At 38.0% G+C, this 57,671-nt stretch carries 52 protein-coding genes and 1 riboswitch (2 of these 53 cut by a window edge); of the genes, 20 read left to right on the top strand and 32 right to left on the bottom strand.

The features are described 5' to 3' along the window. A protein-coding gene (locus tag CPS94_RS09880) for an MATE family efflux transporter (protein WP_112194129.1) crosses the window boundary here: on the top strand, nt 1-625 show its end. 698 nt of this gene lie to the left of the window's left edge; 625 of the gene's 1,323 nt are visible here — the last part of the coding sequence; the start codon falls outside the window, past its left edge; the stop codon is at nt 623-625. A gap of 5 nt (nt 626-630) precedes the next feature. Beyond that, on the top strand, nt 631-1,008 hold the full coding sequence (locus CPS94_RS09875) for a VOC family protein (protein ID WP_112194127.1): 378 nt from the start codon (nt 631-633) through the stop codon (nt 1,006-1,008). Between the two features lie 43 nt (nt 1,009-1,051). On the opposite strand, the gene CPS94_RS09870 is transcribed toward CPS94_RS09875, so the two are convergent. The 3 genes from CPS94_RS09870 to CPS94_RS09860 all read right to left on the bottom strand — a co-directional run bounded on the left by CPS94_RS09870 (nt 1,052) and on the right by CPS94_RS09860 (nt 3,858). Then, complete coding sequence (locus CPS94_RS09870) at nt 1,052-1,816, bottom strand: ABC transporter permease (protein WP_112194125.1); 765 nt, start codon at nt 1,814-1,816, stop codon at nt 1,052-1,054. A gap of 199 nt (nt 1,817-2,015) precedes the next feature. Beyond that, entirely contained in the window at nt 2,016-2,741 is a 726-nt protein-coding gene (locus CPS94_RS09865; protein ID WP_112194123.1) for an ABC transporter ATP-binding protein, read from the bottom strand. Beyond that, nucleotides 2,719-3,858, bottom strand: coding sequence for a HesA/MoeB/ThiF family protein (locus CPS94_RS09860; RefSeq protein ID WP_112194121.1), 1,140 nt, complete (start codon nt 3,856-3,858; stop codon nt 2,719-2,721). The genes CPS94_RS09865 and CPS94_RS09860 overlap by 23 nt, the downstream gene beginning before the upstream one ends. A 315-nt stretch (nt 3,859-4,173) precedes the next feature. On the opposite strand from CPS94_RS09860, the gene CPS94_RS09855 reads away from it, so the two are divergent. From CPS94_RS09855 to CPS94_RS09835, 5 genes are all read left to right on the top strand, one after another. Then, nucleotides 4,174-4,890, top strand: a complete 717-nt coding sequence (locus CPS94_RS09855; protein ID WP_112194119.1) for an ArsR/SmtB family transcription factor — start codon at nt 4,174-4,176, stop codon at nt 4,888-4,890. A 469-nt stretch (nt 4,891-5,359) separates the two neighbouring features. After that, a complete protein-coding gene (locus CPS94_RS09850; protein WP_162626443.1) occupies nt 5,360-6,805 on the top strand; it encodes a hypothetical protein in 1,446 nt (481 codons plus the stop codon). After that, nucleotides 6,775-7,200 carry a hypothetical protein gene (locus CPS94_RS09845; RefSeq protein WP_112194115.1) on the top strand — a complete coding sequence of 142 codons (426 nt, stop codon included), beginning with the start codon at nt 6,775-6,777 and terminating at the stop codon, nt 7,198-7,200. Before CPS94_RS09850 ends, CPS94_RS09845 begins: the two co-directional genes overlap by 31 nt. A gap of 271 nt (nt 7,201-7,471) precedes the next feature. Next, nucleotides 7,472-9,559: a hypothetical protein gene (locus CPS94_RS09840; RefSeq protein ID WP_112194113.1), complete on the top strand. Its 2,088-nt coding sequence runs from the start codon at nt 7,472-7,474 to the stop codon at nt 9,557-9,559. Beyond that, on the top strand, nt 9,549-10,190 hold the full coding sequence (locus tag CPS94_RS09835) for an ATP-binding cassette domain-containing protein (RefSeq protein WP_112194111.1): 642 nt from the start codon (nt 9,549-9,551) through the stop codon (nt 10,188-10,190). The genes CPS94_RS09840 and CPS94_RS09835 overlap by 11 nt, the downstream gene beginning before the upstream one ends. Nucleotides 10,191-10,273: 83 nt before the next feature. Here CPS94_RS09835 and CPS94_RS09830 read toward each other — a convergent pair whose 3' ends face one another. Next, a complete protein-coding gene (locus CPS94_RS09830) occupies nt 10,274-18,997 on the bottom strand; it encodes a mucin-binding protein (protein ID WP_162626442.1) in 8,724 nt (2,907 codons plus the stop codon). A 518-nt stretch (nt 18,998-19,515) separates the two neighbouring features. Then, on the bottom strand, nt 19,516-22,539 hold the full coding sequence (locus CPS94_RS09825; protein ID WP_112194107.1) for a GH25 family lysozyme: 3,024 nt from the start codon (nt 22,537-22,539) through the stop codon (nt 19,516-19,518). Between the two features lie 144 nt (nt 22,540-22,683). Continuing rightward, nucleotides 22,684-22,731, top strand: a riboswitch (PreQ1 riboswitch). A gap of 6 nt (nt 22,732-22,737) precedes the next feature. On the opposite strand from CPS94_RS09825, the gene CPS94_RS09820 reads away from it, so the two are divergent. The 3 genes from CPS94_RS09820 to CPS94_RS09810 are packed head-to-tail and all read left to right on the top strand — an operon-like array spanning nt 22,738 to nt 24,232. Next, nucleotides 22,738-23,226, top strand: a complete 489-nt coding sequence (locus CPS94_RS09820) for a QueT transporter family protein (RefSeq protein WP_056958535.1) — start codon at nt 22,738-22,740, stop codon at nt 23,224-23,226. 14 nt (nt 23,227-23,240) lie between these two features. Beyond that, nucleotides 23,241-23,468: a DUF2829 domain-containing protein gene (locus CPS94_RS09815; RefSeq protein ID WP_056958533.1), complete on the top strand. Its 228-nt coding sequence runs from the start codon at nt 23,241-23,243 to the stop codon at nt 23,466-23,468. Next, on the top strand, nt 23,468-24,232 hold the full coding sequence (locus CPS94_RS09810; protein WP_004050895.1) for a 3-oxoacyl-ACP reductase: 765 nt from the start codon (nt 23,468-23,470) through the stop codon (nt 24,230-24,232). The genes CPS94_RS09815 and CPS94_RS09810 overlap by 1 nt, the downstream gene beginning before the upstream one ends. A gap of 129 nt (nt 24,233-24,361) precedes the next feature. On the opposite strand, the gene CPS94_RS09805 is transcribed toward CPS94_RS09810, so the two are convergent. The 7 genes from CPS94_RS09805 to CPS94_RS09775 all read right to left on the bottom strand — a co-directional run bounded on the left by CPS94_RS09805 (nt 24,362) and on the right by CPS94_RS09775 (nt 29,984). After that, nucleotides 24,362-25,210 carry a DegV family protein gene (locus CPS94_RS09805; protein ID WP_112194105.1) on the bottom strand — a complete coding sequence of 283 codons (849 nt, stop codon included), beginning with the start codon at nt 25,208-25,210 and terminating at the stop codon, nt 24,362-24,364. Between the two features lie 81 nt (nt 25,211-25,291). Then, on the bottom strand, nt 25,292-25,603 hold the full coding sequence (trxA, locus tag CPS94_RS09800; RefSeq protein ID WP_112194103.1) for a thioredoxin: 312 nt from the start codon (nt 25,601-25,603) through the stop codon (nt 25,292-25,294). Between the two features lie 21 nt (nt 25,604-25,624). Next, nucleotides 25,625-26,149 (bottom strand): GNAT family N-acetyltransferase, encoded by a 525-nt coding sequence (locus tag CPS94_RS09795; protein WP_112194101.1) that lies wholly within the window; start codon nt 26,147-26,149, stop codon nt 25,625-25,627. An 11-nt stretch (nt 26,150-26,160) separates the two neighbouring features. Next, nucleotides 26,161-26,889 (bottom strand): TerC family protein, encoded by a 729-nt coding sequence (locus CPS94_RS09790; RefSeq protein WP_004050899.1) that lies wholly within the window; start codon nt 26,887-26,889, stop codon nt 26,161-26,163. 84 nt (nt 26,890-26,973) lie between these two features. Continuing rightward, nucleotides 26,974-28,347, bottom strand: coding sequence for a Na+/H+ antiporter NhaC (nhaC, locus tag CPS94_RS09785; RefSeq protein WP_112194099.1), 1,374 nt, complete (start codon nt 28,345-28,347; stop codon nt 26,974-26,976). A gap of 391 nt (nt 28,348-28,738) precedes the next feature. Beyond that, the gene (locus tag CPS94_RS09780; RefSeq protein WP_191981809.1) at nt 28,739-29,581 is read right to left on the bottom strand and encodes a YitT family protein; all 843 of its coding nucleotides are present in this window, start codon (nt 29,579-29,581) and stop codon (nt 28,739-28,741) included. Next, nucleotides 29,568-29,984 (bottom strand): helix-turn-helix domain-containing protein, encoded by a 417-nt coding sequence (locus tag CPS94_RS09775; RefSeq protein WP_004050903.1) that lies wholly within the window; start codon nt 29,982-29,984, stop codon nt 29,568-29,570. The genes CPS94_RS09780 and CPS94_RS09775 overlap by 14 nt, the downstream gene beginning before the upstream one ends. A gap of 207 nt (nt 29,985-30,191) precedes the next feature. Here CPS94_RS09775 and CPS94_RS09770 point away from each other — a divergent pair, with 207 nt between their 5' ends. Genes CPS94_RS09770 through CPS94_RS09760 form a run of 3 tightly spaced genes read left to right on the top strand, consistent with a single transcriptional unit; the run spans nt 30,192 to nt 32,478 of the window. Then, complete coding sequence (locus CPS94_RS09770; RefSeq protein ID WP_010690249.1) at nt 30,192-30,890, top strand: amino acid ABC transporter permease; 699 nt, start codon at nt 30,192-30,194, stop codon at nt 30,888-30,890. Between the two features lie 13 nt (nt 30,891-30,903). Next, nucleotides 30,904-31,650 (top strand): amino acid ABC transporter ATP-binding protein, encoded by a 747-nt coding sequence (locus CPS94_RS09765; protein WP_112194097.1) that lies wholly within the window; start codon nt 30,904-30,906, stop codon nt 31,648-31,650. A gap of 15 nt (nt 31,651-31,665) precedes the next feature. Next, the gene (locus tag CPS94_RS09760) at nt 31,666-32,478 is read left to right on the top strand and encodes a transporter substrate-binding domain-containing protein (RefSeq protein WP_112286483.1); all 813 of its coding nucleotides are present in this window, start codon (nt 31,666-31,668) and stop codon (nt 32,476-32,478) included. A gap of 5 nt (nt 32,479-32,483) precedes the next feature. Here the strand turns inward: CPS94_RS09760 and CPS94_RS09755 are convergent, their stop codons facing one another. Next, nucleotides 32,484-34,139 (bottom strand): IS1182 family transposase, encoded by a 1,656-nt coding sequence (locus CPS94_RS09755; RefSeq protein ID WP_112194092.1) that lies wholly within the window; start codon nt 34,137-34,139, stop codon nt 32,484-32,486. Nucleotides 34,140-34,321: 182 nt separating this feature from the next. Here CPS94_RS09755 and CPS94_RS09750 point away from each other — a divergent pair, with 182 nt between their 5' ends. Beyond that, on the top strand, nt 34,322-35,035 hold the full coding sequence (locus CPS94_RS09750) for a helix-turn-helix domain-containing protein (RefSeq protein WP_004048385.1): 714 nt from the start codon (nt 34,322-34,324) through the stop codon (nt 35,033-35,035). Continuing rightward, nucleotides 34,921-35,883: an IS3 family transposase gene (locus CPS94_RS09745; RefSeq protein ID WP_309299713.1), complete on the top strand. Its 963-nt coding sequence runs from the start codon at nt 34,921-34,923 to the stop codon at nt 35,881-35,883. The genes CPS94_RS09750 and CPS94_RS09745 overlap by 115 nt, the downstream gene beginning before the upstream one ends. 448 nt (nt 35,884-36,331) lie before the next feature. Here the strand turns inward: CPS94_RS09745 and CPS94_RS09740 are convergent, their stop codons facing one another. The 16 genes from CPS94_RS09740 to CPS94_RS09665 all read right to left on the bottom strand — a co-directional run bounded on the left by CPS94_RS09740 (nt 36,332) and on the right by CPS94_RS09665 (nt 50,788). Beyond that, nucleotides 36,332-37,375: an acyltransferase family protein gene (locus tag CPS94_RS09740; protein WP_112194090.1), complete on the bottom strand. Its 1,044-nt coding sequence runs from the start codon at nt 37,373-37,375 to the stop codon at nt 36,332-36,334. 32 nt (nt 37,376-37,407) lie between these two features. Next, nucleotides 37,408-38,835: a lipopolysaccharide biosynthesis protein gene (locus CPS94_RS09735; protein ID WP_112194088.1), complete on the bottom strand. Its 1,428-nt coding sequence runs from the start codon at nt 38,833-38,835 to the stop codon at nt 37,408-37,410. 78 nt (nt 38,836-38,913) lie between these two features. Further along, nucleotides 38,914-39,576 (bottom strand): sugar transferase, encoded by a 663-nt coding sequence (locus CPS94_RS09730; protein ID WP_112194086.1) that lies wholly within the window; start codon nt 39,574-39,576, stop codon nt 38,914-38,916. A 28-nt stretch (nt 39,577-39,604) separates the two neighbouring features. Then, nucleotides 39,605-40,381 carry a tyrosine-protein phosphatase gene (locus CPS94_RS09725; protein WP_112194084.1) on the bottom strand — a complete coding sequence of 259 codons (777 nt, stop codon included), beginning with the start codon at nt 40,379-40,381 and terminating at the stop codon, nt 39,605-39,607. Nucleotides 40,382-40,553: 172 nt separating this feature from the next. Further along, on the bottom strand, nt 40,554-41,264 hold the full coding sequence (locus CPS94_RS09720) for a CpsD/CapB family tyrosine-protein kinase (RefSeq protein ID WP_112286482.1): 711 nt from the start codon (nt 41,262-41,264) through the stop codon (nt 40,554-40,556). Between the two features lie 10 nt (nt 41,265-41,274). Then, nucleotides 41,275-42,051 (bottom strand): YveK family protein, encoded by a 777-nt coding sequence (locus CPS94_RS09715; RefSeq protein ID WP_112194080.1) that lies wholly within the window; start codon nt 42,049-42,051, stop codon nt 41,275-41,277. A 30-nt stretch (nt 42,052-42,081) separates the two neighbouring features. Beyond that, nucleotides 42,082-43,032, bottom strand: coding sequence for a glycosyltransferase family 2 protein (locus tag CPS94_RS09710; protein ID WP_112194078.1), 951 nt, complete (start codon nt 43,030-43,032; stop codon nt 42,082-42,084). Nucleotides 43,033-43,052: 20 nt separating this feature from the next. Beyond that, a complete protein-coding gene (locus CPS94_RS09705) occupies nt 43,053-44,117 on the bottom strand; it encodes an EpsG family protein (protein ID WP_112194075.1) in 1,065 nt (354 codons plus the stop codon). 10 nt (nt 44,118-44,127) lie between these two features. Continuing rightward, a complete protein-coding gene (locus tag CPS94_RS09700) occupies nt 44,128-45,030 on the bottom strand; it encodes a glycosyltransferase (RefSeq protein ID WP_162626441.1) in 903 nt (300 codons plus the stop codon). Continuing rightward, nucleotides 45,020-45,994, bottom strand: coding sequence for a glycosyltransferase family 2 protein (locus CPS94_RS09695; protein WP_112286481.1), 975 nt, complete (start codon nt 45,992-45,994; stop codon nt 45,020-45,022). Before CPS94_RS09695 ends, CPS94_RS09700 begins: the two co-directional genes overlap by 11 nt. Next, the gene (locus tag CPS94_RS09690) at nt 45,991-46,761 is read right to left on the bottom strand and encodes a DUF4422 domain-containing protein (protein WP_112194069.1); all 771 of its coding nucleotides are present in this window, start codon (nt 46,759-46,761) and stop codon (nt 45,991-45,993) included. The genes CPS94_RS09695 and CPS94_RS09690 overlap by 4 nt, the downstream gene beginning before the upstream one ends. Before the next feature lie 13 nt (nt 46,762-46,774). Next, the gene (gene rfbD, locus CPS94_RS09685; protein WP_112194067.1) at nt 46,775-47,614 is read right to left on the bottom strand and encodes a dTDP-4-dehydrorhamnose reductase; all 840 of its coding nucleotides are present in this window, start codon (nt 47,612-47,614) and stop codon (nt 46,775-46,777) included. Between the two features lie 90 nt (nt 47,615-47,704). Next, the gene (gene rfbB, locus CPS94_RS09680; protein ID WP_112194065.1) at nt 47,705-48,691 is read right to left on the bottom strand and encodes a dTDP-glucose 4,6-dehydratase; all 987 of its coding nucleotides are present in this window, start codon (nt 48,689-48,691) and stop codon (nt 47,705-47,707) included. A gap of 4 nt (nt 48,692-48,695) precedes the next feature. Next, nucleotides 48,696-49,265 (bottom strand): dTDP-4-dehydrorhamnose 3,5-epimerase, encoded by a 570-nt coding sequence (gene rfbC, locus CPS94_RS09675; RefSeq protein WP_112194063.1) that lies wholly within the window; start codon nt 49,263-49,265, stop codon nt 48,696-48,698. Between the two features lie 16 nt (nt 49,266-49,281). Beyond that, nucleotides 49,282-50,151 carry a glucose-1-phosphate thymidylyltransferase RfbA gene (rfbA, locus tag CPS94_RS09670; RefSeq protein WP_112194061.1) on the bottom strand — a complete coding sequence of 290 codons (870 nt, stop codon included), beginning with the start codon at nt 50,149-50,151 and terminating at the stop codon, nt 49,282-49,284. A gap of 124 nt (nt 50,152-50,275) precedes the next feature. Next, nucleotides 50,276-50,788 carry an RNA polymerase sigma factor gene (locus CPS94_RS09665; RefSeq protein ID WP_112194059.1) on the bottom strand — a complete coding sequence of 171 codons (513 nt, stop codon included), beginning with the start codon at nt 50,786-50,788 and terminating at the stop codon, nt 50,276-50,278. Between the two features lie 282 nt (nt 50,789-51,070). On the opposite strand from CPS94_RS09665, the gene CPS94_RS09660 reads away from it, so the two are divergent. The 4 genes from CPS94_RS09660 (at nt 51,071) to CPS94_RS09645 (ending at nt 55,132) form a co-directional block, all read left to right on the top strand. Continuing rightward, nucleotides 51,071-51,802 (top strand): hypothetical protein, encoded by a 732-nt coding sequence (locus tag CPS94_RS09660; RefSeq protein ID WP_056958486.1) that lies wholly within the window; start codon nt 51,071-51,073, stop codon nt 51,800-51,802. A 117-nt stretch (nt 51,803-51,919) separates the two neighbouring features. Then, on the top strand, nt 51,920-52,783 hold the full coding sequence (locus CPS94_RS09655; protein WP_089135744.1) for a DegV family protein: 864 nt from the start codon (nt 51,920-51,922) through the stop codon (nt 52,781-52,783). Nucleotides 52,784-53,060: 277 nt separating this feature from the next. Further along, complete coding sequence (locus CPS94_RS09650) at nt 53,061-54,863, top strand: heavy metal translocating P-type ATPase (RefSeq protein WP_112286480.1); 1,803 nt, start codon at nt 53,061-53,063, stop codon at nt 54,861-54,863. A 59-nt stretch (nt 54,864-54,922) separates the two neighbouring features. Then, nucleotides 54,923-55,132: a hypothetical protein gene (locus CPS94_RS09645; protein ID WP_112286479.1), complete on the top strand. Its 210-nt coding sequence runs from the start codon at nt 54,923-54,925 to the stop codon at nt 55,130-55,132. Between the two features lie 15 nt (nt 55,133-55,147). Here the strand turns inward: CPS94_RS09645 and CPS94_RS09640 are convergent, their stop codons facing one another. Both CPS94_RS09640 and CPS94_RS09635 read right to left on the bottom strand, forming a co-directional pair. Continuing rightward, on the bottom strand, nt 55,148-56,023 hold the full coding sequence (locus CPS94_RS09640; protein WP_331250498.1) for an IS3 family transposase: 876 nt from the start codon (nt 56,021-56,023) through the stop codon (nt 55,148-55,150). Then, nucleotides 56,008-56,535 (bottom strand): helix-turn-helix domain-containing protein, encoded by a 528-nt coding sequence (locus CPS94_RS09635; protein ID WP_004047940.1) that lies wholly within the window; start codon nt 56,533-56,535, stop codon nt 56,008-56,010. Before CPS94_RS09635 ends, CPS94_RS09640 begins: the two co-directional genes overlap by 16 nt. Before the next feature lie 26 nt (nt 56,536-56,561). Here CPS94_RS09635 and CPS94_RS09630 point away from each other — a divergent pair, with 26 nt between their 5' ends. Continuing rightward, a complete protein-coding gene (locus CPS94_RS09630) occupies nt 56,562-57,149 on the top strand; it encodes a glycosyltransferase (RefSeq protein WP_162626440.1) in 588 nt (195 codons plus the stop codon). A gap of 97 nt (nt 57,150-57,246) precedes the next feature. Here the strand turns inward: CPS94_RS09630 and CPS94_RS09625 are convergent, their stop codons facing one another. Beyond that, nucleotides 57,247-57,671, bottom strand: partial view of a glycosyltransferase family 2 protein gene (locus tag CPS94_RS09625; RefSeq protein ID WP_112194051.1) — the end only. 568 nt of this gene lie beyond the right edge of the window; 425 of the gene's 993 nt are visible here — the last part of the coding sequence; its start codon lies off the right edge, out of view; the stop codon is at nt 57,247-57,249.

Genomic DNA, 57,671 nt, shown 5'->3' with positions numbered 1-57,671 from the left:
TCTCGGTATACCTTCATTTTTAACGGAAATGAGTACTGGGGTCAGCATCTTTGCCTTTAACTGGGTCTTACTCAAATTAAGTGGCAATGCTGCTGTCGCCGCTTATGGCGTCATCGCTAACATTACGCTCGTCGTCTTAGCACTTTCAAATGGGATCGCACTTGGCGTCCAACCGATCGCTAGTCGTGAATATGGCAAACGTGATCTAAACAATGTTAAGACTGCGATCAGACTTGGCTTACAAGTAGCCTTAGGTCTTTCATGTGTACTGTATTTTAGCTTAGTTTTCTTCAAAACACCGATCGTCAGTGTCTTTAACCACGATCACTCCGCACAACTGGCTCAGATTGCAACTCATGCTTTGCCACTGTACTTTATCAGTGTTTTCTTTGCTAGCCAAAATCTCGTGATCATGTTATCGCTTGTGGCGATCGAAAAAGCTAAATCAGCCTTCACGCTTTCATTACTACGAGGCTATTTTATTTTGATCAGTGCGGTTTTTATTTTTGCCACACTCTTTGGTCTAAATGGCGTTTGGCTCAGCGTTCCATTTACTGAAGCTTGCGTCTGTGCTCTAGGCCTATACTTTTTAACTAATGCTTTAAAAAATATAAATCAGAGGTGATCACTTTGAAAATCAAACGTTTAGATCATATCGTTTTGACCGTGAGCGATCTTGCCAAAGCAACTCGCTTCTATCACGAAGTATTTGATATGCCGATCTTAGAAGAAAGTGAGACCGTGGTGACTTTACGCTGTGGCCATCAGCTTTTAAAATTACAAACGACTGACCGAAAAGATGCACTCGTTGCTAAAACTCCTACGAGTGGCAGTGCCGATCTTTGCTTAGTAACTGGGGATGCTCTAGCAGATGATATCAATCATCTAAAAAGCTATTTTGTTGAGATCATCGCTGGTCCAGTTACCAAGATCGGGGCTAATGGACAAATGACTTCGATCTATCTCAATGATCCCGACGGTAATCTGATCGAGATCGCTGAATACTAAAAAATACCACTACTTCCGGTCTGGGAATGGTGGTATTTTAATATCATTTATAATACATCTTATAAATGACTAAGATCGGAATAAAGTAAAATAGCGTTACACAACCGATCAACCACAGCAAATGTTGAAATACCATAGTGAAGTTTTCTATCCAAATAGCTCGAATAATATTTGTCGCATGATATAGTGGAGAGAACCATGTCAAACTTCGAAAAATCTCTGGGATAGAATCTATTGGGAAAAAAGTATCTGAAAACATATATAACGGTCGGACAACAAGAGTATTATAATAATTCAAAAATTCTCGTGATGGAGCTATGTAAGTAAATGTCAGCCCGATAAGTCCAAAAATCAGTCCGATCAAAAAAAGGAGTGGAATGATAAATAACATATAAAGATTATATGTCTGGCTTATAACAAGTGAAACAAGCCAAAATATCCCCCCAAAAATGATAGCTCTAACACCTGACCAAATAGCTTGGCCAATCACAATATCTTGTAAGTTGATCGGTGTCATTAACATAGCAGCATATGTTTTTTCAATTTTATATTGAATAAATGCATTGACTGTTGCTTCTGATGTAGCAGTAGTCATTGCCGTAGCACCGATAAGTCCTGTAATGACAAAAGTAGTATACGACATCCCATTGATATTGGTCAGATAAGCTCCAACGCCAAATCCCATCGCTATTAAATAAAATAGGGGATCGATCAAGTTAGGAACTATCGAGATCTTAAATAGAGATCTAAAACTCATATAGTTTCTGATGATAACATAGTAAACTGATCTAGGTGAAACTCTAAACATTTTACCCTCACTATACAATATGGAAAGTACACAGAATATATTTTGCATAATTTAGAAAGAAATATAGCTTTTCCTTTCCTAATTTTATTTGGTATTGATGGTACAAGATCACTAAATACCCACTCCATATTTTATCTTTCTTATGGGCACTAGTAGTGTTAACGACCATTCTAAATTTTTGATAACGATCAAATCTTTTTTATTTATTGTTGGTCAATCTAAGAAATAATTCTTCCATATCTTTTTCTTGATATTTATCTAGCAAGCCTGTAATAGTCCCTTCATCTTTTATTACTCCAGAATCGATAATGAGTAGTCTATCAGCTAAAAATTCGATCTCATTCATATAGTGTGATGTGATAACGATCGAAACACCTTGTTTTTTTAACATCTTCAATTTGTTCCAGATAATGTTACGTGATTGAATATCAAGACCGACCGTCGGCTCATCTAGTATGATCATCTCAGGCTCATTTAATAAAGCGCGTGCAAGAACAACACGTCTTTTCATCCCGCCTGATAGTTCACTGATCATTTTATTTGCATATTCAGCTAATTGGACGAATTTTAGTAGCTTTTGCGTTCGAGCTTTAAGTTCCCCTAATTTGATCCCATAACATATACCATGTGCGATCAAATTTTCAAAGACAGTCAAAGTCGTATCTAACATATCTTCTTGAGCTACGATCCCTAAGTTGGTCTTCCCCCTATCAGCTAACGTTGAAATATTTTTTCCTAAAATGTATACATCACCACTTGTTATCTTATTTGCTGAGTAGATCATCTTTAAGGTAGTTGTTTTACCAGCCCCATTAACACCCAAGATCCCCAAGCATTCACCCTCCGATACCGAAAAACTTATATCTTTGACGGCACTATAGTCTCCATATTTTTTAGATAGACTAGCTACTCTCAAGGTTTCCATTATTTCTAAATTCCTTTCCACAAACTGGGCAATTTTCATATTTGTGTAATTTCGTAAACTTTTGCTCAAATGTCAAGAAATCGATACTAAATGACTGATCATATGTCAGAAGTCTATCAGCTCCCCAAAATACATATCGCATGATCTCGGAAGCAATAAAATATCCGTGAAATAAACAAGCTGGTCCCAAAGCTCCATTAGGTGTCCTATACAGCGCTAATTCTTTATCAGTTTTTATCTCTCTAATTGCTCTTAACTCTGCCTCATATTCAGGAATATTCTCTAAATCATTCATATACTGACAATAAAAACACGCCGATTGATGGGGAACAATAGAGTAAACTCTGCCATTTTTTTTACCAACTAAAGCAGAGAAACATACTTTATCATATTTCACGCAAGCTTGATTTACCCAAAAATCAATATATCCGGTTGGGTAATCAGCTACATTAACAACGATATCACAATCAGTTTTCACAATTAATTTTTCTATATCTTCTGCAGAAGATATTTCTTGCGTTATTGCTGCAAATTCAATATTAGAATTGAATTTATTGATAAAGTCTCTTGCGGCCGTAGTTTTAAATTCACCAATATCGGTATCATTATATAGGATCTGACGGTTCAAATTACTTCTCTCAACTTTATCAAAATCAACGGCTGTTATTTTTCCAATACCAAGCTCTGCCAACGAAAGACAAACATTAGAGCCTATACCACCAAGTCCTAACAACAAAACATGCGTATCTTTTAAAAGAAGCTGATAATCATATTTATTTTTGGCATTATCTGCTAAAGTATTGAAGAAATTAAGATTTACAGAATAACGTTCAATTTCTTCGTTAGACAAGTCACTTGGTATCCGTATACTTGCATCCTCAATATATCCCATATCTGTCAACAGATCGATCGCCTCTACTATTTCTTTTTCACTTAAATTTTTACAATTTTTAATGATGCTTGAAATAGCATGCTCCCCATCTAAAGATCCTATCAACTCAGTATATTTCCCATCTGGATTATCAATTTGTATCCCGTAATCATTTCCTGTACCGATCCTGATAGTATCATTTAAAAATAATACGCTATGAATATCCTTTACTTTAGGTAATTTCATTATCCCAACTCCATTCATCTTTAAGAAAAAAGGATGAATCTAGGTTTTATCCCAAATCCTATCCTCTAAAGAAGTTCACTTTCTCCTTAATTCCTAAAGGAGCATAAACTATTATCGTGCTTCAACGATCGTCGCTGGAGCTGTGATTTTCTTGATCTTCATGTTTGCTACCTCCATAAAATATTCACAGCAATAAATATTCGACTATAATTATTGCTAATTTTTGAATAGTCGTTTTCTTTTACTGTGTGATCATATTGTATTATGATAATCGATAGAAAATCATCGATATATAAAATTTTAGGGAGGAATATTATGAATTCACCTGACGTTACAACTATCTTGCGCCTTTTATCTGATAGATCCAGAATTACGATCTTAGATATTTTAATGGATGGTCGTGCCTATACAGTAAATGAGATAACAGCTTTTACTAAGTTAAAACAACATACTGTCAGTTATCACTTAAAATTGTTGACCGAAGCAAAGCTGACCGCTGTCAAACAATATGGTAAGTTTAGATATTACTCTATCTCAAACACCATAACACCTGAGTTATTTGAGTTCTTAAGTAATTATTCCCCCGTTGAACCTACAAAAAGTTATAAGCAACATTTTGCCAAAAAAGAATTGAAGCAAGCTAGAACTTGTTACGATCATATAGCTGGGGAACTTGGTATTAAGATCAAAGACTTCCTTATTTCCGAGAATATCATCGTCGCAGCTAATGATAACAGTGGAAGTTATAGCGTGACTCCTTCAGGTGAAATATTTTTTGCAGAAGAACTGAAGATCAACATTGAAAATTTAAAAAAGAAAAAACGGAAATTTTGCATTGATTGTTTAGATTGGAGTGAACGGAAAAATCATCTTGCGGGTGCGCTAGCTAATGCGATCTTAGATTTTTTACTTAATAACGACTACATAACACAAGCTACTGGATCAAGGGCACTAAAAATTACCGATACAGGGGAAAAATTTTTTAAAGATAATTGGCATATCATCCTTACTCAAAATGATCTATCTCAATGATCCCGACGGTAATCTGATCGAGATCTCTGAATACTAAAAAATACCACCACTTCCGGTCTGGGAATGGTGGTATTTTTTAGCTATATAAATTATATTTTACAAAATAATAACTTTAATATTATATATCGGTTACGAGCAACTTTTTTTGATCTAGATTGCTATAATTACACCAGACCTTGATAGCAATGTTTTTAAGCGTGGCGTGGCGCGCCACTCTTTCTTATCGGAGGTAGCCATGAAAACTAAAAATTTATTTCTGAGCGTTATTTGTTTATTTAGTTTTATCCTAAGCAGCATCACAGCGTATTCGAGTAATTACCATTCCGAAGTAAAGCTAGCACTACATCAGCTCGATACTTCTGAACACTTCATCGCTTTTAAGCTTCCCTTAGTTGCTCACACTAAAAAACAATTTCGCCAACTCATAACTATCGTAGATGAAAGTGCTCAAAAATTTGGACTAAATTATATGGAAAAAAATGTTTATCTCGGTTATCCATTAGAAAATGGGAGACTAAACTATGCTAAAAGTATTTCTGAACAGAACTTTTACGTCAATAATTTACATAAAACTAGTTTTTTAGGTAATTTTGGCGCCTTAGGGTCTGATAACTCGGAATATACATATACCTATCCGTTACTAAAAGGTTATAAAGTTACTATTCGGCCACTTGGATCAGTTTTTAAAGATCGAAAGAATTTTGAAGGTGTCTTTTTTCTTGAAACGCTTGATCTAAACAAATATAACGCCTTCATTACTTTATTAAATCAGCACTTGAATCAAAGTTTTATGACACATTATAAGCCAAGAGATTATCAGATCACTCGTTCAACTGAATTATTATTACCGTTCTTAGATGATGAGCTTGATCTTTCACCACTTATCAACTCTTTAAGTGTCTTTATCTTGATCGCAGTTTTGATCTACTTACTACTAGAATGGCGATCACTTCGCCTTTACAAATTAAATGGCTGGTCCTTTTGGCGTAGTTTTTTGTCACTTACTTTAAAACCGTTATTTGCAATATTATTTGCTTTTATTTACGATTTTTGGGTGATCTCTAAGCACTTAGAACTAACCGAATTATTAAATAGACAAGGCTTTACCTTCTTTGCAGTTTTGGTAATAAGCTTTCTAATGGTCGGCTTGATGTATTTGGTAAGCTTAGTTCCCGCTAAGGAACGCTATTTTTCGCTTTCACTTTTTTGCTTACTTGGCGGGATAAAAATATTTTTCTTACTCACTTTGATCACCTTTTTTCCTCCACTAGGCTCTTTACTAACAGGTAACTATGGACATAAAGATCCTGAATTAAAGAAATATGCTGAATTTTTTCCGTATATGATCGGAGGAAATGTAGTCGATGACCGTAATAATGCTACTGAACTAGAAAAGATCTATCAAATAGCCGACAGCCAAGGCGCACTTTTGTTAAATGATAGTGGTTCTAGCTATAAGCAACCAAATACCGTTGCCCGTGAACTTACCAGCGTTACCATCAACACTAATTACTTGAAACGCTATCCTTTAAGAGATGTTCATAACAAAAAGATCATCCCTGATCTAGCATCCAAAAAATTAGTTTTGGTTTTCCCTGATACACCTAAAGATTTAGTCACTAAGCGACTCAAATATGAACAAAAAAATGATCCGATCGCACAAAAATATGGTATCAAAGTTTTTTACTCAAACCCTCGCTCCAACCAAAACTTTAAAAATATCGTAACTGGTAAAAATATGGCAAATGAGATCATTATGATCGTTACCCCAGGAAACATCAGGCACGCTCTTACGCAATACCACCTCAATATCTTATCTGGCTTTGCCAATGATAGCTTGCTTTTACCACTTAAAAAAACCTCTTTAAGCCAACTGTCTCAGCAATGGGAGCCGATCCTAAAAAATATAATTTAAGTGACAATGTTGCCCAGTTGATCCGTTATGATCATGGTGAGCTTGAAGAGCTACGTCAAGGATTTGGTGATCTGTTAGCGCATTTTTATGAGCAACTTTTGCTCTGGCTGATCGTACTTGCGCTTAGTTTCTATTCTTTGCTCAGCTTTTTTAAGAAAAACCTCACTCAAATCGAGCTTAAAAATATGTTTGGTTATTCACGCTTGCGAAATTACTATCCTTACTTAGTAATGCTTGGGTTCCAATACATCGTAATGCTAGCTTTTTATCCAGATCAAAATATTCCAAAAGAGGTATATCTTGTCGTTATTAGTTTGTTTTTTGTGCTTGAATTTTTCATCTTAAATCTCTTTATCAGTTACTTAGAAAGTGAGGCTAATAGATCATCTGTATAATACTTTTTTAGCTATATAAATTATATTTTACAAAACAATAACTTTAATGTTATATATTGGTTACGAGCAACTTTTTTTGATTTAGCTTGCTATAATTTGGATACACTGATAGATCACTATTAGCGCACAAACTTATAGGGGGGATCTATTATGAAAGGATCATTCAAATCATTACTCTTTGTTGCAACCGTCTTTTGTTTGTTGTTTTTAACCCCGTTCATGCTGCTAGCGTCGTAGATTTGTTAACACTTGTTTTGTAAGGAATTTTGAGATGAAGAATAAAAAATTATTTTTATTAATTATTTTTATTTTTTGCTTGATCCTCAGTTCTCTTGGAGCATATTTTACCAACTATCAAGCTCAAGCTACTCTAGCATTACAGCAGATCGATACATCGCATCGATTTATTCCGTTTAAGCTTCCATTCACGGCGCATGATAAAAAACAATTCCAACAGATCATTATTAGCCTAAACGAAAGTGCAAACGAGACCAACTTAAACTACATGGAAAAACATTATTATGAGGGCTACCCAATAAAAGACGGAAAGCCTGATTATAATAAATCACTGCAAAAACAAAATTTCTATGTCTACAAGTTAGATCAAACACAATTTTTAGGAAATTTTGGTGCCTTAGGATCTAATAAGCAAAAATATAGTTATACTTATCCTTTACTTAGTGGTTATCAAGTAACGATCCAACCGCTCGCACAAGCACTACACGCAAGAAAAAATTTTGAAGGTGTCTTTTTTCTTGAAACACTCGAGCAAGAAAAATACTCACACTTCATCAAACTACTTGATAAAAAACTAAGTCAGCGCTTCAAAACGCATTACGCATTAAGCGACTATCAAGTGACACAAACAACACAATTGCTTTTACCTTCATTTGAAGTTGATCCTAATTTAAAAACGATCATTAACTATCTGATCGTCTTCATCGTCGTTTCACTGTTAGTCTATTTACTGCTTGAATGGTCAAAACTTCGCTTATATAAGCTCAATGGCCATTCTTTTACCCGTAGTTTCTTAGCAATTGCAATAAAGCCCTTGGGCGTGATCTTACTTGCTTTTAGTTATGATCTTTGGCTGGTGTTTCAAGGGCTAGATTTATCAGAACTACTTTCACAACAACTTTTAGTTTTTGGTCTTGCTTTTAGTGGAGCCTATCTATTGATGCTAGGGATGTATTGCATAAGTTTAGACGAGCTCAAAGAACGCTATTTTTCCAGCATACTTTTTTTATTACTAGGTGGAGCAAAGTTACTTTTACTCGTAACACTGATAAATTCACTTGCTCCAGTTGGTAATATAGTCATTGATAGTTACGAGCTTTTAAAGCAAGATACAAACCCTAAACTAAAAGACTATGCAGAAATTTTTCCCAGTGTGATCGGTAGCGATGCTGTCAATAGTTTCGATAACTACGAAGATCTAAAAAATATTTACAAACTAGCGGATAAACAAGGTGCTTTATTATTTGATGACACAGGTTCAAGTTATATCCAACCACCTGATGTACCACGTGAACTCGCTGATATCAGCATAAACATCAATTACTTAAAAGCTTATCCGTTATATGATGTGAATAACAAAAAAATTAAGCTTGATCCTAGAAGTAAGCAAACGATCTTAGTTTTTCCGATCACCAAGAAAAATTTAGTTGCTAAACGCCTGCAACAAGAAAGAAATATCTCTAAAATTTCACGAAAGTACGGTGTTAAAGTCATGTATTCTGATCCTAGGTATAATAATAACTTTAAAAATATCGTAACTGGAAAAAATATTGCTAATGAGATAATCCACGTCATTCCCCCAGGAAATATCAGACCCAAGATCAACGATCCGATTCTCAACATTTTGTCTGGTTTTGAACATGATAGGCTCTTATTCGCACTCAAAGGCACTACTTTAGCTAAATTAAAACAACAATGGGATCCGATCTTGACCAAATATAATCTAAGTGATAATGCTCCCCAGTTTATTCGCTATGATCATGGTGCTAGTGAGCGGTTAAAAATAGAGCTGGGAGACATCTTTGCTTATTCATCTAGCCAAGGTCTCTTATTGTTGACGATCATTTCTCTTAGTTTTTATTGTTTGCTCAGTTTCTTTAACAAAAATGTCTATAACATCGGTCTGAAAAATACATTAGGTTACTCGCGTCTTAGAAATTACTGGCCTTACTGGTGTTTTTTACTCTTTCAATATAGTCTGACACCACTTTTTTATACTGATGTATATCTATCAAAGACGATCTATTTTACACTTGATGGCTTATTTTTTGTGCTTGAATTTTTCATCTTAAATCTCTTTATCAGTTACTTAGAAAGTGAGGCTAAAAAAAATGTCAAATGATCTCATCTGTGTAACGGATCTGACTAAAAAATTCAAAAAGAAGTACGTTTTTTCAGATCTTTGTGTAAATTTTCCGAAAAATCAGATCACTGTGATCTACGGTAAAAGTGGTTCTGGTAAATCAACGCTCTTAAAGATCTTAGGTGCGATCGAAAACTATCAAGGTGGTAATGTCTATTTTAATGGGCAAAAGCTTCCCAAAGTTGGGCGCCACAAAGCCACTTTATATCGGCGCAAAAATGTCAGTTTTATCTTTCAAGACTATGGTTTGATCAAAGAAGCTACGATCAAAGCTAATTTAGAACTTGGAGTTGCTTATAGTAAACTCAAACATCGTGAAAAACTCAATAAGATGCAAGCAGCTTTGGCAGAAGTCGGTTTAAATTATTCCTTAAAGACTAAGGTTGCCGTCTTATCTGGTGGTGAACAACAACGGGTCGCTATCGCTCGAGCATTGTTAAAACCTGGTGAACTCATCTTAGCCGATGAACCCACCGGCTCACTTGATCTTGAAAATCGTTCACTCGTCTTTTCCTTGCTCCAAAAGCTAAAGGAAAAGGGTAAAACGATCATTATGGTCAGTCATGATCCATATTTTGAGCAGGTCTGCGATCATATTGTCAGACTTTGATACCTAAATAAAAAGTCGTACAAACTGAACCATCACAGTTTGTACGACTTTTAACTATATTTAGTTGTTATCTAAATTTTTGATCACTCATCTTCTTTTTTACGTTTTTTAGTCGCAAAGCCTAATAAGCCAGCTAAGGTCGTTAACATCACACCAACAAAGGAAGCTTTTTGCGTATCGCTAGCATCACCTGTTTGTGGTAATTGAACCTTACTTTCCATCTTAGTTTGAGTTTCTGATACTTTTTCAGAAATTGGAGCTTGCGTTTCAACGCTCTTTTGGGCCTCAATGCTAGATCTAGTATCATTGTTTTCTTCCAAAGACTCAGTTTGTTTGGACTCAGCTTTAGTTGGGTCGTTTGAGATATCTGGTTTTGTCTCAGGTACTTCATCTAACATATATTGGACGGTTTGAGTCTGATCTGCCATCGTTGGTGTTAGAACACGTTCAGCGATCAATGTTTTATCTGGTGTATAACCTGGGATATCAGGGACTGCACTGGAGGCGATCTTACCATCACCACTCCAAGTCGTTTCTATAGTCTCACCAGTTACGGCATCGATCGTATAGGTCGGAACAAAGGTCTTTTCGATCACACTTGGGGGATAGATCGGCTGTCCTTGTTTTGGACCATTACCGTAAATGTAATTGATCGTGTCGGTTACGACCACTGGTGTACCAACTACTTGTTTTAGTGCATGGGTCAAGTAGACGTAATGCTCTTGTTCAGTGTCTGGGTCTTCATCAAAGTTACCTGATGTTGCCTCTGGTTGGGCACGGTCTAATTTATATCCTGCTTGCGCGTAATCCCACAGCGTATTGGTGTAAGCGGCGCCCGCTTTGCCTGTAAGTGTTTGGAGTTGGTCAGTCAATTCTTTGTTGGCCCCACCATAAACATCAATATAGTGCACTTTGACGGTTTGGTCACCCGCTGTATACGTCACCACTGTGCTAAGATCTTCTGAATCATGCGTGATCGTTTGTCCACTGATCTCGTTTCGATCTGGTGTGTAGCCCTTGACCGTTGGACTTTGGATCACTTCTGTCGTCTGCGCTGGACTCCATACGGTGTTCAAGGTCGCACCAGTTACTGTATCGATCGTGTCAGTCGAAGTAAAGACATATTCTTTAACTTGGTCTTCTGTCACCGGTTGACCTTTCTTTGGCCCGTTGCCGTAAACATAAGTCACCGTTTGCGTCACTGTCTTTGGTGTACCCGTGACTTCTTTTGTCCCGTGAGCTAAATGGAGCACCACATTTTGATCGACTGCGTCGTTATTATCAAAGTTTGCCGGTAAGGCATCTGCACTCACTAAGACGTAACCTTTATCCAAGTAGCTTTGGATGAGCGCTTGGTAGTCAGTTGAAACTTTGTCACCTACGACGCTTTCACTGTCTCCTGTCGCTAAGAGCTCATTATTGGCTAAAACTTTACCGTTGTCGCCATCGTCGATCACCGTATAGGTCAAACGTTGTTCGTTAGCGTCATAGTAAACAATTACAACATTATCCTTTGAACTTGGTGTGATCGTCATTTTTTCAACGACTGGCTGATCACTTGTATATCCGCTGACTGTTGGGCTCGTAACTGCACTAAATTCTGCCGTTTCAGGTGTCCAACTTGGTTCACCGACATTTTCTTTTGTCACTTGATCGACTGTATAGGTCGGTACGAATGTGTGACTATTCACACTATCAGCTGATACCATTTGGCCTGCTTTTGGACCTGTGCGATAGACGTAGTTGATCGTTTGACTGACTGTCACTGGTCTACCGACTACTTGTTTTAGCTCATGGGTCAAGTAGACATAGTACTCTTGTTCAGTGTCTGGGTCTTCATCAAAGTTACCTGATGTTGCCTCTGGTTGGGCACGGTCTAATTTATATCCTGCTTGCGCGTAATCCCACAGCGTATTGGTGTAAACGGCGCCCGCTTTGCCTGTAAGTGTTTGGAGTTGGTCAGTCAATTCTTTGTTGGTCCCACCATAAACATCGATATAGTGCACTTTGACGGTTTGGTCACCCGCTGTATACGTCACCACTGTGCTAAGATCTTCTGAATCATGCGTGATCGTTTGTCCACTGATCTCGTTTCGATCTGGTGTGTAGCCTGCGATCGTTGGACTTTGGATCATTTCTGTCGTCTGCGCTGGACTCCATGCTGTACTCAAGATCGCACCAGTTACTGTATCGATCGTGTCAGTCGAAGTGAATTGATAGTCTTTCGTGTAGGTATCTGCCGCACTTTGACCTTTCTTTGGCCCGTTGCCGTAAACATAAGTCACCGTTTGCGTCACTGTCTTTGGTGTACCCGTGACTTCTTTTGTCCCGTGGGCTAAATGGAGCACCACATTTTGATCGACTGCGTCGTTATTATCAAAGTTTGCCGGTAAGGCATCTGCACTCACTAAGACATAACCCTTATCCAAGTAGCTTTGGATGAGCGCTTGGTAGTCAGTTGAAACTTTGTCACCTACGACGCTTTCACTGTCTCCTGTCGCCAAGAGCTCATTATTGGCTAAAACTTTACCGTTGTCGCCATCGTCGATCACCGTATAGGTCAAACGTTGTTCGTTAGCGTCATAGTAAACAGTTACAACATTATCCTTTGAACTCGGTGTGACCGTCATTTTTTCAACCACTGAACGATCACTTGTATATCCGCTGATCGTTGGGCTCGTAACTGCACTAAATTCTGCCGTTTCGGGTGCCCAACTTGGTTCACCGACGTTTTCTTTTGTCACTTGATCGACTGTATAGGTCGGTACGAATGTGTGACTATTCACACTATCAGCTGATACCATTTGGCCTGCTTTTGGACCTGTGCGATAGACGTAGTTGATCGTTTGACTGACTGTCACTGGTCTACCGACTACTTGTTTTAGCTCATGGGTCAAGTAGACATAGTACTCTTGTTCAGTGTCTGGGTCTTCATCAAAGTTACCTGATGTTGCCTCTGGTTGGGCACGGTCTAATTTATATCCTGCTTGCGCGTAATCCCACAGCGTATTGGTGTAAGCGGCACCCGCTTTGCCTGTAAGTGTTTGGAGTTGGTCAGTCAATTCTTTGTTGGCCCCATCGTAGACATCGATATAGTGTACCTTGACGATTTGGTCACCCGCCGTATAGGTCACCACTGTGCTGAGATCTTCTGAATCATGCGTGATCGTTTGTCCACTGATCTCGTTTCGATCTGGTGTGTAGCCTGCGATCGTTGGACTTTGGATCATTTCTGTCGTCTGCGCTGGACTCCATGCTGTACTCAAGATCGCACCAGTTACTGTATCGATCGTGTCAGTCGAAGTGAATTGATAGTCTTTCGTGTAGGTATCTGCCGCACTTTGGCCTTTCTTTGGTCCGTTACCGTAAACATAAGTTACTGTTTGGGTCACTGTCTTTGGTGCACCTGTGACTTCTTTTGTCCCATGCTTAACATGTACGACTACCAACTGATCAGACGCATCATCCGTATCAAAAACCAACGGAAGCTCGTCTTGACTTACGATAACATAACCTTGTTTTTGTAAGTCTGCGATCTTAGTAGCATACTCTGTTTGGACACTTTCTGGAATATCAGTTTCTGATCCGCCTTGAACCAATAATGTCGTGACTACGATCTCTGTACCTGTTTGATCATCGATAACTTTATAGTTTAACTTTTGAATATTTGGTGTATAGTAAACGACCGTCTGTAATGCTGTTTCTTCTGTGTCATGAGAAACTTGCATTGCCGCAACTTCTGTTTTATCTGCCTTATAACCAGCGATCGTTGGACTCGTCACCACCTCTGTCATTTGTGGTTCGCTCCATTTAGTCTGAATAACTTTATTAGTTACTCGATCCACTGTCTCAGTTGCTGTAAAGCTATATTCTTTAGTATATGTCGGTGCTGCATTTTCTTCTGCATGGACGCCATCTTTATATTTATATGTGACCGTCTGGGTAAGGTCGACCGTCTTTTCTTGTGTCGTTGTTCCATGCTTTAAGTGAACTGTCACGACTTGATCAGTTGTCTCATCTTGATCATAGTTCGGAAGATCTTCTTTACTTACGAGCACATAACCTTGAGCAAGATAATTTTCGATCATGTCGGCATACTTTTGACTCGTTTCTTCACTTGGAGCAGAGCCTGCTAGACCTTGGCCTAATAACTCTTTGTTGACTAAAATCGTACTCGTATACGAACCATCATCATTTAACTGGCCTTGATCGTCAATGATCGTCACGAGTACTTTTTGAATATCTTCCGTATAGACCACACGATAAACTTGAACTTCACTGTCGCTATTTCCCGGGTTATCCGTATTATCGAATCTTAATTTAGCCGCCAAAGCTGCCGCAAAATTATTATAGGTTTTACCATCTGGAGCGATGACCGTATAACGGTAGCCAGCCCGAGCAAACATAGCATCTGATACCAAAGGAGCACCTGCTTGATCGTAAAACATCAAGCCATCTGTCTTACCATCGTGGAAATATGGTGCTGTCGTAGCTTCAGCTTCACTTGTCGGTATCTGCTTACTTGGATCATTACCACTTATGATCACTGCTTTTTGGAAATCAGCTGTATACGTAACGATAAAGTTTTGAGTCACGCTTTGACCATCGATCTTATCATCAAAGATACCTTGCTCTTCTAGTGCCTCCGTTAAGCTATCATACACTTTATTTGTCAAAGGTGTTCCATTTTGGTCGACCACCGTGATCTTATACGTATATCCTGGACGTTTTAGCTGTTCATCAGTCACCGTGAATTTGATCTCATTTGTTCCTGTTGGAGTTGCTTGGGTCATTCCTGCTTGCGGATCACCTGTCGCTTGATCCAATAGTTTACCTTGCAGTGAATTTTCAAAAAGACGCGCTTGATCGACTTGATAGACACGTGTTATGACTGTCGAACCATCAGCTTTGAAAACTGTACTTGAATACTGGTTTTCAACGAACTTATAGCCTGTGATCGTTGGTGGTGTAGGTAAACTTAATGCTTTACCTACATCACCCAACAGATAACTATTTTCTAATTCATATTCTCCAGTTGTTTCATTTAGCGTAGCTTTCCCAACTAGATCAGGATAGCCATTGATCGGAGCGCCTGCTTGATCGACAAATTTTACAGTCGCATAAGTACCATAACTATCTGTTATCGTACCTACGACTAGTGCCTTTTGACCAGCATACCCTCCAACTTGACGTAAAGTGACCTGTTTACCCATATTAGTCTCACTAGTTGGTGAGTAGGCAGCAAGATGATAAATGATCTTATTACCGATGCTCAAAGTTGGTACATCTAACACTAATGCCTTGATCATGCTCCAATCAGTAACTTGGTCGGCAGTCAGTAAAGTGCTTGGTATTGTCTGTCCACTCGTCCAAGTCGTCCCATCAGCAAAAGTCAACGTCCTACCATCATCGCTTAAAACAGCTGCTTGTGTTGCATAATAAAGCGTATGTGCATCATGGAGATGATTGTTCGTCGGATCCAAAGCAAGTTTGCCTGCATCACTGATATTTAGGGTAAAAGCTTGGGCAGCAGCACTAGGATTATTACCATCTACAACACCAGCTTGCGGAAGATTCATGACCGAGATCACGTTGTTCAAAGCTGTCGCTAAGTTATTCACCATCCCAAATTGTAACGTTTGCAATCCTTGTTTTTGCCCATCTTTTTCTAAATAGTCTTTAGCAGGATAATTTGAACCACTATCTGAAAGGCTGTAATTCTTCGTTCCTTGGATAAGCAGTGCTGGTTTGATTTCTTCTGGGGCAACGATCCTAAATTGGATCGTATTTGCACCAGCATCAGTCATCGTCGTCTTAGCGATCGTTCCGTCAGCAAACTGAATCTGGGTCTGTAAGCTAGCTGGTAATTCCGTCTTGCTCGTGTCCCCTCCCAGTTGGATCCAACTTGTATTATTCGTAGCATTCACATTTGCCTTATACACTTGAAGCCCATCAGTCGAAACACCCTTTTTCTTTAAGTCAGCTTCCGTGTAAAGTGCTGGTTCTTTACCAGGCTCGGTATAAGCATACAGATCGACGAGCGTTCGCCCAACATCAAAGCCACTGACTGCATCAGAAACAACTTTTAAATTGAACAAGACTTTCATCTGTGGTTTTAATTCAAAGCCTGTTCCTGTCCAATCTAGGATCACAACTGTCTGTCCATTGATATTTTGTTTTTGAATGATCTTTGGTTCTGGAGTAACAGGGTTTTGATATTTTTTATCATAAGTGACTCGATAGAATTTATCACTTTTTGCAAAATTCGTTAACACTGTCTGTTCAGGCACTGTAAGATATACGATCGGTTCTCTAACAGTCCCGTATTCAACTGTCAACGCATGCCCTGGCAAGTCGGTCGCTGTGCCATTACCTTTACCAACTAAGACCCCGCCAGCATCTAGGTTTGTTCCCTTGCTTGGCGTTGAAACTGAACCCATAGTTTGAAGTCCCATACTAAACTCGTCACCAGGTTTTTTCACATAAGTTTCGCTGCCTTTTGAAGGCCATTCATAGCCTTGAAGTGGTAACGCTTTAGGTTCTGAGACATTTACTTGAAATGCCGTCGTCAAACGTTTATTTTCCGATTCGACTTGGATCTTAGAGCTATACGTTTGCCCAACTTGAGCTTTAGAGTTCAAATACCCTAAAATGTTGATCATTCCAGAATTGATATCATTCAATGCACTAGAACCATTTGTCCCGTTGATCGAATTTTGAAGAGCATTAGCATAATATTTGACATCAGGTGTAACATCGTATGCCGTGATCTTGACACCGGAAGCCAGTTTTTTACCCATCCTAAATTCACCAAAATGATCGATCTGTCCTGTCAATGGATCATAATGTTCACCTGCTTGCAGACGTTGCGTGATCTGTGAACCATCAGATCCCGTAACGACTACTGTATATCCCGTTTGCGCTGGATTATATGACTTAAAGTCAGCGTGATCATTTGTCACATTGTTGATCGGTAAGGTGATCCCTGTTGTGGTGATCTCATCTGGAAACTCAAAATGATATGTTGGCGTAAATTCCGTCAGCCCATTAGCCGTTAAACCGACAGCATATAAAACCGGAGCTGATTTATCACCATTATCCAAGATCGGACGCTCAACTGGATCGATTTTTTGATCACTTACGCTTGTGCCACTATTTTTAACACTATTATAGTCAGAAACAAGCACCACATCGCGGTTACTATTTTGTTCACTGTTGGAATAGTGGATGATCAAACCAAAGTTTTCATGCACGCTTGGATCATCTTTTGCCAATACATTCTGGTCAAAACCTTTCGCTTCTGGGGATAAGCCACTTGGATCAAGGGCTTCATCGGTATCGATATTTACCGTCCCAAAATACTTTCTTTGGCCATCACCAAGATCGACCCAGCCAGATGGTGCTTCACTTTTGCCAGTCGTCTGTGTACTCGTGTAATGCCCGATAAAGGAAAGTTTAGCACTTGTCGTAGTAAAGACGATCGGTTTTGTTGCGGTCAAGATGATCGGTGTCCCTTCACCACCGGGCTGTGTTACTTGTAAATTTCCGTTTAGATACGGATCACTTGTATGCATCAAATACTTGTTAGTTTCAGCCACATCTAACACAAAATGCTCTGGGACTGGGACTTTTACTTGCGCAAGGCCCCTGACAGTCGTTGGAACATTGGCAACGACATTACCGTCCAAGATCTCCACTTGATAGAGATAGTTAGTATCAGTCGTCACATTAGTCGTCGTATTTTCTTTATAGGCATCGGCCTTAGTCTCAACTTTAGCTCCTGCTGGTAACAAACGCTTATCTAACGTTATCTTGACATTTGTGCTGGTAGGTGCTGGAACATCATTGATCAAAAAGCTGATCTGATAGTTATCACCACTGACGGTCATCCCATCGCCTGCAACACTCCCCAAATACGGTGGATAAGTTTCAGCACCGTTTTGGATCACTTCAGCAAAGAAATTGACTGGTTTTATCGTTTGTTTGACCGTCACATTTGTATTATCTGCCACATTTGTGATCGTCCAAGTATACTTATAACTTCCATCACCTAGCGCTGTCTTTTGGGGAGAACCAGTAGCATCTATATTGCTTGCAGCTTCTAAGATCCCACCTTTAGTCGCATTAGGTTTTACGATCATACTGAAGGTATCACCATTTTGCCCGGTATACTCGACTGTCATCGATAAACGCCCACGGTTAGGGCTTGTATTGTCTGTTGTAAACGTATATTCAGTCGAACCATCCGCAGCAGTCGTCTTATCTAAGATCCCACTATTTTCTTGTGAAACTGAAGTTAAATGGATAACTTTTTCCTCAGCTTGTGTATTTTCATCAGATACAGCTGCCACACTTCTAAAGCTACTTGTGGATGCCACAGCCTGTGTTTGTGTCGCCTCACTTGGCTGTTCTGTTTGTGTATTCGTTGTTTTGTCTTCTTTTGTTTGAACACTTTCGGGCTCTATTTTAGCTACAGAATCTCCAGTCACTTCATTTGTTTCATCTGTTGCTGTTGTTTCTTTTTCTACACTTGTTTGGTCTGTGTCCAGCGTCTCTTGTGCTGTTTGATCTGTTGTTGGCGAGCCTGGTAGCGTCTTGTCATCAGTTTGGATAGTTCCCTGCGCTGTAGTTGACTCTCCTAAAGTCAAAGTCGTTACTTCATCGGCTAAAACAGGTACCTGCAACAATACAGCTGAACTAAACATCGTTATTCCAGCTATGACCCAAGTTTTTTTGCGCTTATATAACTTATAGTGTCGTTTTTCTTCAGATATATATTTTGCCAAACGCATTTTGTTTTTTCGCACAATGATCACCCCCCTCATCTTTTCTATGTTAAACTGTCTTAAAAAGTTAAATTTTTTCAAAGTAAATAATCTAAGTTATTAAAAATATTAAATTTTTTTATTATCTGTATTCATACTATAAAGCCAATTTATCTTTTTTTCAACATTTATACCCTCTACTTTAATCTTTACTAACTGCACTAATAAATCGATTACATTGTGCGCAAGAAATACGACTATTTTTAACAACTTCCACCTTTAATATAATTAGAGTCTGACTAGAGAAACTGAGTTATAATATCTAAAAAAGGGTGTACACTTTCGGTTGAATGGAAATTCCATACCAGTTTTTTTGCACATAAAAAACACTCCCCACGATTTCTGTAGGAAGTGCTATACGAAGTTGTCGATATCAATTAACGGATACTCAGAAATTTTATTTGTTTCTGTGTCCACTCTAGAAGGAGCATATCAGTTTAGCCTGTTTTTTCTCCGCCATTATTTCTAGCTCTATGATCTACTAAAACTATATTACCTAATTAGACTCTCACAGCTGGAAACCAAATATCGGTGTAAGTGCCATCACCTTTTAGATCATCGGTATAGCGTGTTATTACTTGCAAGCTATGACCTTTAAGGATATTTTTGCCCAAATTCAATTTAACATCACTAAAACCACTATTTCCTGCATTATATGTCCCTCCAGCGTAACTATGCAAGACATCTGGCCGTGATACTGGCGTGTACTTAGCACGTCCTAATTCTTTACGTGCTGTTTGATCATAGATAATGATAAAAGCATACGGTTTAGTCGTCGCTTTATCAGTAGCATGCCAGCCACTCACATGCGCCACATTATTTCCATCGATATAGAACTTATCTAAATATCCATCATTACGCTCAAAATTGCGATTATTAGACGTAATTTTAGTTGTACAGCTATTAGTAGTATAGTTAGCAACTAACGTAATGTTAGAGATGTCCAAGCCTGCGACCGGAATATAGACATCAAAACCACTCGTTGTCGCATTCTTATAGCTAGCATAACCATTTTTAGCAACATCCGGGCGTAGATCTGGCGTATAAGTGACACTGCGTAAGACCCGACCTGTCTTGGTATCGATCACTTCAATATTCGCTACGGTATTTGCAGAAACACGATCAGAAGCATGCCAACCACGAACGTGTAACTTGTCGTTTACCAATCTCACTTCATCAAAGAAACCAGTATCACGTTTAGCGACCACGATCGGACGACTCCAAGCATCGGTCCGATTTCCTTCACCATTAGTTACATCAGAGTAGCGAGCAACGACTTGTAATTCATGTTCAGTAATATCCGCATTGCCTAATGAGATCACCGTATCAAAGCCACTCTTACCCGCCTGATAGATCCCACCAGCAAAACTATTAGCCACATCATTACGGTCTAATGCTGTATAGCTGACCCGTGCCAATTCACGTCCAGCTGTTTTATCAAAGACGATCAAGAACGTATGTGGCCGCGTCGTTGCTCTATCAGCTGCATGCCAACCACTCACATGTAATTGATTACCATTTCTGATCGAAATATCATCAAAGTAATTAGCTTCGTGGTCAAAATGGTAGTCTCTTGAGCTCAAAGCTGCGATCGAACCATACTTAGCAACAACTTTGATGTTAGAGATATCTAACCCATTCAATGGAATATAGACATCAAAGCCACTATTAGCAGCATTTTTATAGCTAGCATAACCATTTTTCACTACATCTGGGCGAGCAACTGCAGAATAATTTACCGTCCGCAAAACACGTCCTGTTTGGTTATCAATGATCTGCAAACTTGAGGTCACCCCGTTTAGGTCGCGATCAGTTGCATGCCAACCACTCACATGCAATTGATCTCCGACGACCTTGACTTCATCAAAATTGCCGACTTCATTTTTCAATAAGACATAGCCTTTGCTCCACATATCTGTATGATTACCTTCGCCATTAGCTGCATCTGAATAACGCGCGATAAATTGTAATTCATGCCCTGAAATATCGATCCCAGCCAAAGAAAAGTTGACATTAAAGCCACTATTTGCGGCATTATAGATATTTTTGGCATAGCTATTAGCTACATCTTGTCGATACGTTGGGGTATATGCGACCCGTCCCAATTCTTTGCCAGCTGACTTATCATAAACGATCACATAAGCATGACCACGTGAAGCGGATAGATCAGCTGCATGCCAACCACGAATATTTATACCGTTACCATTCAACGTTATCTCATCAAAGTTACCTGCTTCTTGATTTTTGACAGGAGTCGTCAACAAGCCTGTAAAGTCGTGCGAAACATCTAATGACCCCATGGATTCTCGCCCTGGAATATATGCTGTTGAAGCAAATTGCCAAGCACCGTAACCAGCATTACGCCACTGTTGTTCATAATGCCCCCCACGGGCTGGAGTATATGGATATTGGGCGATCCATGTTCTATCACGTCCGACGGTTGCGATCACTGCATCACGATAAAGATAACTACCACCAGTATAAACTGCATGGTTAGTAAAACCATTGGCTGACAAAGCGCTCCAAAAACGATTCAAGTTGGCTTGTGCATTCACACTATATGTACTCTCGTCTTCCATGTCTGCAAAGATCAAGGTATCCTTGCTCAAGCCAAAGTTTTGCATCGTATTGGCTGCATGTTGCCCTTCAGCATGACCTGCACTTGTGTTATCAAAGGTCGCATAGTGGTAGACAGCGACATTTAAACCAGCCTTACGGGCATATTCGATCTGCTTACTTGCTGCAGGGTTAACATACCCTGTACCCTGAGTAATTTTAACGATCGCAGTTTTGACACCCAGTTGTTTTAATTTATTAAAGTCAGCTTGTGTCAACCACGATTGATAAGAAGCAAGATCGACAGCATCGGCACGCGTATAATTGCTATCACCGATATTAAAGTGATCTGGGGTCAGAGTTGCTGCAAGTGAAACAGCTACATTATTAGCCACATTTTGTGTAAAAGCAGCTGTTTGGACCGTAAAAGTATTTTTTGTTGCTGTTTCTTGCATTGCTGTTACTTCATTTGAAGCCGTCGGTTGTGTTGTTTGTTGTGTTTCTTGTTTATCAGCCTCAACTGTAGTCTGTGCTTTATCTGTCAGCTGTGTAGTTACATTTTCTTGCTTATTAGTTTCTGTTTCAGTTGGTTCAGCCTTGGCCTCAACTGTTTGTGTAGTGTCAGTTACTTTACTCTCCTCAGTATCTTGGAGTTGCATATTTTCTGTTGCAGTAGTTGTAACTGTAGTGTCATTTTCTGTTTGACCCTCGTTTTCAGCAGCTGTTTTTTGCGAGCTATTTTCTGTGTTCAGGGTTAGCTTCGTCTTTTCTTCAGTAGTAGCTTGCGTTGTTTCTACTGTCTGTTGTTGAACTTGCGTAGTCGTTTCTGTTTGGTCAGCTTTAGCGACTTGTGTAGTGTACATCCCCGTTGAAAAAGCCATCATTGTTACACTCGAAGCTAATAAAAAACGTTTTTTATTGGCTTTACGATAATGTGATAAGGCCCTTTTTTTTCTCCTGTAATCCATCCTTAACTTCCTTTCACAATAAAACCATTGCACTAAAAATAAAAGTAATACTATATTAATGCCCAATATGTTTTTATTATAGCAGTCATTTTACTTTTTCCATATAATATAATTGCTTTTCATGAAAAAAATTCTTATACTAATACATTGGTGGTTCGCAACCATCCCACCGTAATAAAAAACTAGGAGAGACATTTTATGACCAAAACACATACTCGGACCGTCCAGCTGGCTAAGGCTGGGATGGTCGCAGCTTTATATGTTGCCTTTACTTTGATCAACCCCTTGAGCTTTGGTGCTGTTCAACTGCGCTTTTCAGAATTGTTCAATAATTTGAGCGTTTTTAACAAGCGTTATATTTGGGCGGTAACTTTAGGCTGTGCGCTCGCCAATCTTCAATCACCCCTAGGGATCATTGATGTGATCTTTGGTACTTTGGGAACTTTGGTGATGACTAGCCTTAGCTATTGGGCAACACGCAATATCAGATCAGTGCCCCTTAAGTTGACCATCTGTGTCATTATATGCTCACTGATGTCTTGGAGCGTTGCTTTAGAATTACACTATGTAAGTGACTTACCATTTTGGGCAACTTATCTTTCTGTCGGGATCGGCGAATTTATTTCGATGACTCTCGGGGCAGTTTTAGTCTATTTCTTAAGCCAAACAATTGATCTAACAAAATAACGAGGTATTTTTAAATGACATTTGAAGAAATTTTACCGGCTTTAAAAGCAGGCCAAAAAGCCGTCCGGACCGTTGGTTGGGGCGGCAGTGAAGAATATATCTTTGTGGTTAAGGATGATACTTTAAACGGTGAAAAGATCAACCCTTATCTCATGATCAAAACTAAAGAAGAACCATCCCTTTCACAATTCATGCCGACTTCATGCGATGTTTTAGCAACTGACTGGGAATTGGTAGACTAATGACAAATTATCCTCAATTAGCTGGACAAGTCGTCGTTGGAACTGGCGTAGCTTCTGGGATCGGCTTAGCTCAAGCACGAGCTTTTTTAGCACAAGGGGTGACCTTTTTTGGGACCGATCTAGTTGAAAATACTGAGCTTATTGCCCTTAAGCAAGCTTATCCGACTAACTTTTATTTCTATCCCTGTGATGTGCGTAAAAGTTCTGATATCAAACAGTTAGCCACCTTTATCTTAGCGCATACCACTCAAGTAGATATCTTACTCAATACGGCTGGGATCTTAGATGCTTATACACCTAGTCTAGAAACGACCGAAGCACTTTGGGATAACATCTTTGATACGAATCTAAAGAGCATCTTTTTGTTGACCAATGCGCTCTTACCGACGATGTTAGCTCAAAAACATGGTGTGATCGTCAATATGGCTTCGATCGCAGGTTTGATCGCAGGTGGAGGCGGAGCAGCTTACACCGCCAGCAAGCATGCGATCATCGGCTATACCAAACAATTAGCTTTTGACTACGCCGCCAAAGGTATTCGGGTCAACTGTATTGCTCCTGGAGCGATCAAGACCCCAATGAATCAAGCCGATTTTTTAGGTGATGCCATGATGGCAAAAGAAGTCGCCCAAAACACTCCCGCTAAACGTTGGGCTGATCCCAGTGAAGTGGCTGAACTGAGCCTCTTTTTAGCCAGTCCAGTCGCCGATTATATCCACGGCTCAGTCATGCAGATCGATGGTGGCTGGAGCGTTGGTAAATAACTTTTAAGTCCCTCAGTGTCAGGGACTTTTTTCTTAGCAAAATATCTCTCTAAGCTAAACTGCCAGACAAATAAGGGCCCACCACGATATGCTCTATCGTGATGGGCCCTTGTTATATACCTTGTTTCATTAAGCATAGATCCAACTGACTAAAAGGCTCTTTTCACCCACATGCGCTCTGATCGATGGTTTGAGCCGAGCGATCTCAAGTTTTGTTTCTGGGAGATCTGTTTGAAATTTTTGCAACCACTTATTGGCTGTCTCAGCTGAAGCTTCATCACACATCAACATGAGATCAGTCACTACTTGGCCACTACTATTGATCTGTTCGAGCACCTTATGATAAGCCTTTTTCATCCGAACACTCGTATCTAAGACCGCTAATTTGCCATCATCTGTAAATTCCAGTAGCGTCTTTAAGTGTAATAAAGCATTACCAACGACTGGCGTCCCATTTGAGACATAACCTGTCTTACGTAGATTACGAATATCATCGATCACAATGGTCTGCGTCTTATCACGCATCACACTTAACTTAGCTAAGATCTGGGCGACATCTTCATTTGCCTTGACTAGTTTAGCAGCCTGACGCACTAATTTTGCCTGAGCCAGCCCTGTTGTATGTGAATCAAACAAATGCACATTTAAAGCTCGTGCTTCAGCTTTAGCATAAGTGCGCAAATTTTCATCTAAAGCATTGATCCCGTTGGCTAAATAGATGCAGATCACGTCAGTATAGCCAGCATCAGCTAAGGTCTGCATCTGTTGGGCAAGCGTTTTGCGCGAGACTGAAGCAATATTTAGGGTTTCTTTAGAGTCATTCACTAGGTCAAAAAGTTCACCATCACGGAGATCTTGGCCTTCATAATACACCTTTTGTCCCAAAAGTAACGGTAGAGCTAATATTTTTATATCTAAATTCGCGGCAGCATCAGCATCGATCACAGCTGAGCTATCCGTTAAAATCGCTATTTTCATTTTATTAAGACACCTATTGTAAAAAGTAATTACTATTATTCTATCACAAAAGAGGCTACAAGTTTTTGCAGCCTCTTTTGTCTAACTATATTGTTCGAGCTTACTGGTCAAATATTGATGCATATCCGCCAAATGCTTATAACCCGTCAATTTTTCTTTTGCAACTCCATCGACGAATAATAGCATCGTTGGAATACTCATCACATTATTGGCCACAGCCAGATCTTGGTCTTGTTGGACATCGACTTTGACAAATTTGATCTGTTCACCAAATTCCTGCTCCAAAGTCTTTAATACCGGCTCAAGTAACTTACAAGGGCCACACCAGTCGGCATAAAAATCAACTAAGACCAAACCTTGTGCCGTTTTTTGTGCAAATGTTTCCGAGTTCAAATCATCACCTCAAATACCTAATTATAACTCGATCCCTCGAAGAACGACTTGGATATCACGGCCTAGTTTAGGGTCATATACCCAAGTCACCATTCCTTGTTCAAACCCTAAGGCATTCAAAAAGCCTTGTGCATTTACATCTGATAAGGCTGATGAAGTCAGTAACTCTTTGTAACCTTCACGCTTCAACGCTGCTTTAAGTGCCGTCAAAACTTTAGTAGCATAATGCTGCCGTAGCTTTGTCTTTTCGGTCATCACTAGTCCCAACCAGGCACAATTAGCTTTGGGATGATCTAACACTAGATCTACTAACACCACTAACTCATCTTTAACATAAAAGCCCAGATAAAACTTTTGCTCTGGTAAAGCTTTTGGGGGCAATGCTTCTAACTCAGCTAAAACATCTTCTTTAGTCACTTGATCTGTTTGATAATGCTGATGGTATTCTAAATGTTTAGCTTGTAAAGCCAAGATCTCATCTACATCAGCTGAGGTCAAGCGTTTGACTGTATACGGCAATAAAAAATCTAACCGCTGTAATAACATGTAACTTCCTCTTAATTTCTAACTTTATGCACGATCAAAGTCACCACGACCGAGGCCAAGACTACGATCCCAAAGGCCGCAGCCGGGATCTCGATATCGATCATTGGGATCGTTAAGAATAATTTGATCGCGATCAGCCCGATCAAAAAGTATGCCATGACTTCTAATTCCGGTACGATATCGATCAGGCGCATGATAACTTCTGCGATCCCCCGCATACATAAGATCCCGATCAAGCCACCGATCAAGACGATAACTGGATTAGGTGAGATCGCTAACGAAGCTAAGATCGAGTCGATCGAAAAGACGATATCCATCAATTCGATCGAGATCACGACCGACCAAAACAAGGGTAAGATCGGTTTTTTGTTTTTACCTTTTTTCCGCTTAGCGCGCTCTGGATACTTCATCCGATAAAAGTGGTTGAGCGATAGATACATCAGATAACCTGCCCCCAGCACTTTGATCTCCCAGAAGTGGATCAGATAAGATCCGACCCCGATCAAGGCGAAACGGAAGATATAAGCGCCCCAAAGACCATAGAAAAGTGATTTTTCTTGTTGTTTTTTATCAGGTAGTTTTTGGGTCTGGGCTGCTAACACGATCGCATTATCGACGGACAATAGACATTCGATCAAAACTAAGGAGAAGATGATCATCCAGTCTTCACCAGATTCGATCACTGTCTTCCAGTTGTTTACATCAAAAAAAGGACCATATAATTTAGTTAAGATATCCACTTTTTCTCTTCGCTTTCTCTATTAATTTGTTCTTCGTCTTTTATCCTAGCATATTGCGAAAAATTTTGTAAAATCAATTAACTTCTAGGCTGCCTTTTTTTGCCACTTCAAGCCAATACCAGTGATCCCACTTAAGATCGAAAAGACTGGACATAACAAACTAAAGAAGGTAAATGGTAAGAAAGCTAAGACCGAGACACCTAATGTCGAAGCCGCAAATGACCCAGCCACGCCCCAAGGGATCAGGTAGTTGATCACACTTCCGCCATCTTCTAAGACCCGACTCAAGCTCAAAGGATCGAGTTTCAAACGTTCAAATGCACCTTTAAACGCACGTCCTGGCAAGATCACAGAGAGGTATTGTTCGCCGACAAATAAGTTGATCGCGATCCCAGAACAGATCGTGATCGTCACCAATTTGCCTGGTGTATTTAATTTCTTAGCTAATGGATCCATCGCAGCTGCGACGATCCCAAATTTCATCAAAAGTCCACCTAAAGCCAATGTCATGATGATCAATGAAACTGTCCCCATCATGTTGGAGATCCCGCCCCGCGTCAACAGTGCGTTTACATCGGCATTTTTTGTTTGGGCAACAAAACCAGTTTCCACCAAGCTAGCTAATTGTTTGATCGTAAAATGTGGATCATTGATAAAGATCATCACTGTTGAAACGAAAATATTGATAAACAAAGTCGGGATCGCTGGGATCTTGCACCATGCACAGACAAACATCAAAATGATCGGCAAACTAGCCCACCAATTGATCGTGAAATGTTGCTCTAAAATATTGATCGTTTCGTTGACCCGTGTCATATCCGGAGCTTTGCTGGCATGTCCGAGTGCTAAAAAGCCAATTAAAGAGATCAAAAAGGCTGGGATCGTTGTCCACATCATATTTTTAATGTGGGCAAAAAGTTCAGAACCCGCCACCGCCGAAGCCAAGTTGGTCGAATCAGACAAAGGCGACATCTTATCGCCAAAGATCGCACCTGATAAGATCGCACCTGCTACTAAAGCTGGATCTAAGCCCATTGTCATGCCCATTCCTAAGATCGCGATCCCGACCGTTGAGATCGTAGTAAAACCACTCCCGATCGATAATCCGACCAACGAACAAACGATAAAGGCCGAGGGCACAAAAAATTTAACACTCAAGCTATTAAAGCCAAAGACCATCAAGGCCGGAATGATACCGGCCTTGATCCAAACCGCGATCAAAGTCCCGATCAACAAGAAGATAAAGATCGGAATGATCGCTGTCGTGATACCTTCCGTGATCCCATCATGAACTTTCTCCCAAGTTGCTTTTTTGACCTTAGCCCATGCAATTAATAAAGCGACCACAAATAAAACTGGTACTTGTGGCGAGAGTCCAAACCCGATGACTCCAGTCCCTAAAATAGCTAACATCAAAACTAAAATAATAATTGCTTCTCCAAAATTTATCTTTTTCATCTTAATTATTCCCCCGGATCTAAAATTATCTACGTTGTCTCAAATTCCTCTCGTTACGCAGATAGCGCAAAAGTCCACCGCATTTGTGCATAAATTTTCCTCCTAAATTCTTGACTGACCACAAAAAAGTCGCCCCTTTAACTAAAAAAGGGACGACTTAAATAAACCGTGGTACCACCCAGCTTAAGTGAGTAATAAAACTCACTTCACTTTCACCGGTGCGATAACGGTCCGGTCTGCCGTTCAGAATCACGTCGTCTATATTTGGTACCTACCACCCTGACTGGCTCGCATCGACCGCCAGCTTTCTGACTCCCAGATGATAGGACTACTTCTACGACTTCTGTTGCTATTCATAATACAAACATATTAGAGCAATGTCAACTAATTTTTATAATAATTTAATTAAGTTATTGCCATAGGCGCTTCTGACCTCGTCTAAGACCACAAAGGCATTAGGATCGATCTGCGCGATCTTATCCATGACCTTGACTTGCAATTTAGCTTGGCAAACACAATAGATGATCTTTTTTGGTTGCCCACTGACATAGCCATGACCATCCAATAACGTGATCCCTGTTTGGTTAAGCGTTGACAACGCCTGCGCGATCATTTCGCTTTTGTCTGAAATGATCGTAAAAGCCCGTTTGGCAATAAATGCTTCTAACATTTTATTTAAAACTACTGCTGAAATGTATAATTCAATGATCGTCAGGAGCATATTTTCAAAACCGATCAAGACAAATGAGGGGACGGCTACCATCAGATCAAAGCCTAGCATTGCTGAACCAGTCTTGATCCCAAAGTATTTATTCATGATCTTAGCCAAGATCGTACTGCCCGCCGTAGTCCCTTCACCTTTCATGATAATGCCCATTGCGATCCCCCTCAAAACACCACCAATGATCGCAGCTACGAGTGGATCGTTAAGTTTGAACTGGATCTGACTGGTGAGTTTGAGCCAAAAAGAGATACTAGCGATCGCCACGATCGTGTATAGCACCGTCTGTTTACTCAACATCTTCCAGCCCACAAATAATAAGATCCCATTTAAGATCAGGTTCGTCAGTGCTGGGGGAAAACCGATCCAGTAATAAAAGATCGTCATCAAGCCCGTCACACCACCTTCACCTAACTTGCTCGGGATCAAAAAAGAATTGATCGCTAACGCATAGATGAGTGCACCAATAAAATTTAAAGCAATATTTTTTATAATAGTTCTATTTATCTTCAATGTGGTCCCACCCTAGATCTAAGCTGATCTCTTCAGTCGTTTGCTTTGTCGCAGTTGGCTGATTCAAATAACCTTTGATCAAGGCATAGATCTCACCACGTGTCTTAGCTGTCAGCTTTTGTTGTTGAAATGATAATTGCGCATTGGAAGCAAATAACTCATTAAGATCATAATTGTCAAAAGAACGCCCACTTAAATAATCTAGTGATACCTGAAAATATTGTGCTAACTGCAAAACTTCCAGATAGGATGGTGTGGTCGTACCTCGCTCCCATTTTCCGATCTGTGAGATCGTTTTGTTGCGTTTGCTATATGAGACCTCCATTTGATTTAACGCTTGGGCTAATTCGCTTAACGATAGCCCTGCCCCTAGTCTTAAAGCCCGTAGTCTTTCTGGAAACATCTGATCACCCACTTTTGTTTAGTTACCTTAATTTTAACATTAATTAAGCTTATCGGGGAAAGAGGAACGAAACTATAGTTATCTTTTTACCAAAAATAACTTATTTTAAGTAATTAGGCTTTTACTATTGCTTATTTAGTTGAAACCACGTACAATTTAAGTGGTCTTAACTTACTAAAAGTACATTTTTTAAAGGTGGTGGATAAAATGTGGCACACAGTTTGGTCATCATTGCCGGAACTGATCAGTGCGGGGATCAAATATACGATCCCGCTTGCGGTCATCTCGTTTGCCCTAGGGCTCGTGTTGGCTTTGATCACGGCTTTGATCCGTATTTCACAGACTAAGGGTCCATTTTTGATTATCAAAGCAATTTTTAGATTCTATGTGTGGCTTTTCCGGAGCACTCCTTTGATCGTTCAATTATTTATCGTCTATTTCGGACTTCCATATTTGACGATCAAGGGCGTCTTTCCTGACGGGATCAAGCTCGAACCATTTACGGCAGGTATCATCGTCTTTACGTTAAATACTGGCGCTTATGCCTCCGAAACGATCCGAGCAGCCATCGAATCCATTCCTAAGGGGCAATGGGAGGCCGCTCAAGCGATCGGAATGACACGCTTCCAGACACTCTTTAGGATCATCATTCCGCAAGCAGCGCGCGTCTCGTTACCGCCGCTGTCAAATAGTTTTATCGGCTTAGTCAAAGATACTTCACTTGCTTCGACGATCACGATCGTTGAAATGTTTGAAGTCAGTCAACAGATCGCAGCCGAAAACTATCAACCTTTAGTAATGTACTGTACGGTGGCCGCTCTATACGCGATTTTATGTACGATATTATCGTTTGTTCAAAGTTGGCTTGAGAAGGTGACGACCCGTTACCTCAAGCCCCAAGTATAGGGAGGCATAACTTATGTTGAGACTAAAAGATGTAACTAAAACTTTTGGCACACAAACGGTGCTCAAAAATATCACAACTGAATTTAACGACCACGAAACGACGGTCTTGGTGGGGCCCTCTGGCTCAGGTAAATCGACACTATTACGTTCATTGAACTTACTTGAACGACCTGAGAGCGGAACCTATGATTGTGATGGGATCGAGCTTGATTTTGCCAAAAAGATCACTAAAAAAGAGATCTTAGCCGTTCGCCAAAAAACGGAAATGGTCTTTCAGGACTATAACCTCTTTCCACATTTGACGGTCTTAAAAAACGTCATGGAAGGACCAGTCCACGTCTTAAAAGAAGATAAACAGACCGCTAAAAGACGCGCTTTAGAACTATTGGATAAAGTCGGACTCAAACAAAAAGCTACGGCCTATCCTAACCAACTATCCGGTGGTCAAGCCCAACGCGTTGCGATCGCACGTTCACTAGCGATGCGCCCGCGTTATATTCTCTTAGATGAGCCAACTAGTGCGCTTGACCCTGAATTAGAGCTCGAAGTTTTAAAAGTGCTCTTAGAATTAGCATCCGAAAAGCAGTCACTGATCATCGTGACCCATAACCTAGAATTTGCGCGCCACGTTGCCGATAAGGTCCTCTTTATCGAAGACGGGCAGATCAATTTCTCAGGGTCAAAAGATGACTTTTTCAATTCAAAAGATCCACGGATCAAGGAATTCATCAGTGCTATGACATTAGATAACTTGAATTAACGAAAGGACTTTATCATGAAAAAAACATTTAAAAATATCTTAGCTGTCGCAGGTGTCCTAGGTTTGACTTTTGCCTTGAACGCCGTAAAGCCCCAACACATTTCAGCGGCTGAAAAGCTTCCGGCACAAACAACTAAAGAATTAAAGGAAAAAGGGACTTTGACCATTGGATTAGAAGGAACTTTTGCTCCCTATTCTTACCGTAAGGACGGCAAATTGACTGGCTTTGAAGTCGAATTAGGTAAACAACTCGCCAAGGAAATGGGGCTCAAAGCTAAATTTGTTCCTACTAAGTGGGATGGCTTGATCGCAGGTCTTGATACGGGTAAATATGATGTTGTTTTAAACAACGTAACGATCACCAAAGAACGGAAAGAAAAATACCTCTTTTCTAAGCCTTATATCTACTCACACTTTGCTTTGATCACCAAAAAAGGAACTGATCTGACTAAGTTAAAACAGATCAAGGGGCAAAAGATCGCAGCTGGGACTGGGACTGACAATGCGCTCATCGCTAAAAAATATAAAGCAACAGTCGTTCCATCTTCTGACTTTACCACTTCGCTTGACCTGATCAAACAAGACCGTGCAAAAGGTGCGATCAACTCGATGTCTGCTTGGTATGCCTACAAAAAAGACCACTCAACTAAAGATTTTAAAGCAACTGATGTTTCCAAAGAAGAAGATCCAGCCAAGATCGGTGCTTTGATGTCTAAAAAAGATAAAGCATTACAAAAGAGCGTTGATAAGGCGCTCGATAAGCTCCGCAAAGATGGCAAATTAAAAGAGATCTCTAAAAAATATGTCGGTGGCGATATTACAAAATAACTAATTTAGTAAAAGAGGCTGTGACATAAGTCTCTATCTTTAAAGAAGACCATTCGAATTTTTTGAAAATTTTGAAAAATTCGGATGGTCTTCTTTTTGTTTTTATTATTTGGTGATATTTTTGAACTACTAGTGGACATTTTCCACATGTTCAATGCCATTAACGCTATCCCCATTTGTCGATTTACCTTTTTCTTACTTCGTACGGTAAATCTAGTAAAACCCAAATAAGCCTTCAAATTACCGAAAATAGGTTCGATCTCATACTTTCTTCTACGATAGATCTTATTTTTTTCAGTATTTGAAAGGTTTGTTTTTACTTTCCCCTTGAAATATTCCCATTGTGGATTGATATAGATCTTTCTGACGTTTCCTTTTTTGGTCAATGCATTTGGATCTTCTTTACGATCTTCATCGAATTTTTCAGCTTCATATACTTTAAAATTTCGTTTATAACCATATGTATCATGGCGATATGCATAGCGTTTAAAGTTAAAACGAACATTCTTTGGATCTATATAGTAATCATCTTCAGCGTTATAATGCCAATTCATCACTTTGCGCTCATCTGATCTCCAACGTTTGGTTTCTTCCTTTAACATCGTATTATATGGAATAAGGTAATCAAACACTCCGAATTTATCTTCGATAAATTCATAGTTAGGTTCAGATCTATAACCAGCATCAGCAACTATCGGACCTTGAATAACATCTGCATCCATCTTTTCTAAAAATGGGATCAAAGTACGCATATCAGTCGGATTAGGTGCGAGGGTGTAGTCCAAAGCAAATTGATTATTAGCAGCGACTTGGAGATTATAGCCAGGTTTGGTTTGACCATTTTTCATTGGATCTTCTTTCATACGCATAAAAGTGGCGTCATTATCAGTTTTAGAATAGCTGTTTCGCTCGCCAACGATGGCAAACTGTTCAGCATATTTAGAGTTTTTCTGTTTGCGCTCGCGTGTTTGTTTTAAGTATTTCTTGGCCGTCCGTCGTTCCTGCTTCGCAGGATTAGGGGAGATCTTCTTAGTCTCTTCGACTTTTTCATTCAAATATTCAATTCGTTGTTCCAATCGGGCACATATCTCATCAAGTTGATCAACAGTCAGATCATCAGCAAAATCAATATTGACGATCGATTCTTTGATCTCTTTCAATAACTTTTTAGCTTTTTGTCGATTTAAATCATCATAGCGAATAGTATTTTTCTTCCAAACAAACGAGTATTTATTTGCGTTAGCAAGAATCTTAGTACCATCAATAAACACAGCCTCATCAATGAGCCCATTTTTTCGCAAATATTCTCTAAATTCAGAAAACGAACTTTTTAGCATCATCTCAATAGTATCAGAGACAACAAAGCGAGCAATAGTACGATAAGTAGGTTGGGCTTCCTGAGTCAACCACATGGCAACAACGTTTTCCCGAGCAAAACGTTCGATCTTTCGACAAGAAAAAATACCATAACTATATGCCAAAAGAACTAACTTGAGTAAGACCCGAGGTTCATATTCGAAAGGACGCCCAAAGGTATAAGAGTCATCAAAATCAATAGATTCGACTAAATGGTGTATGTAGTGTGCTTGATGATTTTTTTCAGGTTCATAGAAGGTCGCCATGTTCAAACTGAGTTGATTTATGTTATAATTACTATGCATGGGTTTATCTCCTTTCTTTTTTGAGGGGGGTAGACTATAGGGCATCAGGGGAGTTCTGATGTCCTTTTTTATTTATAGTATACAAAAACGGTCGTAAATGAACAATTTTTAAAGTGGCTATAATGCCCTCTAAGTATACAGATGAAATAGAAAATTCATCTTATACTTGGAGGGTATTTTATATGTCTAGAAAATCAAAATACAGTGCAGAACAAAAATTAGCTATACTAAATGAACTAACCCGTTCTAATATTAGTGAGGTGGCTAAAAAGTATGCAGTGGGCAAGAAAACTATTAGAACTTGGGGGTATCTATATGAATATCAGGGCATTGATGGCTTACGATCTACTCACAATAATCATAGATATTCAAAGGAATTTAAATTATCTTTGGTCCAACAGTATCAAAAATCAGACGCGTCGCTTGAAATATTCGCGATCAAGCATGGGCTAAAGTCCAAAACACAACTATCAGATTGGATTATGCAGTATAATGAATCTAACTTAAAGGCCTATACGCCAAGAAAGCGAGATTCAAAAATGAGTGGACGAAAGACTGACTTTGAAGAACGACTTACTATCATTGAAGAGTTGATTAAGCATGATGTGAACTACAATTGGGCAGTTGAAAAATACCATATTAGTTACCAACAAGTTTATGGCTGGTATCAAAAGTATCGCAAAAGCGGTAATGACCCAGAATCACTTCGTGATCGCCGAGGCAAAGCTAAGCCAGAAGAGAAGTGGACGGAAGTTGACCGACTCAAGGCAGAGAATCGCTTATTAAGGGCTCAGCTAGAAAAGCAAGAGATGGAGATTGCATTCGCAAAAAAATTAACAGAAATACGCAATCGGGAGGTGGAAAAGGACTCCGGTACCAAGCCATCAAAGAACTAAATCAAGAAAATGGATGGTCAATTAGCCAGTTGTGTAAAATAGCTGATTCTTCGCGAGATGGTTATTACAAATGGCTCAATCGAAAGCCAAGTCAATATCATAATGAGCAAGCAGAGTTACTTGAAGCGATTGTAGAGTTAGAAGAAGAACATAATTGGACGCTGGGATATTTAGCGATGACTACACAGTTAAGCTTTGAAAACCGTTTAAGCTTTACCGCTGGATTAAAACGAATAACTAACTGCATGCGTAAGCATGGAATTAGAGCAAATATTAGGAAGAAGAAGCGCAATCGAATTCAACGCCATGAAGAATACATCAATGACAACTTATTGCAGGGACAATTCGACCGTGAAACTAAAAATGAAGTGTGGGTTACCGACACAACGGAAGTAGCCTACGGCGAACACACACTTCATAAAGTACGAGTACACGTTATTTTAGATTTATATGGTCGTTACGCTTTAAGCTACAATATTTCAGACACAGAAACTTCATCAGCAGTAATTGAAACCTTTAATCGTGCTTTTACGGTTGAACCTGATGCGCAACCAATGATCCATACTGACCGCGGGTCAGCTTACTGCTCAAGTATGTTCAACGACTACTTAGCCTCTAAAAATTGTATTCATAGTATGTCGCACCCCGGTCATCCTTGGGAAAACTCACCCATAGAGCGTTGGTGGAATGACTTCAAGCTAATCTGGATTAACAAACACCCTCGTCCTAAGACGCTAGCAGAGCTAGAACAACTCGTCAAAGGAGCCATTGAATACTTTAATACCAAACGCGCTTACACAAGCAAAAACGGCTTGACCGCGGAACAATTCCGCAACCAAGCCGCCTAAAATTTTTATCTATTTGATCTGTATACTTGACGGGACATAGTGCCAGTCCATTTACGACCGTTTTTTGGGGACTTATGTCACAGCCTCTTCCTTGTGATTAGAAACGGCTCATTAAAAAAATTGGACCGCTCACATTTTTCAAAAGTTAGGTTAAAATAATTAGAAAAAAACGCTCTGTAACACTGCTATCATAGCGTAACTAAAAAATCCCCAGCCATCGGAACCAGCGACAAACACGGGGAAATAGAGGATATATATTATATAAACTAACTATGCAACCTGTTAAGTTAATTTATTTATATTTAAATGATACTATGCTAATAATGAAAACGCAATATCAAAAATTACCCTTAAAATATTTTTAACCATTATCGCGAAGTTTTTTGTTGAAGATAGCAATTTTTTTGGAAGAATACAAAAAAAGCTCCCCAAAACTAGGAGCTGATCGTTAGGATAGATGCCGACTATAAAATTTATCTATATTTATATATCTTAGTGGATAAAAAATAAAATCTAACGGTTTAAATTTTTCTACTATCCAGCTGGAAAAAATACTCAAGTACCAACTTCCCACAAAGCAAACACAAAAAATCACTGTTACATTGGTAATTCCTGCTGTCATCAATGTTTTCCTCATTATAGATATTAACGGAACATGAACTAAATAAATTATCAGTGATACTCGGCCGTAACTACTGAATCGCTGAGACACTTTATTACTACCAGAAACTTTATGATATATATACATAAAAACGAAAATACTAGCAAGTTTACCTATGGTATTCTCAAAGGTGAAAAAATCCCCGCGCAAATACCACTGAGGATCAGTATTAATTTGCCAAATTATAGAAACAACTATACAACCGACACTTATTAATGCATTTTTCCTACTAAGTAAATTTTTATTGCACTTGATTAAATATCCTAAATAAAAACAAAGTACCCAAGAAAATGTTTGGAATACATAAAAGTAAAATTGTTTATCTGATATAAATTCACCTATAAGAGTGCCACACAATAAAATAATGACCTGTAGACTATTTTTTATCTTTAATAATGATAGTGCCCCAACTAGCATAAACACTAAAAATAAAGACTGTAGAAACCAAAGGTAGGCGATTGGCCTAACACCGATATATATAATATCTTTTAAGCTGGAAACACCTGCAATATTCAGCTTAAAAAATGTAGCTAATAATACCAGTAAAATACTAAACACTATATACGGAATACCTAATGAAATCAATTTTCTTAAAAGCATTTTTCTATAAATTTCAAAATTTTGAGTATTTTGATATAAATAGCCACTTAACGCAAAGAAAATAGGCATAATCGCCAAAAAAACCAAATACATTATAAATTTAAAAACTACCGTCCCTAGACTGCTCTCGACAACAAGATTATTAAAAATAGCCGCTAATACGTGACCTAACACCACTAAAAATATCGTAGCACCCTTTGCAAAATCCAACCAAACAATTCTCTTTCCCATAGTACTTTATACCTCACAATGATAAAACCTGTTTATCTTTTAATAAACGATACAAACAATTTATATTCTCTTGTAACAAATAATAGAATTATATAAATAGCCCCAAGATATAAGAACTTAACTGTAAATGACAATAATATATTTGTAAATGCAAATTTATATATCACCACAGCAATTATCATCCCTACTAGTATAATAAGTTCGTGTTTAATATACTCAAAAAATTCCCTTATTCTATATTCAAATCCCACTTTGATCAAAATATAACTTGTTGTGATCAATTGTATAATATATGCGATCGCTATACATACAGATAGCATCAATATGGATTTACCGTAGAATATCCCTACTAAAATTCCTATAACAGTAATAATTGTATTGATACAACCATTTAAAAACAATAATCTAGTATCACCTATAGCTTGAAAAACACCACCCGAAATAGCATTTAACATTTGCGGGATAATAGCTAAGGAAAGTACTTGGAAACAAATTACTGATTTATTCCAATTTGCACCATACATTATATAAATGATTTCTGTTGCTGCCAAATAACAAAATGGGGCCACAAAATTTCCAATACAAAATAATATTTTGAATATACGAATATATTTATCGTATATTATCTTTATCTCTCGTTGATAATCCGCTAAAATGGGATGTAATACGGGGGTAACAACACCTGTTAGATTATCAACAGGGTACAGCATTAAAGTATAAGCCTTATTATAGTAACCCAGATTTGCATCCCCCATAAATTTACCCGTTAATAGATTATCTAAATTTTTAGAAAAATAATTAACCATATTGAATGCAAACTGATAACTTGAATAATTTAACACCTTTTTTATACTACTGAATTTAAATCTCACATTAAATTTAGGTCTAGTAGTAATATAATTCCAAGTAAATGTCATAAAAGCAGTTGTAATCGACTGAATTGCTAACGCATAGTACCGAAACCCCAGCAATGCTAAGACGACCGTCAAACTAGCTGATATACTATAAACAATAATTATTCTAATTGAAATTAATATAAATCTTTTATCCCTATTTAAAATTCCATTGGGCACCATATTAAGTGAGTCAAACAGAAGTGAAAAACTCAGTAATATTCCTAACCAAATATATGCTTTATTTTCATAAAATATAGATATTGGATAAGAACTCCCAATAAATAATATCATCAATATAAAAGATAAATATACTGTAAATGAATATATATTATCTATATCTTTAGTTGTTAAATTCTTATTCTGTATAATAGCTGGTCCAAATCCCATATCTGAAAAAGTAGCAAAAAATGTAGAAAACACTGTAATTACTGCTACCACACCATAGTCATCTGCAGATAATATTCGAGCCAATATCGAATTAATAATTATAGCTATTAGCACTTTTGAATACTTTCCTGCAGCATTTATCAGTGCAGCTCTTTTCACTGAATTATTTTCTGACATTCTATCTTACCTCTCAGATACATATTAGCTCAATAGTCTTCTCACTAATTATAATACATTAACAATTTTATTATAATACTAATAAGCGTCATTCGGATTAAAAATAACCCCTATCGTCAATAAAATTATTTTTAAATCAAAAATCAGACTTCTTTTTTGAATATAAGCCAAATCTAAATCAACCATTTCATCAAAACCCACATTATTTCGTTCAGTTGCTTGCCATAGACCTGTACAACCTGGTACGACCCAAAGACGTTGTAAGTCATACTCGCTATACTGCTTAACTTCATCTGGTAGTGGAGGTCTAGGGCCAACTAGACTCATATCACCTTTTAGTACATTAACTAACTGTGGCAATTCATCAATACTAGTCTTACGAATAAATCTGCCAACCGAGGTAATACGTGGATCATGTTTCATTTTAAACATCGGCCCTTGAACTTCATTCTTTTGTTTAAGTTTTTCAAGTAATAAATCAGCATTGACGTACATGGACCTAAACTTGTAAATATTAAACTTTTTCCCGTTCAACCCTACGCGTTCCTGTATATAAAATACCGGTCCATTATCACATAGTTTGATCCAAAGCGAAACAATTAAAAAGATTGGTGTTAATACTATTAAACCAATCACACTAAATATAATGTCTAACACTCTTTTGGTAAAAATATAAAAACATCGTGACTGGACTCTATCTTTATCTAAGTAAATTTTAGTCTCTTTTTCCCTAACATTCACACCAAAACTCCTCCTAAGAATATAACGATCAGAAGAAAAAGAACCGTTTCTTTTTTTCAATTTTTCTATAATTAGATGCTATAACATTCGCACCATTGATCAAATCTTCCGCATTCTGCTCAAATTGCATCGCTTTTTGTTCACCAAAATCTTGCCCTATTTGCAATAAGGCTTCACTTAATACAAAATTTCTGTTTTTCATAGTATGAGCGTCAGATGCTACGATTTGAACAAGGCCATGTTCAACTAATTTTCGCGATAACGAGGCAACATCATTACCAAATCCGCCAATATAACTTGTCGCTGTAACTTGAGCCAAAGCACCTTGTTGAATAAATTTATATAAAATATCTGTTTTATTTTGAATTGCTTTATTTCTTTCGGGATGGACAATAATGGGCGTTGTACCCAATTTCAATAATTCGAAAATTATCTTTTCTGTATATGCTGGAACACTACTGTGTGGAAATTCCAATAACATATATTTTTTTTTGAGATCTACACCCAAAAGATCATCATACTTCTGTATTAGTTCCCCATTTATATGGACCTCTTGACTGGGAAAAATTTTTAAAGGTATTTGACGATCATCTAGTTCTAGTTGAAAATCTTTTACTAAATTTTCAACATCTCTTCGGTGGTTAACGTATCTATTATCTAAATGATGTGGGGTCGCAAGAATATGCGTCACACCGTCTTGTACAGCTTCCTCAGCTAACTTTAGTGAGTCTTCCAAATTTTGTGAGCCGTCATCAATTCCTGGTAATATATGACAATGTAAATCTACTATCTTTTCAAAATTCATTACTATTCCTCTCTAGTCAATCAAATACTATCTTACTTAATAACATTTATGAAACTGTGATAGTTATTACGATCAAACTACACATATAATTTGGTATTACTTCATTTACTCCAACCTGAGTAGATGATCCACTGCATATTAACTGCTCTATATGGTCTTTTACAATTTCTCCCTAGCCATAATAACCATAATATCCAGATCCTTCACCACGAACATCATTTAAAACCACGCCCAATATTTCCCCATTTACGTGTTGGATCAATCTCACTGCTTGTTTAACTAAAACTTTTTCAGTTTTGTTTTCACGTACAACTAAAATAGTACCATCTACCTTAGTTGATAAAATTTGGGCATCAGTCACTGATAAAACAGGTGGCGCATCATAAATAACTAAATCAAAAGCACTATCCAATGCCTCAACTACACGTGACATTTTTTTTGAGCCAATCAACTCAGATGGATTAGGAGGAATTGGACCACTAGGCATAACATATAGATTTTTAATCGAAGTACGATAAATCGCATCATTGATATTCAAATTTTTTTCGGTTAAGAAATTTGTTAATCCTACTGGATTTTGTATGTTAAAAGTAGCATTGATAGTCGGTCTTCTTAGATCCGCATCCACCAATAAAACTTTCTTTCCTTGTCGTGCAAAAGCAACAGCCGTATTAGCAGCCACCGTTGATTTACCTTCTGAGGCCATTGAAGAGGTAAACATTAAAGACTTTCTCTCTTTATCAATACTTGAAAATTCAATATTAGTTCTTATCGTATTAAACTGTTCTGTATTTACAGATTTGGGTAACGAAACAGTGATCAAATTAACTCCATTGTCCATACTGTTTGTTTCCAAATGTTTCTTTTTATTCCAAAAAAGCATTTTTTTCTCCTTATACTCGTCTTATATCATTGTTAGGTTCATCTTCATTAGAGTCATCTTCGACATTAACGATTCTAAACCTTTTATTATTATCACTGATATGATAAACAACACCCAAATCAGTCAGACCTAGTTCATTAGTTAATAAATCAATTTCCTTAACAGTCGTATCAGTAATTTCCTTAACAATTGCCCAAATAACCCCTAAACTTATTCCCAAAAGCAATCCAATAATAGCAAATAATTTTTTGTTAGGTGAAACAGGTGTAGTATTAACTGTCGCTTTATTTACTACAGTCACATTATTAACTTGCATAATCTTTTTAATCTTTTGAGTAAAAACTTTTCCAATCGTGTTAGCAATATCAGTAGCTACATAAGCGTTAGCATCAGTTACTGTAACACTAACAACTTGTGAATTAGCTTCATTTGAAATTGATATTGCACCTTGAAGTGTTGCAAGAGATCCTTGGTAGTTATCTCGTTCCCTGATTTCTTTCAATACTGGTTCTAGAATAACTGATTTTTTCAAAACATCCTTATACGTATTGATAGCTTGCAAATCAGCTTGCTGTGCTGTAAATTGCGCTTGCGTTGTATCTGCTTTTTGGTTTACCAAAAGATCAACACTAGAACTATATTTAGGTGTAATAAAGAAAAATGCAATTAACAAAGCTAATAACATTCCTATAACACCACAAGTAATTAAAGCTCTCCAATATTTCTTCACCACGTTAAGAATTTGTGGAATATCAATATTGAATTGCTGTTTATTAATTTCGTTCACTTTTTTTCCTCCTTATACCTTTAGATCCTACTAGCGGTAACTTGTACTCAAAATTCTCTTCAATCTAAAAATGAATAGGTACCTGTAGACCACAGTTCTCAGTGGACTCGTTCCTTGCAAATCATATGTTTTAAAGAACTTTCTCCTTGCAAGAAATCCTTTATATTCACAATTTACTAACTCCAAAAGTAAATTGTGTTTCCTACTATCTAATTGTTGCTCATACTGTTCAAAAAAAGTTTTGGCCTGTCTATAAGAAACATTTACTAATTTTTCTTGTCGTTTTAAAATATCTGTATGGAAAAATTTTTTCACTATTCCACCATTGTGTCCAGCACCGACTGTATTGCTTCCATGCTGGCGATATAAAACAAGCTTTTGATCGATAAAATAAATTTTACCAAAGTTAGCTGCTAGTAATGCTATCCACCAATCATGCATCTCAATGTCATCATATTTAGTGGTTTTCATAAAGAGGTCCTTGACTTTTTTATTGAACAGCATAGTCACTCCCGGCATATCGTTTCCAATAAAGCGATCTTTAGCGTTGTTTAACTTTCCCATTAACTCTTCAAAGTCGTTATTAATTCTATTTAATTCCTCATCGACACACTCCAAACTAGAATATACCAAAACAGGTTGACCATTTTCTTTTTCTTTGATAAATGACAACATTATATCAATTTTGTCTTCTTTCCATACATCATCTTGATCGCAGAAAAAATAATAATCAGCATCAATTTCTTTTAGCATTTTGAAAAAAGAACGTTTAGGTCCAAGATTTTGTTCTTTATCCGCCATATATTCGATCCTGCTATCATAAGCTAGATTCTTTTTTATTATAGCTTCAGTATTATCATTCGAACCATCATCTCTAATATAGAGATTCCAATTAAGCTCACTTTGATTTTTTATAGAGTCTATTTGATCCTGTAGGTACTCTCCTCCATTATACGTTGACATCAAAATAGCTACCTTCATATTGTACGTCTCCCATTTATCTATATTTGAATACCAAAAAAATCATGCAAGGCTAAGTTTTCTGTTCCAATTAGCGCAATAATCCCTAAAATAGCATATATTGTAATAATAATTCCTGGGCTTACTTTTCCTTTTTTAACATATGCCATATAAATTGCTACATCAATAAAGTTTAATATCCAAAGTGGTTTTTGTAATCTAAAAAATGTAAAGGAGAACATTGCCATTGAAATAATTACTATTGCCATAATATCAACAGCTAATATGAAATCCAAATAATTTTTTTCAACTTTAGGTATCAGATCATATTGATTTTCTAAAATTACACTTTTCCTTATATAAAAAGCACTCACAATGAACATCGCATTCATTAAACTAAAAAATATAGTTTGAGATACAGTTGGCTGATATAATGTATTATTCAAATAAAACTCATTTTCTTGTCCTGTACCAAATTGGCTAATGATGTTTACAAGAATACTTTTTTCAGCAAAGCAAATACCCAAAAAGACAGTTAACATAGTTATTGTAACTCTTATATTTTTTATCACTATTTTCCAAAAAATAAAAAATATATAAAAATATGCAGAGTTATGAATTTGTCCTGCGATTATAACTAGCATGCAATATATAAAATATCCCTTAGTTGTATCTCTTAACAAATATTTAATAGCCCAAATAATTATTGCTATCCCCATAAAAAAACGTATCTGGATCAGATCCGTTATTGCGGGATAAATTATATATAGACTCCAAATATAATTTTGATTACTAGTAAAATATTTGATAGTTGATCTAATTAGTAGTAAACCTAGTAAAAGAATAGCCATTTTAAATTGCCCATAGGTCATACCTGCCATATTTCCCAACTTACAAAGAAACCACCAACCAACCCCCGTATTAGGATAAAAGTTCCCTGCCCCTATATATTGATATACTGAGTTATATGCTGCAAAATCAGCTATATTTATGCTAATTCCAACAGTTACCACCAGTACAAGTATCTCTAACAAATTAAAAAATACATTTTCTCTTAAAAAGAAGCCTACAATTACTAGAAAAATAAAAAGACCTAATAATATCATCTCTAAATCCTCAGTCAAGCTTTTTATAATCTCGATGTCCCTTTATAATGGACAACCACATCTTTATTCTACTTCTATCCATTGGATAAACTAATGTAAAATAACAATAATAAGCAAACATAAAAACTATGCCGGTACGCTTGCCATGATTCTTATACGTATTACGAACATAACGACTATTTCTAGCAGAGTAATATAATCGCTGATCTGTATACACATTTGCAACTTTCATTCGTCTAAATACATCTTTTTTGGTCATTTTTTGTAATAATTCAAAAAATGGTACTTTATGTGCATTCCCCATTTGCTGAACTAAATAAGTAGTATTTATTCTTAATATCTTATAATTGTTCTCTAGCACCTTGCAATTTAAATCTGTATCAACAAAATCAATAAATAGTTTTTCGGTATAGCCACCTACTTCCTTCACAATTTTTACATTATTTAAACAAGCAGAAGTAATGCAATCGATCGGGTCTTTGAGTTCAGTAACATTATCTAATCGTAGCTTTTCGAACTCTGTTAATGTAAATTTTCCATTGTTTAGAACAAATGGACATATTAACGCTACCTTAGGATAATCAAGATATTTAGTGTATTCTTCAATCATATTTGTCGCACAAACTGAATCTTGATCCATCGTTAGACACCAGTCATATCCCTTTTTGTCCGCATAATCAATTAATTGATTAAGTGCATAAGCAATCCCTTTATTTTCATCATTACATAGGTATTCGACCTTATCATAATCTCTGAAAAATTTAGCAATTTCAACTGCATTTTTTGAATTATTATCATATAAGAAAATCTGCTTTATTGATTGCTCCAATAAAGCATCTACATTCTTTTGCAATAATTCAAGCTCTGGATTATACAAAACAATACCTGCACAAATTTTTGCGCTATCCTTCAAAATCACATCTCCTTTCTAAATCTTTTTTATACCGTTTCATTGAATCATCATATACATCATTTTTATCATGTATTTCAAATTCTTTTGGATCTCTGACTCGGTTACTATCTGCCATTCCACGATTCCGTTTTAAGATAAATTCTTCCCTAGATTTTGTAAAATAATGGTTTATTCTGATATTTTGATTGATACCACCTCTATTAAATGCCCCAAATACTTTATTAAATCTTTGATCTACAGCATAATAATTAAATAAATACTCAGGATAATGTGGATTTAACACGCCTGCAACTTTTCTTGGATCACAGATTGTTTTTACATGTACGTTGAATTCAAAATCTTCTTTACTTCTAAAAAAATAATTTTGGGTCACTAATCCTTTAGGCTTTTCTTTATGGTTAGCTGACCCAAAAACTAACCAATTTATGGCAATACCACCAATATGAGAATCTTTCCTAAAAATTTTCTGTATGGACTCAAGTAGATTGGCTGAATTATTTTGTAAAAAAACAAATTCATCAGCATCTAAAAACAATAGATACTCCTCGTTTTTACGTGCTATCTCTAGAGCAGCATTATAAACATCCATTTGGTGAGCTACTCCAGAAACATACTGATATCTTAAAGAACCATCCTCTATGAATTCTTTTAGAATATCTGCTGTATTATCAGTACTTGCATTATCGTAGATATAAAACTTAGATACCCCTAATAACTTATGATATTCGATCCATTCTTTCAGATATGGTCCTTCATTTTTCACGATTCCGACTATAGCAATTTTTTCCAATAATTCAGGTTTAAACTGTTTCTTTTTCCGAATCGCAAGTTTTAGTAGACCACATAGAATAAATAGTATATCAATAACTTTTCTTACCTTTAAATTATCAGTTTTATTATGCAACGCACGTACTATTCTTAACGATTTCGTACTTACTTTTAATTCTTTAAGTAATTTAATCATTCATATTTACCTGTCAATTTCCGTTGGATCATATTAGCGCCTTTTACAAGATAATTTTGTCCCTCAATAAACGCTACCGGTAACTCACAATACTTAGGTCGAGTTACTTCGATCCAAACATCCAATAACAACTCACTGATATATCCAAAAATTCGTGCTTCAGACGGTGAATAGTCTGAAATATCTACTCGTTTTTCAACTTCAAATAAAATATCAAATAACCACGCCGAATACTCATCAAAAATCTCACTTTTAGCGATCATCATGTTAAACATATGTGCTTTTTTACGTTTCATGACTTGCTCAAACGCTGATAAATAAGCGGGATATTTTTCTGCGATCACTTCGCGTGTAACTTCTAGCCCTTTGATATTATGGGAGTGTTCATAATGGCTCCATAAAGTTTCAATATAATAATTTCTTTTTTTAGGTAAAATCAGATCGTATTGTTGTAATAAAGTAGCTAAAGTTTCTTCATCCAACAACTTATTATATTTACTTTCTTTACTACCATATGGGTTTTGACCATTAGTAAATAAACGCCGATAATGAACTAAGCCTTTTACGTCAGCTTGGCGATTCTTCCAGGCCCAATATTGCCCCGTAAGTTCACAATAGTTTGGGTTTTTTGAAGCGATATTTTCCCCAGAATCATCACGTAAATAACCCGTGATCTGAGGCGCTTTACCAACTTGAAGTGGGCAATAGATCTTATCTTGTGGCATCTTATATTCTTTATGAGAAATTACATATACTTCTGTTGTCACAATTCTTAATCCTTTATTCTTCGATCTGTTTCATAAATTCAGCTAATGCATCTTGCCACATTGGAAATTCAAAGCCGGTTTCTTTAGCCAAATGCATCACTGAATATGGTGGTCTAAAAGCAGCGGTCGGATATTCATCAGAAGATACTGGAACAACTTCAACATCTTTGTCTTTTAAGATCTCTTTAGCAAACTCATACCATGAGCATTGACCATCATTACTGCATTGATAAATACCGTATTCGATGTTGTTATCAACTAGATAAGTCAAAAATTCAGCTAATGTCCGGGTCCAAGTTGGACGCCCGATCTGATCTGAGACCACAGTCAAACGATCATGATTTTTAGCTAAGTTCAACATCGTGTAAACAAAGTTGTGGCCCCATTTACCATAGACCCAAGCTGTTCGGACGATATAATACTTATCACAGTATTTTTCGATCGCTTGTTCACCTAATAGCTTAGTCCGACCATATTCATTACGTGGGCCTTTAGGATCATCTGGCATATATTCGCCTTCTGTTCGTAAACCATCAAAAACATAATCGGTGCTGACATAGACCATCAAAGCATCATATTTTTTGCAAGCCTTGGCCATGATCTCTGAGCCAACTGCATTGACTAATTCATTTACTTTTTTACCTTCACCTTCAGCTTTATCAACCGCTGTATATGCTGCACAGTGATACACGATCTCAGGACGGTTTTTAGCAAAGTACGTATCAACTTTGGCTTCATCAGTGATGTCCAACACATCGACATCAGCTGCATCATAAGCGATCCCACGCTCATCCAATAAATATTGTAATTCTTGACCTAATTGTCCATTGCCACCAGTGATCAAAATTTTCATCTTATTTTATCTCCTAAATTTTAACTTTCTGTCCTTACTGAATAAGAAGTTGATGTAACTAAATAACACCAACCCCTTATTGCTTATTTTTTAATTCAAGGCTGCACGTTCTTTTAGTGGGCGCCACCATTCTTCGTTGTTTAAATACCAATCAACAGTTTCAACGATACCTGTATCAAAAGTATATTTTGGCTTCCAACCGAGTTCAGTTTCGATCTTTGTTGGATCGATCGCATAACGACGATCGTGTCCCAAACGATCAGCAACATATTCAATTGCCTCTTCTCCTAAACCAAGTTGTTCAACGATCAAGTGTACGATCTCATTATTGGTCCGTTCATTATGTCCCCCGACATTATAAACTTCACCCTTGCGACCCTTATGTAAAACAAGGTCGATCGCTTGGCAGTGATCGTAGACATGAAGCCAATCGCGGATATTTTTACCATCCCCATAGATCGGTAATTTCTTGCCATCCATCCCATTTGATGTCATCAACGGGATCAACTTTTCAGGGAATTGGTATGGCCCGTAGTTGTTTGAACAGCGTGTGATATTCACATTCAGACCATAAGTTTCATAGTAAGCACGAACTAACAGATCAGCAGAGGCTTTACTTGCTGAATATGGTGAGTTAGGTGCTAATGGTGTCGTTTCACTGAAGTATCCTTCCTTACCTAAAGTACCATAAACTTCATCAGTCGAAACTTGCAAATATTTTTCTAAGCCCATTGTCTTAGCTACGTGCAAGAGTGCCAATGTCCCTTGCACATTTGTTTCTACAAAAACTTCTGGATGCAAGATCGAACGGTCAACATGACTTTCAGCCGCAAAGTTTACGATCGTATCGATATCGTGTTCTTTAACTAAATGTTCGACCAATTCACGGTTTGTAATATTGCCGTGAACAAAGACATGATTAGGGTTGTCCTTTAGATCATCTAAATTATGAATATTACCAGCATAGGTCAATAGATCTAAGTTAACGATCTTATATTCAGGATATTTTTCGAGCATGTAGCGGACAAAGTTACTACCGATAAAACCGGCACCGCCTGTTACAAGTAAGTTTTTCATCAGGTTAGTCCTTTCCGTAAGTAAAGTTTAGATCAGCGTCTTTTAAACGTGGATGTTTTTTATCTTTATCCGATAAGATCAAATGTTCGATCGGCATTGGCCAGTCGATCCCTAGATCTGGATCATCAAATGCGATCCCCCCATCAGCTTCTGGATTGTAGTAGCCATCAACTTTGTAAGCAACATTTACATTTGGGGTCAAAGTCACAAAACCATGAGCAAAACCCTTTGGGACTAATAATTGGCGGTGGTTGTATTCACTTAAGATAAAGCCTTGCCATTGACCATATGTAGGTGAGCCCTTACGAACATCAACGATCACATCATAGATGACACCTGTAACGGCCCGTAATAATTTAGTTTGAGCATAAGGTGCACGTTGATAATGCAAGCCTCTTAAGACACCTGGTTCAACTGAAAGTGACTGGTTGTCTTGAGTGAAATCAAAATTGATCCCGGCTTCGACAAATTTTTGCTTTGTATATGTTTCCGTGAAAAAACCACGATGATCACCAAAAACATCGGTCTCGATGATCTTAGCATCTTGTAACTTTGTATCGATAACTTTAACCATGTTTAACTACTCCTACTTAATCTTCATTGACTAAACGCAATAAATATTGCCCATAGTCGTTTTTCTTCATTGGTTGTGCTAATTCTATCAAGCGTTCTTTGGAGATCCACCCCTGGCGATATGCGATCTCTTCTAAGCTAGCAACTTTTAAATTCTGGCGCTTTTGGATCGTAGCGATAAAACTTGAAGCTTCTAACATCGAATCATGCGTTCCAGTATCGAGCCATGCATAACCACGTCCCATGAGCTTAACATCTAGATCACCACGTTTTAGATATTCTTTGTTGATGTCAGTGATCTCCAACTCTCCTCGCGCTGATGGTTTCAAGCCCGTAGCAATCGAAACAACATCATTATCGTAGAAATAAAGCCCTGTGACTGCATAATTACTCTTAGGCTCAGCAGGCTTTTCTTCGATCGATAAAGCACGATGGTCTTTGTCAAATTCTACTACACCAAAGCGCTCAGGATCAGTTACGTGATAACCAAAAACTGTTGCTCCTTGCTTCTTTTTAGTAGCTTCTCTTAATAGTTGACTCAACCCACTGCCATAATAAATATTATCGCCTAAAATTAGGCAGACCGAGTCATCACCAATAAAATCCTTACCTAAAATGAAGGCTTCCGCCAATCCATTTGGTCGTTCTTGAACTTTATAGGAAAGATTTATTCCAAAATCGGACCCATCACCTAAAAGATCTTTAAATAATGGTGTGTACTCTGGGGTCGAGATCAATAAAATATCTCTGATCCCTGCCAACATCAGGGTTGACAGCGGATAATAGATCATTGGTTTGTCATATACTGGGATCAATTGCTTAGAAATACCACGCGTGATCGGATAAAGACGCGTTCCACTTCCACCAGCTAAAACTATGCCTTTCATATAAGACTCCTTATTAAAAATAATTTAAAAATGCTTATAGCTAGTCATTCATGCTAATTTTCGCACATAATCATCGTAAATTCAATTACACTTTTATTACAAAAAAGCAATTGTTACTTTAGTACTATAATGCCTTATATTTTTTCAAAATACTTCCCTTATATTTATACACTGTTTTTCGACTAACTGCCAGTAATTTTGCTATTTCTGCCACAGATATATCTGAGTTCAGTCTTAAAGCTAAAAAATTTTGTTCATTTAGTGTACATTTTTCCCATAATCTTGCCAATAGATCCCCCGTAGCGAGATCATCAAAATCACTTTCCTCTTTTGCCCACAACATTTCTTCGGTGGCTGGTAAACTGCATTGTCTTTGTTTGAGACATGTCTTTTTTCGCAATACATCTAACAAACGCCACTTGATCTTTTGGTACAGATACGGCATGACTTCGGCTTCTTTGACAATTGCATGACTCTCACAGTACATACAAAAAGCTTGGGCAAAAACCAATTGTCCTTCTACCACTAGATCTTCATAATCTGGATTTTGTCGCGATACATGCAGATGCTTTAAAACACCATAGATGACTTTTTCATGTTCTCCTTGCAATAAATATGCAAATCCTTTTTCATACATAAACTAGACTCCCTTTACTGATAAAGTTTGTCTAGGGCCCTAAACTGTTTTCAGCATACGACCTATATGAACTGGATAAAACCTGCATCTTACCGCAAAAAAACTGCAAGTAATTTTTTAGTTCGCTTAAAACCCTGTTATGATAAGGTTTAAGCTATCTATCAGCTACTATAACACAAACATAATTTCTTATAGCCTTAAAAATAAGTCCAATAAACTTTATAATTGTGAGATATTGCGGTAGTAGTTAAGAAAAACTTAAAATTACAAGAGGTGAATTTTATGGAAACAATTTCCTTTGACCATGCTGGTTTAGTCAAACTCTATCAACAAGGATATTTTGATGCTGACGCATATTTGGACAAACAGACCCTTCTTTTAGTTTGGGATTGTCATGATCTTGGACTAAAGAACTGTCGCTCACTCATCTTAGATACTAAACGCGGGATCATTATCAGTGACAAAGAGACGACACGTTTAGTCAATCAATTCATCAAACAACAGCCAGTTGGGCTTTTATTAACACGCGCACTAGTCGGATCATTTGCTAAAAAAACACCATGTCTGCCCTATGTCTGGGGAAAGATCTTACTCGTCCCTTTAAGTGGCTATACCCGTCATGCGACCAGTTGGGTCAGACTTGATCACGTTTATTATGATTATTTCAGCGACCCAGACCATATCACGTTCATCTTTGATCATGATGATAAGACGCGCTATGTCTTACCTATCAATAAAAAAACATATCTCAGCAACTTAAAAACAACAACGACCATCTACTATAAACTCCACCAGATCATCCATGAGATAAATGCTGATTTTTCGTTGGACTTACCAAACGACCACTCACTTTGCAACTTAGAAAAGCAACTTGATACCTTATCACTTACCGCTTTTTTAGATGATTATCTAACAATGATCATCACTTTGATCTATCGTGAAAGTGGGGTCACATCTGCAAGTGAAGTCAAACTCATCAAAGATCGCCTCAAGCAAAGGTACGATCATCTATAAAAAACGCTTTATCTTACTAGACTTGGATTCTATTTCTTATTGATTCACAAGCTATTAAAGTTATAATATAATGGAAATGATTAATAATATAGAGCTTGATCCAAGGAGTAAATACTTATGACAAAACCGATCAAAATCGTTACGGATTCATCTGTTCAATTAACACCTGAAGAGATAAAAGAAAATAATATTACGGTCATTCCGCTTTCAGTCGAGGTAAATGGTAAAAACTACATTGATGGTGAAGACATCAGTCGCGAACAACTAGTTGAAGAATTGCGCAAGGGTAACATCCCTAAGACCAGTCAACCAGCAATGGGGCGTTTTATCGATACTTTCAATGAATTAGGCAAAGATGGTAGCCAAGTTTTGGCGATCTTGATCTCCGATGTTTTGAGCGGAACTTTTGAAACAGCGCTCAGTGCAGCTGATATGTCAGAGGCTGATGTAACTGTGATCAATAGCAAATCGACTGACCGTGGGCTAGCATTCCAAGTCTTAGCAGCTGCTAAAGACGCAAGAGAAGGCAGATCGATCGCCGAGATCAAAGAACACTGTGCTGATATCTACTCACGCACAACGATCGACGTGTTGGTAGATAATCTCGACTGCCTTGTTGCTGGTGGACGTGTGAGTCGTTTTGCTGGTGCTTTGACAAAACTGATCAACTTAAAGATCATCGTCCGCTTAAATGAACACAGCCTTGATGTCTTTACCAAGGGGCGAAGTCGCAAGACCTTCATCAAGCACTGTAAAGAATTAGCAGAACAACACAAAGATAATCCGATCCAAGCTCTTTCGCTGTCAAATGTCGGGACCGATCCAGAATTTTTGGAAAAGATCAAAGAAACGATCTTACCAGAAAATAGTAAAGCGACCTACATCGCACGCCTAACAAGTCCGATCATCATGACACATACAGGGCTAAACGCTGTGGGCGTGATCACATTGGCTGAAAAGCCAGAGAAAACTGAAGCTTAATACCATATAGCCATCCAATACGACCTGTATTAGGTGGCTGTTTTTTTGTATCAATATACATTTTACGCCTTTTTATACATTGCTCTCTCTAATTGATAATCTTTTTCAATTACGTCCTTTTTCACCTGAACATACAAACCCTATCAAATCAAGATTTCATCCCCGCTAATTGAGAATCATTATTATTTAGAACGATTCTAATTTACATTAATTATTTTCGGTGTTACGCTTTAAGTAAAGTAGAACTGAAATTATTTTTTACGAGGGGATGTTAATTATGAAACATTCAACTAAATTAGGCTTGATCATTGCGATCGCATTATTCTCAGCGATCCTAGAATTTGGCTTTGGGCTTGCCTTGGTCGCGCAGATCATTATTACGGTAACTGGGACTTTGATCGCCTTATCTATGTTAAAAGAAATGATCAAAACCTTACGCTCGGGTAGCTATGGGGTCGATCTGCTGGCGATCACTGCTGTGGCTGCCACACTTGCTGTAGGTCAGTATTGGGCTGCGATGATCGTCTTGATCATGTTGGTCGGCGGTGATTCGCTTGAAGATTATGCTTCTAAAAAAGCGCATACCGAATTAAAAGCTTTACTCGATAATTCACCACAGACTGCTCACAAAGTTGTAGCTGACAAACTCATCGATATCAAAGTCGATGAAGCTAACATCGGCGATCAATTGGTCGTCAAACCCGGTGAGACTGTCCCTGTCGATGGGCATATCATCAAAGGCAGTAGTATGTTTGATGAATCGAGCTTGACTGGTGAATCTAGACCGATCACCAAAAATGTTAGTGATACTGTCTATTCTGGTTCGATCAATGGTGATTCTGCGATAACAATGACAGTTGATAAACTCGCTAAAGATAGTCAATATCAACGCTTGATCCAACTGGTCAAACAAGCCGACAGTACCCCAGCTCATTTTGTCCGAATGGCTGACCGTTATGCCGTTCCATTTACTGGGATCGCCTTTGTGATCGCTGGGATCGCTTGGTTTGTTTCTAAAGACCCAGTACGTTTTGCTGAAGTTTTGGTCGTAGCTTCACCTTGTCCGTTGATCTTAGCGGCCCCAGTAGCTTTGGTATCTGGGATGAGCCGTTCGTCACGTAATGGGATCGTGGTCAAAACAGGCAGTGTCTTGGAAAAGATGGCAACAGCTAAAACAGCCGCCTTTGATAAGACCGGGACGATCACCAGTGGTCGCCTCTTTGTCGATCAGATCAAACCCGTAGCAGGTACGACCAAAGAAGAGCTTTTAAGTTACGCAGCTAGTGCTGAACGATCTTCCGGCCACATCCTAGCTCGTTCCTTGCTCAATTATGCGGTTAAACATGATGTTAACTTATTAGAAGTTCAGCAACTATCTGAGGTCACAGGTAACGGGGTCACAGCACAGATCGCTGGTCAGACTATTAAAGTCGGAAAGGCTTCGTTTGTTGCCCCAACAGCCCAAGTCGCTGAAACGACCCAAACTTGTGTCTATATTAGTTTGAACGACCAATATATCGGTACGATCACTTTCATTGATAAATTACGCCTTGAAGCTGCCCAAACGATGCAAACTTTACGCGACCATGGAGTCAAACACTTGATGATGTTGACGGGTGACCAACAAGCTATTGCCCAAACGATCGCTAAAGAAGTCGGGATCGATGATGTTAGGGCAAAATTATTACCTGAAGAAAAGATCAAGGCTTTAAAAGCAGTACCTGAAAGTGAGCATCCCGTCATCATGGTCGGCGATGGAGTCAACGATGCCCCTTCATTGACCGTCGCTGATGTCGGGATCGCCATGGGGGCCCATGGAGCCACAGCAGCCAGTGAATCAGCTGATGTCGTGATCTTAAAAGATGATCTGCTAAAAGTCGCTAAGGCCGTTGAGATCGCCCAAGATACTTTACGTATTGCACGCCAAGCTGTTTTGATCGGGATCTTTATCTGTGTCTTTTTAATGTTAGTTGCTAGCACCGGTCTTATCCCAGCGATCGTGGGCGCAATGTTTCAAGAAGTCATCGACACCGTTTCGATCCTTTGGGGCTTGCGGGCTCGCTATTCCCATGAGAAATAGTCATTTAAACAGGATTGTAGTAAAATATTAGTAATTAAACTGATTGAAGAGGAACTAATATGACCGATCCACTATATTCACTGATCACTATCGTCAATAAAGAAGATGTCTACCAAGCTTTTAAAGCTGGCCTAGAGAAACAGACTGGCGTTGACTATGAATTGATCCGTATCAACAATGAAAATAATGAGTATAACTCTGCTCGCAAAGCTTTTAATGATGCTGCTAAAAAAGCTAGAGGAAAATATCTCGTTGAAGTGAACCCATAAAGTTGGACACTCTATTTAGACTATATTTCTTAAGGCAAGATGTCGGTATTCTACCGGTGTCTTGCCTTTTAGTTTGACCTTTATCCGTTCGTTATTGTAATAGCTGATCCAGCTGATCATTGCTTTGACCAACTCTTCTTGTGTTGTATATTCTTTATTGTGATATAGCTCTACTTTCATTGTGTGGAAAAAACTTTCCATGGGTGCATTATCTAAGCACGTTGCCCTACGAGACATGCTTTGAAAGATCCTATTTTCTTTTAGCTTCTTTCGCCATTGGACACTCTGATATTGGACACCTTGATCGCTATGGAGAGTCATACGATAGTTTAATTTAGGTCTAAGTTTTATCAATGCATCCAACGGTTTTACCACGAAGTCTGTTGTTGGATGCTTACTGATACTATAGCTTACTATTTCATCTGTACATAGATCTTTGATAGGTGAAAGATAGACACGTTCTTCTTGTGTCTTATTTCCATACCTAAATTCACTTACGTCGGTCACCATTTTTTGAAATGGTAAATGTGTATCAAAACGTCGATGTAATAAGTTCTTAGCTTTCTTACCTTGTGGTCCAAGGGCAGAATTATATTTTCGCCTTTGTTTATTATACATATGCGCTGATAGATCATTTTCTCGCATGATGCGACTAACACGCTTATGATTTACTTTTATGCCTTGAGATCGTAATTTCAGTGTTACTGTACGATAACCAAAACACGGGTGCTTTGATTTGACCTCCTTTATAAGCTTTAATAGCTCCTCATCTTTATTTTTTCGCCTGTTTATTCGTTGGGCTTGATAGTAAAATGTACTACGTTTAAGACTAGTGTAAGGTAGTATTTCATCCAATGTATATTTAAATTTTTGCCTTAGTTCTTGGATGATTTGATATTTTTCTTGCGATGTCCGCGCTTCTGAACCAAGGCATCGAGTTTTTTTAAGTATTCATTTTCAACCCGTAAAGCACGATTCTCAGCTCGTAAACGTTCTAATTCAGATAATTCTGATTTTTCTGCTTGTTTATTATTGTTGGTCGTCATGTGTTTAGCCCGTCCTCTTCTAGTAAATAAGGCATCAACACCTTTAGTATCCAATTTACGTTGCCAAGTCGCGATCGTCCCAGGATTACTTATATCAAACTGAAGTGCCGTTTCCGGATAGGAAGCCTTATGCCTTTTTCTCCAGTTTAAAACGTTGAGCTTAAAATTTCCATCGTAATCGTATTTAGGGTAGCGAACTTTTAACCCATCAATACCATATTTTTGATATCGTTTGACCCACATAAGGATATTTGAGTGATTCTTCACTTTATAAACTTTAGCTACTGTGTTACTTCCATATCCTCTTAGATACATATTTACAGCCCGCAACTTATCCTCAAAAGAAAATTTAGTCATAGTAAAACCCCCTAAGTTAGATTCCTTTGTCCAACTTAGGGGGTTCACTTCACGTCTTCCTACACCCAGATATTCGTTTTTTAAATGAGCATGCTTTAAAAGATGTCTTAGACCAGATCAGATCACTTCCAAAAGATTTTGGTGTTGCTGGTATTGCGGGCAGTCCTAAAGAATTAGTTGCTAATGATCGGATCATTTTGACAACGATCATCCACGGCGACCATAAAGAACATGTTGGGCGCCCGATCACTGGACCTACCCCAGTCCAAACTTTAGACGAATGTTTCTTCGTCATTTCTCGTGACTATTGGAAAAAACGGCCTTTTCCACCAAAGGAAGGCTGGCATCTTTATGCCGTAGAACAATGCCTCTTGGCTCAAAAAGACCAGCGTGAAAATTACGTTGTTCCAGCTGCAATTTGGCATACTTCTGATGGTAAGTCTGAAGATTTTCGCTATACACTTCAAGTTAAGCAACTGATCAAGAAATATCAAGCACAGACGGCTTCGATCAACACGACTGTCAAACGTTGGCCGACCCGTGGTTTAGGCGCTAAAATGTTCGTCAATGCCTATCTCATTAAGATGTATCTAAAATATTTGCTAAAAAAATAAGCGTGGTCAGCGTCATATGAAAACGCGGACCCTATCATGATGATACCATCGTGGTAGGGCCCGCGTTATTCATTCATATGGTGTTATCTCATATGCTTTAGCTTGCTATTTTAGCGATCACTTTTTCTAAATGTAATGCTAAGGCGTAATCCCATAAACGACCACGCAATTTAGAATCAGTACGGTATTCTGGATAACGTTTCAACTTAGCCAAAGTTTTTAAATTAGGTTGCTTATAATACGCCAAGCGTGTCCCATAATATTCCTCTAAATGTAGAACTTCTGGGGCATCGATCAATTTTAAAGCTTGGGCTAAATTATCTAACGCACATAGATTGTCCTCTTGTTCAGCGATCTTCTCACTGACATCAAACTTGGCCAACACCTTTTGCCAGCGTGTATCAGTTGAGGCGCCCAAAGTATTATTTTCGTGGATCCGATAACCGATGAGTTCTTCATTTAAGAAATAACATCCATGGTCTAAAGCCGCCATTAAATTCAGATACCAATCATGTGGCATCT

The organism is Ligilactobacillus murinus, from assembly GCF_003288115.1.
Taxonomy (GTDB): domain Bacteria; phylum Bacillota; class Bacilli; order Lactobacillales; family Lactobacillaceae; genus Ligilactobacillus; species Ligilactobacillus murinus.
This window is presented reverse-complemented; position numbering and strand designations above follow the sequence as displayed.

Excerpts from the sequence above, each read along its gene's own strand:
- CPS94_RS09860 (WP_112194121.1), bottom strand. The coding sequence starts at position 3,858 with ATGAAATTACCTAAAGTAAAGGATATTCATAGCGTATTATTTTTAAAT.
- rfbA (WP_112194061.1), bottom strand. The coding sequence starts at position 50,151 with ATGAAAGGCATAGTTTTAGCTGGTGGAAGTGGAACGCGTCTTTATCCG.
- CPS94_RS09665 (WP_112194059.1), bottom strand. The coding sequence starts at position 50,788 with ATGTATGAAAAAGGATTTGCATATTTATTGCAAGGAGAACATGAAAAA.
- CPS94_RS09855 (WP_112194119.1), top strand. The coding sequence starts at position 4,174 with ATGAATTCACCTGACGTTACAACTATCTTGCGCCTTTTATCTGATAGA.
- CPS94_RS09820 (WP_056958535.1), top strand. The coding sequence starts at position 22,738 with ATGACCAAAACACATACTCGGACCGTCCAGCTGGCTAAGGCTGGGATG.
- CPS94_RS09770 (WP_010690249.1), top strand. The coding sequence starts at position 30,192 with ATGTGGCACACAGTTTGGTCATCATTGCCGGAACTGATCAGTGCGGGG.
- CPS94_RS09765 (WP_112194097.1), top strand. The coding sequence starts at position 30,904 with ATGTTGAGACTAAAAGATGTAACTAAAACTTTTGGCACACAAACGGTG.
- CPS94_RS09750 (WP_004048385.1), top strand. The coding sequence starts at position 34,322 with ATGTCTAGAAAATCAAAATACAGTGCAGAACAAAAATTAGCTATACTA.
- CPS94_RS09795 (WP_112194101.1), bottom strand. The coding sequence starts at position 26,149 with ATGTTATTACAGCGGTTAGATTTTTTATTGCCGTATACAGTCAAACGC.
- CPS94_RS09805 (WP_112194105.1), bottom strand. The coding sequence starts at position 25,210 with ATGAAAATAGCGATTTTAACGGATAGCTCAGCTGTGATCGATGCTGAT.
- CPS94_RS09635 (WP_004047940.1), bottom strand. The coding sequence starts at position 56,535 with ATGACTAAATTTTCTTTTGAGGATAAGTTGCGGGCTGTAAATATGTAT.
- rfbD (WP_112194067.1), bottom strand. The coding sequence starts at position 47,614 with ATGAAAATTTTGATCACTGGTGGCAATGGACAATTAGGTCAAGAATTA.
- CPS94_RS09810 (WP_004050895.1), top strand. The coding sequence starts at position 23,468 with ATGACAAATTATCCTCAATTAGCTGGACAAGTCGTCGTTGGAACTGGC.
- rfbB (WP_112194065.1), bottom strand. The coding sequence starts at position 48,691 with ATGAAAAACTTACTTGTAACAGGCGGTGCCGGTTTTATCGGTAGTAAC.
- CPS94_RS09825 (WP_112194107.1), bottom strand. The coding sequence starts at position 22,539 with ATGGATTACAGGAGAAAAAAAAGGGCCTTATCACATTATCGTAAAGCC.
- CPS94_RS09720 (WP_112286482.1), bottom strand. The coding sequence starts at position 41,264 with ATGCTTTTTTGGAATAAAAAGAAACATTTGGAAACAAACAGTATGGAC.
- CPS94_RS09695 (WP_112286481.1), bottom strand. The coding sequence starts at position 45,994 with ATGATTAAATTACTTAAAGAATTAAAAGTAAGTACGAAATCGTTAAGA.
- CPS94_RS09815 (WP_056958533.1), top strand. The coding sequence starts at position 23,241 with ATGACATTTGAAGAAATTTTACCGGCTTTAAAAGCAGGCCAAAAAGCC.
- CPS94_RS09705 (WP_112194075.1), bottom strand. The coding sequence starts at position 44,117 with ATGATATTATTAGGTCTTTTTATTTTTCTAGTAATTGTAGGCTTCTTT.
- nhaC (WP_112194099.1), bottom strand. The coding sequence starts at position 28,347 with ATGAAAAAGATAAATTTTGGAGAAGCAATTATTATTTTAGTTTTGATG.
- CPS94_RS09840 (WP_112194113.1), top strand. The coding sequence starts at position 7,472 with ATGAAGAATAAAAAATTATTTTTATTAATTATTTTTATTTTTTGCTTG.
- CPS94_RS09850 (WP_162626443.1), top strand. The coding sequence starts at position 5,360 with ATGGAAAAAAATGTTTATCTCGGTTATCCATTAGAAAATGGGAGACTA.
- CPS94_RS09865 (WP_112194123.1), bottom strand. The coding sequence starts at position 2,741 with ATGGAAACCTTGAGAGTAGCTAGTCTATCTAAAAAATATGGAGACTAT.
- CPS94_RS09650 (WP_112286480.1), top strand. The coding sequence starts at position 53,061 with ATGAAACATTCAACTAAATTAGGCTTGATCATTGCGATCGCATTATTC.
- CPS94_RS09845 (WP_112194115.1), top strand. The coding sequence starts at position 6,775 with ATGGGAGCCGATCCTAAAAAATATAATTTAAGTGACAATGTTGCCCAG.
- CPS94_RS09760 (WP_112286483.1), top strand. The coding sequence starts at position 31,666 with ATGAAAAAAACATTTAAAAATATCTTAGCTGTCGCAGGTGTCCTAGGT.
- CPS94_RS09725 (WP_112194084.1), bottom strand. The coding sequence starts at position 40,381 with ATGAATTTTGAAAAGATAGTAGATTTACATTGTCATATATTACCAGGA.
- rfbC (WP_112194063.1), bottom strand. The coding sequence starts at position 49,265 with ATGGTTAAAGTTATCGATACAAAGTTACAAGATGCTAAGATCATCGAG.
- CPS94_RS09655 (WP_089135744.1), top strand. The coding sequence starts at position 51,920 with ATGACAAAACCGATCAAAATCGTTACGGATTCATCTGTTCAATTAACA.
- CPS94_RS09645 (WP_112286479.1), top strand. The coding sequence starts at position 54,923 with ATGACCGATCCACTATATTCACTGATCACTATCGTCAATAAAGAAGAT.
- CPS94_RS09740 (WP_112194090.1), bottom strand. The coding sequence starts at position 37,375 with ATGGGAAAGAGAATTGTTTGGTTGGATTTTGCAAAGGGTGCTACGATA.
- CPS94_RS09735 (WP_112194088.1), bottom strand. The coding sequence starts at position 38,835 with ATGTCAGAAAATAATTCAGTGAAAAGAGCTGCACTGATAAATGCTGCA.
- CPS94_RS09755 (WP_112194092.1), bottom strand. The coding sequence starts at position 34,139 with ATGCATAGTAATTATAACATAAATCAACTCAGTTTGAACATGGCGACC.
- CPS94_RS09710 (WP_112194078.1), bottom strand. The coding sequence starts at position 43,032 with ATGAAGGTAGCTATTTTGATGTCAACGTATAATGGAGGAGAGTACCTA.
- CPS94_RS09775 (WP_004050903.1), bottom strand. The coding sequence starts at position 29,984 with ATGTTTCCAGAAAGACTACGGGCTTTAAGACTAGGGGCAGGGCTATCG.
- CPS94_RS09835 (WP_112194111.1), top strand. The coding sequence starts at position 9,549 with ATGTCAAATGATCTCATCTGTGTAACGGATCTGACTAAAAAATTCAAA.
- CPS94_RS09870 (WP_112194125.1), bottom strand. The coding sequence starts at position 1,816 with ATGTTTAGAGTTTCACCTAGATCAGTTTACTATGTTATCATCAGAAAC.
- CPS94_RS09660 (WP_056958486.1), top strand. The coding sequence starts at position 51,071 with ATGGAAACAATTTCCTTTGACCATGCTGGTTTAGTCAAACTCTATCAA.